This window comes from Mesorhizobium kowhaii (assembly GCF_042431665.1).
In the GTDB taxonomy this organism is placed as follows: domain Bacteria; phylum Pseudomonadota; class Alphaproteobacteria; order Rhizobiales; family Rhizobiaceae; genus Mesorhizobium; species Mesorhizobium kowhaii.
On the sequence record NZ_JBHLYT010000025.1, the window covers coordinates 54741 to 107096 of the forward strand.

67 protein-coding genes, 1 tRNA gene and 2 pseudogenes (2 of these 70 running past the window's edge) are annotated in these 52356 nt (G+C 62.1%); 30 read left to right on the top strand and 40 right to left on the bottom strand.

Annotated elements, in window-relative coordinates:
* A protein-coding gene (locus ACFFNA_RS16180; RefSeq protein ID WP_378919764.1) for an acid phosphatase crosses the window boundary here: on the top strand, positions 1-871 show its 3' portion. Its footprint begins 668 nt before the window's first position; the window shows 871 of its 1539 coding nt (coding positions 669-1539); its start codon lies off the left edge, out of view; the stop codon is at positions 869-871.
* A gap of 21 nt (positions 872-892) precedes the next feature.
* Here the strand turns inward: ACFFNA_RS16180 and ACFFNA_RS16185 are convergent, their stop codons facing one another.
* A complete protein-coding gene (locus ACFFNA_RS16185) occupies positions 893-1372 on the bottom strand; it encodes an Lrp/AsnC family transcriptional regulator (RefSeq protein ID WP_378919766.1) in 480 nt (159 codons plus the stop codon).
* 107 nt (positions 1373-1479) lie between these two features.
* On the opposite strand from ACFFNA_RS16185, the gene ACFFNA_RS16190 reads away from it, so the two are divergent.
* A complete protein-coding gene (locus ACFFNA_RS16190) occupies positions 1480-2013 on the top strand; it encodes an RBBP9/YdeN family alpha/beta hydrolase (RefSeq protein WP_378919768.1) in 534 nt (177 codons plus the stop codon).
* 2 nt (positions 2014-2015) lie between these two features.
* Here ACFFNA_RS16190 and ACFFNA_RS16195 read toward each other — a convergent pair whose 3' ends face one another.
* Positions 2016-2612 (bottom strand): DUF922 domain-containing Zn-dependent protease, encoded by a 597-nt coding sequence (locus ACFFNA_RS16195; RefSeq protein ID WP_378919770.1) that lies wholly within the window; start codon positions 2610-2612, stop codon positions 2016-2018.
* Positions 2613-2721: 109 nt separating this feature from the next.
* On the opposite strand from ACFFNA_RS16195, the gene ACFFNA_RS16200 reads away from it, so the two are divergent.
* Positions 2722-3210 carry a hypothetical protein gene (locus tag ACFFNA_RS16200; protein ID WP_378919772.1) on the top strand — a complete coding sequence of 163 codons (489 nt, stop codon included), beginning with the start codon at positions 2722-2724 and terminating at the stop codon, positions 3208-3210.
* 45 nt (positions 3211-3255) lie between these two features.
* On the opposite strand, the gene ACFFNA_RS16205 is transcribed toward ACFFNA_RS16200, so the two are convergent.
* The 3 genes from ACFFNA_RS16205 to ACFFNA_RS16215 form a co-directional block, all read right to left on the bottom strand.
* Positions 3256-3456 (bottom strand): YjiS-like domain-containing protein, encoded by a 201-nt coding sequence (locus ACFFNA_RS16205; protein ID WP_378919774.1) that lies wholly within the window; start codon positions 3454-3456, stop codon positions 3256-3258.
* 63 nt (positions 3457-3519) lie between these two features.
* A complete protein-coding gene (locus tag ACFFNA_RS16210) occupies positions 3520-4050 on the bottom strand; it encodes a hypothetical protein (protein WP_378919776.1) in 531 nt (176 codons plus the stop codon).
* A gap of 90 nt (positions 4051-4140) precedes the next feature.
* Entirely contained in the window at positions 4141-4416 is a 276-nt protein-coding gene (locus tag ACFFNA_RS16215; RefSeq protein ID WP_378919778.1) for a DUF4242 domain-containing protein, read from the bottom strand.
* 225 nt (positions 4417-4641) lie between these two features.
* Between ACFFNA_RS16215 and ACFFNA_RS16220 the strand changes: the two genes are divergently transcribed.
* Together ACFFNA_RS16220 and ACFFNA_RS16225 are read left to right on the top strand one after the other, a co-directional pair.
* Positions 4642-5973 carry an AfsR/SARP family transcriptional regulator gene (locus ACFFNA_RS16220; protein ID WP_378919780.1) on the top strand — a complete coding sequence of 444 codons (1332 nt, stop codon included), beginning with the start codon at positions 4642-4644 and terminating at the stop codon, positions 5971-5973.
* Positions 5974-6008: 35 nt separating this feature from the next.
* The gene (locus ACFFNA_RS16225) at positions 6009-6284 is read left to right on the top strand and encodes a hypothetical protein (protein WP_378919782.1); all 276 of its coding nucleotides are present in this window, start codon (positions 6009-6011) and stop codon (positions 6282-6284) included.
* 2 nt (positions 6285-6286) lie between these two features.
* Here ACFFNA_RS16225 and pdxR read toward each other — a convergent pair whose 3' ends face one another.
* The gene (gene pdxR / locus ACFFNA_RS16230) at positions 6287-7729 is read right to left on the bottom strand and encodes a MocR-like pyridoxine biosynthesis transcription factor PdxR (RefSeq protein ID WP_378919784.1); all 1443 of its coding nucleotides are present in this window, start codon (positions 7727-7729) and stop codon (positions 6287-6289) included.
* Between the two features lie 5 nt (positions 7730-7734).
* Here pdxR and ACFFNA_RS16235 point away from each other — a divergent pair, with 5 nt between their 5' ends.
* From ACFFNA_RS16235 to ACFFNA_RS16245, 3 genes and pseudogenes are all read left to right on the top strand, one after another.
* Complete coding sequence (locus ACFFNA_RS16235) at positions 7735-8487, top strand: pyridoxamine 5'-phosphate oxidase family protein (protein ID WP_378919786.1); 753 nt, start codon at positions 7735-7737, stop codon at positions 8485-8487.
* Between the two features lie 75 nt (positions 8488-8562).
* Positions 8563-9014 (top strand): annotated as a pseudogene (locus ACFFNA_RS16240) (GNAT family N-acetyltransferase).
* Positions 9015-9156: 142 nt separating this feature from the next.
* A complete protein-coding gene (locus ACFFNA_RS16245; RefSeq protein WP_378919919.1) occupies positions 9157-10356 on the top strand; it encodes an aminotransferase-like domain-containing protein in 1200 nt (399 codons plus the stop codon).
* A 22-nt stretch (positions 10357-10378) separates the two neighbouring features.
* Here the strand turns inward: ACFFNA_RS16245 and ACFFNA_RS16250 are convergent, their stop codons facing one another.
* Complete coding sequence (locus tag ACFFNA_RS16250) at positions 10379-10714, bottom strand: hypothetical protein (protein WP_378919788.1); 336 nt, start codon at positions 10712-10714, stop codon at positions 10379-10381.
* A 291-nt stretch (positions 10715-11005) separates the two neighbouring features.
* Between ACFFNA_RS16250 and ACFFNA_RS16255 the strand changes: the two genes are divergently transcribed.
* Positions 11006-11425 (top strand): VOC family protein, encoded by a 420-nt coding sequence (locus tag ACFFNA_RS16255; protein WP_378919790.1) that lies wholly within the window; start codon positions 11006-11008, stop codon positions 11423-11425.
* A gap of 62 nt (positions 11426-11487) precedes the next feature.
* Positions 11488-12102 (top strand): C39 family peptidase, encoded by a 615-nt coding sequence (locus ACFFNA_RS16260; protein ID WP_378919792.1) that lies wholly within the window; start codon positions 11488-11490, stop codon positions 12100-12102.
* A 54-nt stretch (positions 12103-12156) separates the two neighbouring features.
* Here the strand turns inward: ACFFNA_RS16260 and ACFFNA_RS16265 are convergent, their stop codons facing one another.
* The 4 genes from ACFFNA_RS16265 to ACFFNA_RS16280 are packed head-to-tail and all read right to left on the bottom strand — an operon-like array spanning position 12157 to position 15247.
* Entirely contained in the window at positions 12157-13047 is an 891-nt protein-coding gene (locus ACFFNA_RS16265) for an IS1 family transposase (protein WP_378919921.1), read from the bottom strand.
* Between the two features lie 52 nt (positions 13048-13099).
* Positions 13100-14311 carry a helix-turn-helix domain-containing protein gene (locus ACFFNA_RS16270; protein ID WP_378919794.1) on the bottom strand — a complete coding sequence of 404 codons (1212 nt, stop codon included), beginning with the start codon at positions 14309-14311 and terminating at the stop codon, positions 13100-13102.
* Positions 14308-15009: a hypothetical protein gene (locus ACFFNA_RS16275; protein WP_378919796.1), complete on the bottom strand. Its 702-nt coding sequence runs from the start codon at positions 15007-15009 to the stop codon at positions 14308-14310. The genes ACFFNA_RS16270 and ACFFNA_RS16275 overlap by 4 nt, the downstream gene beginning before the upstream one ends.
* A gap of 58 nt (positions 15010-15067) precedes the next feature.
* On the bottom strand, positions 15068-15247 hold the full coding sequence (locus ACFFNA_RS16280) for an RNA-binding protein (RefSeq protein WP_378919797.1): 180 nt from the start codon (positions 15245-15247) through the stop codon (positions 15068-15070).
* A gap of 120 nt (positions 15248-15367) precedes the next feature.
* Between ACFFNA_RS16280 and ACFFNA_RS16285 the strand changes: the two genes are divergently transcribed.
* The gene (locus ACFFNA_RS16285; protein ID WP_378919798.1) at positions 15368-15622 is read left to right on the top strand and encodes a hypothetical protein; all 255 of its coding nucleotides are present in this window, start codon (positions 15368-15370) and stop codon (positions 15620-15622) included.
* A 33-nt stretch (positions 15623-15655) separates the two neighbouring features.
* A complete protein-coding gene (locus tag ACFFNA_RS16290; protein WP_378919923.1) occupies positions 15656-16705 on the top strand; it encodes a D-alanine--D-alanine ligase family protein in 1050 nt (349 codons plus the stop codon).
* Between the two features lie 109 nt (positions 16706-16814).
* On the opposite strand, the gene ACFFNA_RS16295 is transcribed toward ACFFNA_RS16290, so the two are convergent.
* The 4 genes from ACFFNA_RS16295 to ACFFNA_RS16310 all read right to left on the bottom strand — a co-directional run bounded on the left by ACFFNA_RS16295 (position 16815) and on the right by ACFFNA_RS16310 (position 18116).
* Positions 16815-17048, bottom strand: a complete 234-nt coding sequence (locus tag ACFFNA_RS16295; RefSeq protein ID WP_111543459.1) for a DUF378 domain-containing protein — start codon at positions 17046-17048, stop codon at positions 16815-16817.
* 132 nt (positions 17049-17180) lie between these two features.
* Positions 17181-17426, bottom strand: a complete 246-nt coding sequence (locus tag ACFFNA_RS16300; RefSeq protein WP_111543460.1) for a DUF982 domain-containing protein — start codon at positions 17424-17426, stop codon at positions 17181-17183.
* 102 nt (positions 17427-17528) lie between these two features.
* Positions 17529-17750 (bottom strand): Rossmann-fold NAD(P)-binding domain-containing protein, encoded by a 222-nt coding sequence (locus ACFFNA_RS16305; RefSeq protein ID WP_378919801.1) that lies wholly within the window; start codon positions 17748-17750, stop codon positions 17529-17531.
* 12 nt (positions 17751-17762) lie between these two features.
* Positions 17763-18116, bottom strand: a complete 354-nt coding sequence (locus ACFFNA_RS16310; RefSeq protein ID WP_111543805.1) for a hypothetical protein — start codon at positions 18114-18116, stop codon at positions 17763-17765.
* Positions 18117-18641: 525 nt separating this feature from the next.
* Between ACFFNA_RS16310 and ACFFNA_RS16315 the strand changes: the two genes are divergently transcribed.
* Complete coding sequence (locus ACFFNA_RS16315; protein ID WP_378919803.1) at positions 18642-20630, top strand: AI-2E family transporter; 1989 nt, start codon at positions 18642-18644, stop codon at positions 20628-20630.
* Between the two features lie 236 nt (positions 20631-20866).
* Here the strand turns inward: ACFFNA_RS16315 and ACFFNA_RS16320 are convergent, their stop codons facing one another.
* Positions 20867-21460: a class I SAM-dependent methyltransferase gene (locus ACFFNA_RS16320; RefSeq protein ID WP_378919805.1), complete on the bottom strand. Its 594-nt coding sequence runs from the start codon at positions 21458-21460 to the stop codon at positions 20867-20869.
* A 191-nt stretch (positions 21461-21651) separates the two neighbouring features.
* The gene (locus ACFFNA_RS16325) at positions 21652-23343 is read right to left on the bottom strand and encodes a DUF1963 domain-containing protein (RefSeq protein WP_378919807.1); all 1692 of its coding nucleotides are present in this window, start codon (positions 23341-23343) and stop codon (positions 21652-21654) included.
* A gap of 364 nt (positions 23344-23707) precedes the next feature.
* On the opposite strand from ACFFNA_RS16325, the gene ACFFNA_RS16330 reads away from it, so the two are divergent.
* Complete coding sequence (locus tag ACFFNA_RS16330; RefSeq protein WP_378919809.1) at positions 23708-24040, top strand: hypothetical protein; 333 nt, start codon at positions 23708-23710, stop codon at positions 24038-24040.
* A gap of 138 nt (positions 24041-24178) precedes the next feature.
* Here ACFFNA_RS16330 and ACFFNA_RS16335 read toward each other — a convergent pair whose 3' ends face one another.
* Entirely contained in the window at positions 24179-25339 is a 1161-nt protein-coding gene (locus ACFFNA_RS16335) for a sulfite oxidase (protein ID WP_378919811.1), read from the bottom strand.
* A 186-nt stretch (positions 25340-25525) separates the two neighbouring features.
* Here ACFFNA_RS16335 and ACFFNA_RS16340 point away from each other — a divergent pair, with 186 nt between their 5' ends.
* The 3 genes from ACFFNA_RS16340 (at position 25526) to ACFFNA_RS16350 (ending at position 28759) form a co-directional block, all read left to right on the top strand.
* Positions 25526-26617 (top strand): LacI family DNA-binding transcriptional regulator, encoded by a 1092-nt coding sequence (locus tag ACFFNA_RS16340; RefSeq protein ID WP_378919813.1) that lies wholly within the window; start codon positions 25526-25528, stop codon positions 26615-26617.
* Positions 26618-26912: 295 nt separating this feature from the next.
* Positions 26913-27470, top strand: a complete 558-nt coding sequence (locus tag ACFFNA_RS16345) for an OsmC family protein (protein WP_378919815.1) — start codon at positions 26913-26915, stop codon at positions 27468-27470.
* A gap of 62 nt (positions 27471-27532) precedes the next feature.
* A complete protein-coding gene (locus ACFFNA_RS16350) occupies positions 27533-28759 on the top strand; it encodes an NAD(P)-binding domain-containing protein (protein ID WP_378919925.1) in 1227 nt (408 codons plus the stop codon).
* A 72-nt stretch (positions 28760-28831) separates the two neighbouring features.
* Here the strand turns inward: ACFFNA_RS16350 and ACFFNA_RS16355 are convergent, their stop codons facing one another.
* The 3 genes from ACFFNA_RS16355 to ACFFNA_RS16365 are packed head-to-tail and all read right to left on the bottom strand — an operon-like array spanning position 28832 to position 31010.
* The gene (locus tag ACFFNA_RS16355) at positions 28832-29281 is read right to left on the bottom strand and encodes a CoA-binding protein (RefSeq protein WP_378919927.1); all 450 of its coding nucleotides are present in this window, start codon (positions 29279-29281) and stop codon (positions 28832-28834) included.
* A 5-nt stretch (positions 29282-29286) separates the two neighbouring features.
* Positions 29287-29658, bottom strand: a complete 372-nt coding sequence (locus ACFFNA_RS16360) for a 2Fe-2S iron-sulfur cluster-binding protein (RefSeq protein ID WP_111543472.1) — start codon at positions 29656-29658, stop codon at positions 29287-29289.
* Positions 29655-31010, bottom strand: a complete 1356-nt coding sequence (locus ACFFNA_RS16365) for a selenium-binding family protein (protein ID WP_111543473.1) — start codon at positions 31008-31010, stop codon at positions 29655-29657. Before ACFFNA_RS16365 ends, ACFFNA_RS16360 begins: the two co-directional genes overlap by 4 nt.
* Positions 31011-31247: 237 nt before the next feature.
* Here ACFFNA_RS16365 and ACFFNA_RS16370 point away from each other — a divergent pair, with 237 nt between their 5' ends.
* Both ACFFNA_RS16370 and ACFFNA_RS16375 read left to right on the top strand, forming a co-directional pair.
* Positions 31248-32777 (top strand): bifunctional AfsR/SARP family transcriptional regulator/alpha/beta hydrolase, encoded by a 1530-nt coding sequence (locus ACFFNA_RS16370; protein ID WP_378919818.1) that lies wholly within the window; start codon positions 31248-31250, stop codon positions 32775-32777.
* A 123-nt stretch (positions 32778-32900) separates the two neighbouring features.
* A complete protein-coding gene (locus ACFFNA_RS16375; RefSeq protein ID WP_378919819.1) occupies positions 32901-33782 on the top strand; it encodes an alpha/beta fold hydrolase in 882 nt (293 codons plus the stop codon).
* A 77-nt stretch (positions 33783-33859) separates the two neighbouring features.
* Here ACFFNA_RS16375 and ACFFNA_RS16380 read toward each other — a convergent pair whose 3' ends face one another.
* The 4 genes from ACFFNA_RS16380 to ACFFNA_RS16395 form a co-directional block, all read right to left on the bottom strand.
* Entirely contained in the window at positions 33860-34165 is a 306-nt protein-coding gene (locus ACFFNA_RS16380) for a hypothetical protein (RefSeq protein WP_111543475.1), read from the bottom strand.
* 424 nt (positions 34166-34589) lie between these two features.
* Positions 34590-35594 (bottom strand): aldo/keto reductase, encoded by a 1005-nt coding sequence (locus ACFFNA_RS16385; protein ID WP_378919821.1) that lies wholly within the window; start codon positions 35592-35594, stop codon positions 34590-34592.
* 118 nt (positions 35595-35712) lie between these two features.
* On the bottom strand, positions 35713-35955 hold the full coding sequence (locus tag ACFFNA_RS16390; RefSeq protein WP_378919823.1) for a hypothetical protein: 243 nt from the start codon (positions 35953-35955) through the stop codon (positions 35713-35715).
* A 426-nt stretch (positions 35956-36381) separates the two neighbouring features.
* Positions 36382-36621 carry a hypothetical protein gene (locus tag ACFFNA_RS16395; protein ID WP_111543477.1) on the bottom strand — a complete coding sequence of 80 codons (240 nt, stop codon included), beginning with the start codon at positions 36619-36621 and terminating at the stop codon, positions 36382-36384.
* A gap of 290 nt (positions 36622-36911) precedes the next feature.
* On the opposite strand from ACFFNA_RS16395, the gene ACFFNA_RS16400 reads away from it, so the two are divergent.
* The gene (locus tag ACFFNA_RS16400) at positions 36912-37220 is read left to right on the top strand and encodes a DUF1236 domain-containing protein (RefSeq protein WP_378919825.1); all 309 of its coding nucleotides are present in this window, start codon (positions 36912-36914) and stop codon (positions 37218-37220) included.
* Positions 37221-37470: 250 nt separating this feature from the next.
* Entirely contained in the window at positions 37471-37728 is a 258-nt protein-coding gene (locus ACFFNA_RS16405; RefSeq protein WP_378919827.1) for a PilZ domain-containing protein, read from the top strand.
* 76 nt (positions 37729-37804) lie between these two features.
* Here ACFFNA_RS16405 and ACFFNA_RS16410 read toward each other — a convergent pair whose 3' ends face one another.
* The 4 genes from ACFFNA_RS16410 to ACFFNA_RS16425 form a co-directional block, all read right to left on the bottom strand.
* Positions 37805-38143 carry a hypothetical protein gene (locus tag ACFFNA_RS16410; RefSeq protein WP_245445754.1) on the bottom strand — a complete coding sequence of 113 codons (339 nt, stop codon included), beginning with the start codon at positions 38141-38143 and terminating at the stop codon, positions 37805-37807.
* Between the two features lie 576 nt (positions 38144-38719).
* The gene (locus ACFFNA_RS16415) at positions 38720-38926 is read right to left on the bottom strand and encodes a hypothetical protein (RefSeq protein ID WP_378919829.1); all 207 of its coding nucleotides are present in this window, start codon (positions 38924-38926) and stop codon (positions 38720-38722) included.
* A 230-nt stretch (positions 38927-39156) separates the two neighbouring features.
* Positions 39157-39450 carry a hypothetical protein gene (locus ACFFNA_RS16420; protein ID WP_378919831.1) on the bottom strand — a complete coding sequence of 98 codons (294 nt, stop codon included), beginning with the start codon at positions 39448-39450 and terminating at the stop codon, positions 39157-39159.
* A 167-nt stretch (positions 39451-39617) separates the two neighbouring features.
* On the bottom strand, positions 39618-40154 hold the full coding sequence (locus ACFFNA_RS16425; protein ID WP_378919833.1) for a J domain-containing protein: 537 nt from the start codon (positions 40152-40154) through the stop codon (positions 39618-39620).
* 910 nt (positions 40155-41064) lie between these two features.
* On the opposite strand from ACFFNA_RS16425, the gene ACFFNA_RS16430 reads away from it, so the two are divergent.
* On the top strand, positions 41065-41274 hold the full coding sequence (locus ACFFNA_RS16430) for a hypothetical protein (RefSeq protein WP_378919835.1): 210 nt from the start codon (positions 41065-41067) through the stop codon (positions 41272-41274).
* 122 nt (positions 41275-41396) lie between these two features.
* Here the strand turns inward: ACFFNA_RS16430 and ACFFNA_RS16435 are convergent.
* The 3 genes from ACFFNA_RS16435 to ACFFNA_RS16445 form a co-directional block, all read right to left on the bottom strand.
* Positions 41397-41470: transfer RNA gene (locus tag ACFFNA_RS16435), tRNA-Gln, on the bottom strand.
* 106 nt (positions 41471-41576) lie between these two features.
* Positions 41577-41867 (bottom strand): hypothetical protein, encoded by a 291-nt coding sequence (locus ACFFNA_RS16440; protein WP_378919837.1) that lies wholly within the window; start codon positions 41865-41867, stop codon positions 41577-41579.
* A gap of 135 nt (positions 41868-42002) precedes the next feature.
* Entirely contained in the window at positions 42003-42296 is a 294-nt protein-coding gene (locus ACFFNA_RS16445; RefSeq protein WP_111543498.1) for a hypothetical protein, read from the bottom strand.
* Between the two features lie 109 nt (positions 42297-42405).
* Here ACFFNA_RS16445 and ACFFNA_RS16450 point away from each other — a divergent pair, with 109 nt between their 5' ends.
* From ACFFNA_RS16450 to ACFFNA_RS16460, 3 genes are all read left to right on the top strand, one after another.
* Positions 42406-42609, top strand: coding sequence for a hypothetical protein (locus ACFFNA_RS16450; RefSeq protein ID WP_378919839.1), 204 nt, complete (start codon positions 42406-42408; stop codon positions 42607-42609).
* 154 nt (positions 42610-42763) lie between these two features.
* Positions 42764-43840 carry a sensor histidine kinase gene (locus tag ACFFNA_RS16455; protein ID WP_378919841.1) on the top strand — a complete coding sequence of 359 codons (1077 nt, stop codon included), beginning with the start codon at positions 42764-42766 and terminating at the stop codon, positions 43838-43840.
* 169 nt (positions 43841-44009) lie between these two features.
* Complete coding sequence (locus ACFFNA_RS16460; protein ID WP_378919843.1) at positions 44010-44306, top strand: hypothetical protein; 297 nt, start codon at positions 44010-44012, stop codon at positions 44304-44306.
* 21 nt (positions 44307-44327) lie between these two features.
* Here ACFFNA_RS16460 and ACFFNA_RS16465 read toward each other — a convergent pair whose 3' ends face one another.
* The 5 genes from ACFFNA_RS16465 to ACFFNA_RS16485 all read right to left on the bottom strand — a co-directional run bounded on the left by ACFFNA_RS16465 (position 44328) and on the right by ACFFNA_RS16485 (position 46204).
* Positions 44328-44573, bottom strand: coding sequence for a DUF982 domain-containing protein (locus ACFFNA_RS16465; protein ID WP_378919845.1), 246 nt, complete (start codon positions 44571-44573; stop codon positions 44328-44330).
* Positions 44570-44824, bottom strand: a complete 255-nt coding sequence (locus ACFFNA_RS16470) for a DUF982 domain-containing protein (protein WP_378919847.1) — start codon at positions 44822-44824, stop codon at positions 44570-44572. Before ACFFNA_RS16470 ends, ACFFNA_RS16465 begins: the two co-directional genes overlap by 4 nt.
* A gap of 75 nt (positions 44825-44899) precedes the next feature.
* Entirely contained in the window at positions 44900-45346 is a 447-nt protein-coding gene (locus ACFFNA_RS16475; protein ID WP_378919849.1) for a GFA family protein, read from the bottom strand.
* A 143-nt stretch (positions 45347-45489) separates the two neighbouring features.
* The gene (locus tag ACFFNA_RS16480; protein ID WP_111543502.1) at positions 45490-45669 is read right to left on the bottom strand and encodes a DUF3606 domain-containing protein; all 180 of its coding nucleotides are present in this window, start codon (positions 45667-45669) and stop codon (positions 45490-45492) included.
* Between the two features lie 166 nt (positions 45670-45835).
* Entirely contained in the window at positions 45836-46204 is a 369-nt protein-coding gene (locus ACFFNA_RS16485) for a VOC family protein (protein ID WP_378919851.1), read from the bottom strand.
* 285 nt (positions 46205-46489) lie between these two features.
* On the opposite strand from ACFFNA_RS16485, the gene ACFFNA_RS16490 reads away from it, so the two are divergent.
* Positions 46490-46933 (top strand): DoxX family protein, encoded by a 444-nt coding sequence (locus ACFFNA_RS16490; RefSeq protein ID WP_378919853.1) that lies wholly within the window; start codon positions 46490-46492, stop codon positions 46931-46933.
* 12 nt (positions 46934-46945) lie between these two features.
* On the opposite strand, the gene ACFFNA_RS16495 is transcribed toward ACFFNA_RS16490, so the two are convergent.
* From ACFFNA_RS16495 to ACFFNA_RS16505, 3 genes are all read right to left on the bottom strand, one after another.
* Positions 46946-47251 (bottom strand): hypothetical protein, encoded by a 306-nt coding sequence (locus tag ACFFNA_RS16495; protein ID WP_378919855.1) that lies wholly within the window; start codon positions 47249-47251, stop codon positions 46946-46948.
* Between the two features lie 109 nt (positions 47252-47360).
* Positions 47361-47630: a hypothetical protein gene (locus tag ACFFNA_RS16500; protein WP_378919857.1), complete on the bottom strand. Its 270-nt coding sequence runs from the start codon at positions 47628-47630 to the stop codon at positions 47361-47363.
* Between the two features lie 405 nt (positions 47631-48035).
* Positions 48036-48365 (bottom strand): hypothetical protein, encoded by a 330-nt coding sequence (locus ACFFNA_RS16505; protein ID WP_378919859.1) that lies wholly within the window; start codon positions 48363-48365, stop codon positions 48036-48038.
* Between the two features lie 218 nt (positions 48366-48583).
* On the opposite strand from ACFFNA_RS16505, the gene ACFFNA_RS16510 reads away from it, so the two are divergent.
* From ACFFNA_RS16510 to ACFFNA_RS16525, 4 genes and pseudogenes are all read left to right on the top strand, one after another.
* Positions 48584-48976 carry a hypothetical protein gene (locus ACFFNA_RS16510; RefSeq protein WP_378919861.1) on the top strand — a complete coding sequence of 131 codons (393 nt, stop codon included), beginning with the start codon at positions 48584-48586 and terminating at the stop codon, positions 48974-48976.
* A pseudogene (locus tag ACFFNA_RS16515) lies at positions 48906-49577 on the top strand (terminase large subunit domain-containing protein); the annotation flags it as partial. The gene ACFFNA_RS16510 and the pseudogene ACFFNA_RS16515, both read left to right, overlap by 71 nt.
* Before the next feature lie 323 nt (positions 49578-49900).
* Complete coding sequence (locus ACFFNA_RS16520) at positions 49901-50656, top strand: phage terminase large subunit family protein (RefSeq protein WP_378919863.1); 756 nt, start codon at positions 49901-49903, stop codon at positions 50654-50656.
* A 252-nt stretch (positions 50657-50908) separates the two neighbouring features.
* Positions 50909-52356: the 5' portion of a hypothetical protein gene (locus ACFFNA_RS16525; protein WP_378919865.1), read on the top strand. The gene runs 799 nt beyond the window's last position; only the first 1448 of its 2247 coding nucleotides appear in the window; its start codon is at positions 50909-50911; its stop codon lies off the right edge, out of view.

The window sequence follows — 52356 nt, forward strand, 5'->3', positions numbered from 1 at the left end:
CGGCACGACGCTGAAGGTTGCCGACAACTCGCCGGCCTCGGCACTCGGCGGCGCGCCGAAATTCGTCAATGACGGTGCCATCACGCCCGACTTCTACGCCGTCAACACCATGCAGCCACCTTACGAGCCGAGCGCCAACAAGCCGGCCGAAGGCGGCGACAAGGCACTTGCCGATCCGGCGCAGCCGACCACGCTGCCGCCGCAGCACGACATCACCATCGGCGACCTGTTGTCGCTGAAGGGTGTCAGCTGGGCCTGGTATGCCGGCGCCTGGCAGGCCACGCTCGACGGCAAGAACGCGACGCCGGTGCCCAACTTCCAGTTCCATCACCAGCCGTTCAACTACTTCGCCGCTTACGCGCCCGGCACGGCCGCGCGAACCGAACACCTCAAGGACGGCGGCCTGGATGGCGCTGAATTCATCAAGGCGATCGACGACGGCAAGCTGCCGGCGGTGAGTTTCTACAAGCCGCAAGGCAATCTCAACGAGCATGGCGGCTATGCCGATGTGGCGAGCGGCGACCAGCATCTCGCCGATCTCGTCTCGCATCTGGAGAAGAGCCCGCAGTGGAGCCATATGCTGGTGGTCGTCACCTATGACGAGAATGGCGGCTTCTGGGACCATGTCGCGCCGCCGAAGGCCGACCGCTGGGGGCCGGGCAACCGCATCCCGGCCTTCATCATCTCGCCCTATGCGAAGATGGGCACGGTCGACCACACGCAATACGACACGACGTCGATCCTGCGCTTCATCACCGCCCGCTACGATTTGCCGGTGCTGTCCGGCATCGTCGCCCGCGACAAGGCGCTGCGCAACAACGACCAGCCGCCGATGGGCGACCTGAGTGCTGCGCTCGATCTCGGCCGCTAGGGCAGGGGAACGTATATTGCTCTAACTGCCTGATCTCCGGATCAGGTCGCGGCCGATCGGCTTCGGCGTCTCGCTGCGCAGCACCAGCGCCGTCGTGACCGCGCCGTGGCGGGCCACGGCGTCGACGATGGTTTCAAGCTGCGCCGGCGAGGGGACGACCACTTTCAGGATGAAGCAATCCTCGCCGGTCAGTCGGTGCACCTCCGTGATCTGCGGCATCTCGGCGAATTGCTTCAGGCAGGGGCGGATGTGCTCATGCGTGGTGCGCACCCGGATGATCGCCATCATGCCGAGGCCAAGGGCGGCCGGATCGATGACAGCGGTGTAGCCGGCAATGACGCCGCGCTCCTCCAGCCGTTTCACCCGCTCGGAGGTCGCCGGTTGCGACAGGCCGACCCGGCGGCCAAGCTCGGACATGCCGATGCGGCCGTTCTCCTGCATGGCTTCGACAATGGCGATGTCGGTCGGGTCGAGCGGCGCGCGCTCATCGCTGTTTTTCATGCCACTTTGAATCCATCGGAAATGCCGCGACTTTTCCGATGATTTCCCATTCTCGGGGTGGTGACAAGACGCCACCATGCTCTCCTGACTGATAGGAGCAAGGCAACATGACGCATTTCATCATCCTGCCCGGCAGCGGCGGTTCGGGTCCGGCGCACTGGCAAACGCGCTGGGAAAGCGCCAACCCGGCGATGCGGCGGTTCCAGCCATCGAGCTGGGACCTGCCCGATTTGACCGACTGGCTGGCGGCGCTGGAGGCTGCCGTGATCGAGGCGCCCGAACCGCCGGTGCTGGTCGCGCACAGCCTGTCCTGCCTGCTGGTGGCACATTGGCAGAAGATCTCGCGGCGCCCGGTCAAGGCGGCCTTGCTGGTCGGCGTTCCCGATCCGACAGCGGCCGTCTTCCCGACCTACGGCATGGCCTTTGCCAAAATTCCCGAGGGCCGGCTGCGCTTTGCCTCGCTGGTGGTGACCAGCACCAACGATCCCTATGGCGCGCCGGACTATGCAGAGGCGAGGGCGAAGCATTGGGGCAGCGGCCTTGGCATCATCGGCCCGTTCGGTCACATCAATGCCGAGAGTGGCATGGGCGACTGGCCGCAAGGTTTTGCGCTTCTCGACGGTCTCGTTTCTGAAAGCTAGCGTCAGCCGCCATTCACCAAGGCAAGGATGAGTTTTTGCAGATTGCCGCCCTGGCCGAGTTCGACGCGGTCGAAATCGCGGCTCGCTTGCCGCTGCGCCTGTGACAGTTCGGACAGGCGCTTCGTCATCTCGCTGCGGATCTTGCTGCATTTGGGGTCGCCGGCGACGCTGAGGCCGACGGTCGCTGTCTCGATCTTGCGCACCATGTCGATGATATCAGCGCCATGCACTTTTTCGTGGGCGCTGACGCCGGCGATGAAAACCTCCCAGTTTTTCTCGACGGCTGGCGGCAGCGGCGCTGAGGGGCTTGGCAAGGTGTAGGTGATGATGAGCTTCGGCCGTGCCGAGACCAGCACGCAGGCTCCGGCTCGCGCCTGATAGTCCCTGGTCCAGGTCAGCTTGAAATTGGTGTGGGCGATGGCGCGGGCAACGCCGAGCTTCGGACCGTTCTCGCCGATCGAGCGGTAGAGTTCCGGCCCGGACTGGCCCGAGATGGCGTAGGTCTCGACCTTCTCGACCGGCTTCCAGTCGGCATGGGCGGCGAGCGGCGAGGCAAGCAGGGCGGCCAGCAAAAGGCACAGACGAACACAGGCTCTCAACACCGCTCTCCGCACAATCAGGACAGGACGCCGCAACGGGCGATGCCACCGGATGGCTTTTCCTATAGAATGCCGACGGGTGCGGCCGCAAATGTCTGAGGGGGAAGTCATGAGATATCTCATCGTCGCGGGTGTGGTGGCGGTCTTGCAGGCCGCGCAGCCGGCGTTTGCCGCGTCGTGCAGCGGCTGGAGCGCCAAGATGGAGGAAGACGAGGGTGGCAGCGTGCTGACCGCCTCGGTCTGCGGCGGGCCGAAAGGTGATGCGCATCTGATGCTGACCTGTTTCGACACGCCGGTGCTGAGCTACGACCTCGGCGCCACCGGCCAGCAGCTGGAGCCCGGCATCAGCGGCGCCTTCGATTTCAAGGCCGACGGCAAGACGGTGACCAAGACGCTGCAGCTCGAAGCCATGTACAACTACTTCGTGGTGAACCTGGCCCGGGCCGATCCGCTGCTGGATCTGCTGCGCGGGAAAGGCGATGTCAGCGTCGGTGCGGCCAAATACGGCCAGACCAGCTTTCCGCTGAAGGGCTCGAGCGGGGCAATAGGCAAGGTGCTGGCGCAGTGCGGCAAGGCCGCGCCAGCGGATGGGGATTGAGGCGCGGGCCTTTGCAACACCGCCAACGCCAGTGTGATGCGGCGTCTACCGCGTGGTCTCGCCATGCGTCGCGACATAATCGATATCGGACCGGCTGATGCCGATGTCCTTGAGCATGAAGTCGGGCATCGCCTCCAGATGGCGTCGGTCGCGACGGTGGCGCCAGCGGCGCGCCAGGCGTGCCAGCAGGGTCGAGGGCAAGCGCCATTGTCGGGCGTTCCTCGGGACGCTTTCAATTTCGGTCATGGTTTCCTCGGAATTCAGCGCGAAGGGCTTGCCGGCGTCGCGCCGGCAAACCCTGACGAGGCGTCAGTCGCCCATCCTCATCGCATCGCAGGATACGGTGGGGTTCATGTCGGCGAAGGTGCCGGTCGGGTTCTTCTTCCACGCCCAGACATGCAGCTCGTAAAAGGCCCCGAGGCCATAGCGATTGGGCGCGCTGTTGAAGTTGAACAGCTGCCCCTCGAGTGAGGCCGGACCCTTCGAGGTGATGTATTCGACCGCCACCAGCTTCAGCATGCCGTCTGCCATCGGCTCGTACATCACCGCTTCCGGCTTGGCGAGATCGACCGCATCGTCCTTCAGGTAGGCTGCGTTGACATAGTGGATGCCCATGGCCCCACCGGTGATGCCGCTGGCGCAAGGGATCGGTGCGTAGCCTTCGGCGGTGGCCGTCGCCACATTCTCGAACCGGCCGTTGGTGGCGCGCACCTTTTGCGCCAGGACGTTCATGTCACTGGCTACAGAGGTGTTGGCCCCATGGGCATGAACCGCCGTCAACGCGACGGCGGACAGCATGGACAGGGCGGCAAGGCGCCGGGTCCAAGGAAAGATTGTCATGTTAACTCCATAAGCTTGCTATCGCGCACCGGCCGTATCGGCCCGAGCGCCTCGGTCGTGGACGGACGCGTGGTCCGCCACCATGGCTGGTTAGGCGCCTGCGGTCTGCGGGCCGATGAAGGCGGCGATCTCCGTCACCTTGTTGGCGGGAAAGCCGCCCTCGCGGGCATGCCGCTTGATGATCTCGGCGCTTTCGGCCTCGTGCACGCAGTAGATCTTGTCGCCGGCGACATAGGAGGTGAGCCATTTGTAGGGTACGCCGAGGCCGGCCACGACCTCGTTGGACTTGGCCGAGATCTCCTTGAGCTCGTCGGCACTCAGCCTGTCGGCGCCTGCGATCTCGCGTTCGATGATGAAAGTTGGCATTGTCGGTCTCCGTTGTAGGTTGACGGCCCGATAAAACCGATCGACGTTCGACCCGGTGTGCTGCCCGCCAAGGAAACGCCGCGAGAACGGTCACACGCTTCGTCCCACGGTGGTGGCGCATGCCATTTGCGAGGATGGGGCAGGCACATGGTGGAAAAATTGGGCGCTACCATCAGGCTTCTTGGCGACCCCGCCATTCTCGATGCGAATGGGCGGAGCCAACCTGTGCGTGGTCATCAGGCCTGGGCGCTGCTGGCCCGCGTGCTTCTGGCGCGCGCGCCGCTCGACCGGCGCACACTTGCGGCGGAGCTGTTTCCCGAGACCGTCGATCCGCTGGGTTCGCTGCGTTGGTGCCTGGCCTCGCTGCGCAAGGCGCTCAACACCGCCGACTGTCTGAACGGTGACCCGATCGAGGGCCGCTTTGCCGACGATTTGGACATCGACGTGCTGCGCCTCGACCGCGACGATTTCGACATCGAGGCCGCCGGCCCGCTGCTCGGCGCGTTGGAGCCGCGCTGCAGTCCGGAATTCGCCACCTGGCTGCTGGTCGAGCGCGAGCGCATCGCCGGCATCGTCGAATCCCGGATTCGGCAGGAAACCATCCGCGCCATGTCGGTCGAGGATCATGGCCGCGCCACGCGGCTGGCCGAACTTGGCGTGCGGCGCAGCCCCTATGACGAAAGCGCGCATATATTGCTGGTAAAGAGCCTGGCGTTGGCCGGCCGCTACCAAGCGGCGCTCGAACAGGTCGAGGCGACCGAGGCTGTGTTCGTGGCCGAGCTTGGCGAAAAGCCGTCGGCCGCGTTGCGCAGTGCGGCGCGCCGCACCATCTCGTCTCCGCCCAGCGGCATCTCACGCCAGGCCTTCGTCATCTCGCTGATGCAGTCGGGGCTTGCCGCGCTTTCGGCGGGTGCCGTGGACGCCGGCATCGACTGCCTGCGCCGCGCCGTGCGCGACGCCGAAAAGCACAAGGATGCGCATCTGACCTCGCGCGCCATGTTCGAGCTTGGCGCAGCGCTTGTGCATTCGGTCAAAGGTTATGACGACGAAGGCTCGGTGCTGCTGCGCCAGAGCACGGAATTGGCGCGTCAGGGGGGCAATGCAGCCATCGCTTCGGCGGGCTTTCGCGAACTCGGCTATGTCGAGGCGCTAGCCGGGCGGCGCCCGTCGGCCGCGACCTATCTCGCGCAGGCGCTGGAATTGGCCGGTGGGGACGACGATTTGGCAGGCATCCATGGCGTCATCGGTTTCAATCTGGTCGACTGGGGTCGGGTCGGTGAAGGGCTCGATCACTACGCGCTGTCACTGGAGCAGGCGCGCTCGGCCGGCAACCGCCGCCGCGAGATCTGGTCGCTGGGACTTGGCGGCTGGGGGCTGCTCGCCGCCGATCGGTTGGAGGAAGCCGACCTCTGGCTGGCGGACTGCCTGGCGCTGGTCGAAGAACAACGTAGGATGTCGTTCCGGCCTTGGCCGGTGGCGGTGCTCAGCGAATCCCGCACCCGCCAGCAAGCGCGTCCCGATGATTTGCGTCCCGGCTGGAGGAAGCCTTTGCGCTGAGCTGTCAGATGAACGATCCCTGCTGGGAAGGGGCTGTGGCCCGCGCGCTGGCGTTGACCTATGCAGCAGAAGAGGCGTTCGAGCCGGCCATGGAGTGGTTGGGCGAGGCGCGCCGGCGCTGCATGCGCGACACCGACAGTTATGCCGGTTTGCAAGTGGAAATCCTGGCGAGCCAGGTGGAAGTCAATCTGAAGCTGGACCGGCCTGAGACGGCCGACGCCGTCGCGCGAGAATGGCTGGCGCTGGCGGCCAGAACGCACCGCGATTCGCATGTCGCCCGCGCCGCCGGCTTTGTCACGCGGCGCAGCTGAACCTACCGGAACAGTGTGCCCAGCCTGATCGTGGCCGCCAAAAGCTCCTCGTCCGAAAACCCCGAAAAGCCCAGCACCAGGCCTTTGCGTGTCGGACCGCCGATGAACATCGAGGACAAGGCACGGGCGCCGACGCCCGCCGCTTTCGCCGCCTCGACGATCGCGGTGTCCGGTCCGGCCCCCTTCAGCGTCGCCATCAGGTGCAAGCCCTGTTCGGGCACGGTCACGTCGAGGCTGTCGCCGCAATGCACCTCAAGGCCGGCGGCCAGCACGTCGCGCGCGGCCTGGACGCGGCGGCGCACGCGTCTCAGATGCGCGGCGAAATGGCCTTCGTTCAACAGGTCGGTCAGCGCGCCTTCGGCCAGCGTCGAGGGGAAGCGGTCGGAGCGCGCCCTGACCGCCATGACGGCATCGAGCAGCGCTTCCGGCACCACGACATAGCCGATGCGCAGGCCGGGGAAGAGGATTTTCGAGAAGGTGCCGAGATAGGCGACGCGGCCCGCGCCATCCATGCCTTGCAGCGAGGTCAGCGGCGGGCCGGCATAGCGGAACTCGCTGTCGTAATCGTCCTCGATGATCCAGGCATCGTTGCGCCGCGCCCAGTCGAGCAGCGCCAGGCGGCGGCGCATCGTCATCGTCACGCCGAGCGGATATTGATGCGAGGGCGTGACATAGGCCGCGCGCGCCCTTGGGCAGAGGCTTTCGCCGATCTCGGGATCGAGCCCTTCCTCGTCGACCGGAACGCCGACAACCCTGGCGCCGCTGCCGGCCAGCACGGCATGCGCCATGGGATAGCAGGGGTTTTCGATCCAGACGGCGTCACCTGGCCGGATGGCGGCGCGCGCCAAAAGATCCAGCCCCTGCTGCGTGCCCGAGGTCAGCACGATCTGGCCGGCATCGCAGCGCACGCCGCGCGCGGTCCTGAGATAGGTTGCTATCGCGCTGCGCAGGGCGAGGCCGCCACGCGGATCGCCATAGCGGAAATGCTCCGGCCCGGGGCGGGCGAGGTGGCGCGACAACAGGATGCGAAACAGGTTCAGCGTGCGCGGATTGGATACCGCCACGCCAAGGCCGCAAGGCAGCGAGGCCGCGATGTCGATCTCGGGTGGACGCGGCCTGATCATGGCAACCGGCAGATGCGGCACGTCAGGCGCGACGAAGGTGCCGGCGCCGACCTTGGCTGTGGCAAAGCCCTCCGAAATCAGCATTTCGAAACAGGCGACCGCCGCCGAGCGCGACAGGCCGAAGCGTTGGGCGAGGTCGCGGGTGGTCGGCAATTTGGCGCCGGCGGCCAGCGCGCCGGTCTCGATCAGCCGCCGCAGTGCCGCATAGAGCTCGCGGCTGCGCGGGCCATCGCCCGGCAGGACCGGGATCAGCGCCGACCAATCCGGTGGATTGGTCTGAATTTTCTCACTGTGATTGGTTCTTTTATCGACCAATGCCATGACGCATGGTTGGCAGACTAGAGACAAGGATGCAAGCCGTGAACGACGTCGCCGCCAGCTTTCCGACCACCAGCCGCAACCGGGTGAAGCGCCTGCACGAGCGCGGCAGCTACGACCGTGCCGCCGTCTTCGCGGTGCTGGATGCCGGGCTGTTGTGCCATGTCGCCTACACATTCGACGGCCAGCCCTATTGCACGCCGACCATCCATTGGCGCGAGGACGATAGGATCTACTGGCACGGCTCTTCGGCCAGCCGCATGCTGCGCCAGCTGCGCGGCGGCACGCCGGCGTGTCTCACAGTGTCGCATCTCGACGGGCTGGTGCTGGCGCGCTCGGGCTTCAACCATTCCGCCAACTACCGCTCGGCAATGTGCTTCGGCACGGCGCGGATCATCGATGAACCGCAGGAGAAGCTGAAGGCGCTGGCCGGTGTCGTCGACCGCTTCTACCCCGGCCGATCCGAGACGCTGCGGCCCATTTCAGTGCAGGAAGCCAAGGCGACGACGGTTATCGGCATGCGCATCGAGGAGGCGTCGGCCAAGGTGCGCGCCAAGGGCGTCGGCGACGACGAGGAGGATTACGGGCATCCGGTGTGGGCCGGCGTCATTCCGGTGCGGATGGTGATCGGCGCTGCCGAGCCGTGCCCAAGGCTGCTGCCTGGTATCGAACGGCCGCAAAACCTGTCCGGCTATGCCGAGGGCGAAAGGCTCGATCGAGCGCTGATGCAGGCGCAACTGGTGTATGAAGGTGAACTGTAGCCTGTAAAGTTGGCACCCCCACTGCCAACTGAAGTGCCTTGCCGCCACCGGCACTGCGCCGTAAGTCATGCAACCATGATCGAATTCCGCCGAGCGCAAGCGTCCGACCTGCCTAATATCGTCGCGATGCTGGCCGACGATCCGCTTGGCGCCGGCCGTGAGGACACCTCGGTGCCGCTGGCGCGCGGTTATGTCGATGCCTTCAACGCCATCGACGCCGATCCCAACCAGCTGCTGGCGGTCGCCGTCGACGGCGCCGAGGTGATCGGCACGTTGCAGATCACCTTTCTTGCCGTGCTCTCGCACAAAGGTGCCTGGCGCGGGCAGATCGAGGCGGTCCGGATTGCCAGCCACCGGCGCTCGGGCGGGATCGGCAGGCAGATGATCGATTGGGCGATCGCGCAATGCCGCGCACACAACTGCAGCCTGTCCAGCTCACCACCGACAGGTCGCGAGCGGACGCGCACCGCTTCTATGAGGACCTCGGCTTCACCGGCAGTCATCTCGGCTGCAAGAAGACCTTGTGATGCCAGGCGCGGTTCCAGGCCGGCCGCGACTGGCGTATAGCGGAAGGCTGTCAGGCTCTATTCAAATTGCCGGGGAGGGCTGATATAGGTCAGTCAGGTTGACCTATATAAAAATTGTCGCGGGAGGCGCGCTTTGACGTTGATGAATCTGTTGGCTTCGCGCTCGTCGCGCATGAAGGCGTCCGAAATCCGCGAACTGCTGAAGCTGCTCGACCAGCCGGACATCATCTCGTTCGCCGGCGGCATTCCCGACCCGGCGCTGTTTCCGGCCGAAGCCATCCGTGACGCCTATGCCGATGTGCTGGGCGGCGGCGAGGCAGGCGCTGCGCTGCAGTACCAGGTCTCGGAAGGCTATCTGCCGTTGCGGCGCTGGCTGGCCGGGCAGATGGGCAAGCTCGGCGTCGCCTGCGACGAGGCCAACATCTTCATCACCTCCGGCTCGCAGCAGGCGCTGGACTATCTCGGCAAACTGTTCCTGTCGCCGGGCGACACCGCACTGGTGACATGGCCGACCTATCTCGGCGCGCTGCAGGCGTTCAACGCCTATGAGCCGCGCTATGAGCGGCTGACGATTGACGGCGGCAACATGACGCCGGCGGCCTATCGCGCTGCCGCCGCCACGAATGGCGGCCGGGCCAAGTTCGCCTATCTGGTGCCGGATTTCGCCAACCCGACCGGCGAGACGTTGAACCGCCAGCAGCGCGAGGCCGTGCTCGACCTCGCCGGCGAGCTCGACATTGCCGTCATCGAGGACGCCGCCTATCGCGCGCTGCGCTATGACGGCGAGGGCGTGCTGCCGATTCTGGCGCTCGACTGCGCCCGTTCCGGCGGCATCGACAAGGCACGCACGCTGTATTGCGGCTCGTTCTCGAAAATCCTGTCGCCGGGCATGCGCGTCGGCTGGGTGTGTGCGCCGCGCCATATCGTCGAGAAGCTGGTGCTGATGAAACAGGCCTCCGACCTGCACAGCCCGTCGATCAACCAGGTGGTGATGCACCGCGTGGCCGAGGCCGTGTTCGACGGCCAGGTGGAAAAACTCATCGGCGCCTATCGCGAGCGCCGCGACGGCCTGCTCACGGCACTCGAAGCCAACATGCCGGCAGGCGTGACCTGGAGCCGCCCGGAAGGCGGCATGTTCGTCTGGGTGACGCTGCCCGAGGGGTCCGACGCCACAGCACTTCTGGCGCGGGCGGTGAAGGAGGCACGCGTCGCCTTCGTGCCCGGCAGTGCGTTCTTTGCCGACGCAACCGGACGCAACACGTTGCGGCTGTCGTTCACGCTCGCCGACCGGCGCGCCGTGAGCGAGGGCATACCCCGGCTGGCGGCGATCCTGAAGGGCTGAGCCCACGCCTGATGTCGGCACCCTACGCCGCCACGTTCACCAGCTGATTGAGATTCGAAAGCCTGCCGCGAGCCAGCTTGCGGATTGGGTTTTCGAACCCTTCCTCGCCGGTTTCGACGACGAAGACCAGTGTCATGAAATCCAGCATGAACTCGTCGATGGCCGCCGTGATCATCTGCGATCTGCCCTTGAAGCGACGCAGCAAAGCGTTCGCTTCTTTGATGCTGCCGACGCCGGCACTGTCGACCAGTGCTTCGAGCCTCTGAAAACTGTCCAACTTAATTCCTCCGAGCCGCGTCACAAGAACCTGGCTCCGAACAAAAGGTTCCAGCTGAACGGGATTGATCGCCTGACGCATGATCCGGCTTCCGAGGACAGACAACCCGCTGGCGGATTTTTTTGTTCGAGGTGGAACCTCTGCGGCACATAAAAGTTCTCACCATGTCTGATCCCCCGTCAGACGTCTGAAAGCTCGTTATGAGCTTTCCAAAGGCCCGCCGGATCCCCCTCCCGGCGGGCTTTTCTGTTTGAAAGATAGACCGAGGGCTCCAGGGCAGGACGTGTGGTAGGACTTGGCGGTCAGCAAGCACCCACATTGACGGCGTCCTGTCCGAGCCTAAATTCGAAAGCCTTGCGAGGAGGAATTTTCATGGAACTGCATCGCGGCCGGCTCATCGACCATATCCAGCTGGTGGTCAGGGATTTGACTGCCAGCCGGCGTTTCTACGAGGCGGTCCTGCAGGTGCTCGATGTTCCGATCGGCGGCACCGGCGACGACTTTTTCTGGGCCGACGAACTGTTCGTCTCCAGTGCCGACAGCCCGGCGGCACTGGGAAAGCTCACCGGCCGCCATCATCTCGCCTTCCAGGCAAGGGACCACGCCATGGTCGATGCCTTCTACAAGGCCGGGCTCGCCGGCGGCGGCAAGGACAATGGCGCGCCGGGCGAGCGGCCCTATCATCCCGGCTACTACGCCGCCTTCCTGCTCGATCCGGACGGCAACAACATCGAGGCCGTCCATCACGGGCCGGCCGCGCGCAGCGCCCCTTCGATAAAAATCACCTTTTGAGTGACTTTCTATCCGTCTCGTATCCTCGTATACGAGAATCCGCAAACTGATCAAGGAGTCGCATGAGTCCGCTGCCTGAAACCGTGCCGTTTTTCAGCCAGTGGGAAACATCAGACATGACCATGGACGTGCTCGCCGAGGGTGCTGAAGTCGCGCTGCGGCGCGATCCGCTGTGGCAAAATTCGGGGGCGGAGACACCGGACGAATATGCAATCTGGGCCGCCAATATCTGCGGCATGGCATGCCTGAAGATGATCCTGGCGACGCGCGGCGAGATCGTGCCGACGATCGAGCTCGCCAGGCGATGCACTAGATATGGCGGCTATGTCGTCACCGCGGGCTCGATCAAGGGGCTGATCTATGCACCGTTCGCTAGCTTCGTGCGGGAGGTTTTTGGCCTGCAGGCCGAGGTGATGACCAATGTCGCGACGTCAGACATTCCGGCGATCCTGGCGCGGCCGCGCTTCTTCATCGCTTCGGTCAGCAGCTCGATCCGCTGGCCCGAGCGCGAGCCGCCCTCGAAGGGCGGCCATCTGGTGCTGGTCACCGCGGTGTCGGACAAGTGTTTCCGCTTCCACAATCCGTCCGGCCATACCAGTGCCACACAGGAGAACGCAATGTTGGCGCCGGCCGATTTCGACCGCTTCGCCAATCGCGGCATTGCGGTCGCCATTTGATTTTCGACAGTTGAGGAGTTTCGATGACGGACAAGACAAGGGTTGGGTAGTGCATCAGTTTGAAATTGCGGCTTCGCGCTTTTTGTAATTGCCGCGACGGCCAGCCTTCGGGGCGGCAGCGTCAACCATGTCGGCAATATCGGCTACCGACCAAAGCTTTTCCGTCACGCCAGCCGCCATTGCAGGGGAAACCCGGAGCGTTTTGTGAATGCGCGCGAAATTGTAATGCATGTAGTGGAGCGCGACCGACAGTGCGTGATTTTCGACCTTTTTCGAGAAGGCGTTCGTCAACCGCGTGAACCGGCGCATTGACATGCGCATAGTCAAATTCTGCCGCTCGACGTAGGAGGTGGAGACGTGCGCTATGTCGGGGTTTCCCTCGATCCTATGCTTCTCAATGCCAATGCATTCCGCAGGGCTGTAGCGGCCCTTGGCGCTCTCGGAAGTGGCACCATAGACCTTGTGCAAGACGGCATAGTCAACGTCGGCACCGAAAGAGCCTTCGATAGCTTCAAGGTAAGCGCGATGGCCGTCTGTGGTGATCTGGACGCGATTGCGAAGCCGTGAGGCGAGATCATCGACAAAGGAAATCGCTGTCATGCCCGAACGGTCGCCGATCCGCCATGATGGAACAAGCTTCGTATCGGCATCAATGGCAACCCACGTCCAAACGTCGCCAGCCTCATCTGGCGCAGCTTTCGCAGCCGCGACGTTCTTCTGCTTCGCGTAAACGAACGACCAGATTTCGTCCAACTGCACCCTTTTGCAAGGCAGATCGCGAAGCGCCTCATCCTGATATGCGAGGCAGGCGCGGCCAGCGTCAACGAACAGCTTGGCAACCGTGTTGAAGGCCGTGTCGGTGATCCGTGCCGCAGCCCGCAAGCTGTTTCCCTCGACCAGCAAGTGGAGGATTTGAATACGCTTTTCGCGGGGCAGCTTGTTCATGCCCCTAATATAAGAACCATCTTGCTTGGCGTCAAGCATGAACGTTCAGGTATTAATTTTGCCTGCGCGGGAACTGGAGCACGTTTCCCGACTCCAAATCGACCACACCGTGATTTGCTTGGCGGATAGATACAGGCATTTGCGGACTTGAACTTTGGCTTAAGGAGCCAGGCTCAAGGCTAGCGATGTCTTCGATTTCTCGTGGCGGATGAGGAAGCGCCGAGGCAATTGCAGCTTTCGAGAATATTCCTGAGTTGAACATAGCCTCAAAACCTCGCCGTAACATTCTCGGTCTTTCCATCTTCATTTCTGTGTCGAAGGGTTCCCTCCGAATACCTCGCCATCGCCGCTTAGTCATACTGCGGAACAAAATCCCAATTTCCTCAGCATCGATCAAACCAAGGTCACCGGCCCGCACAACCATTGCCGAGATCGCCATGCCCCATCGCCGCTTCAATGCACAAAAATAGTCGAGAGAAACCGAGCCAACTTCCTCCAAAAAAGCATCACGAGGAAATAGAAGCGCGCCGGCAAATCGGAATGCCTGTTTCTCCATTATCTTGTGGGTGGTAGGATGTCGCGCTTGAGCTACGCTAACATTCTTGTGCAAAATATAGTGGCCAAGCTCATGCGCGGCATCTAGCCTTGCACGAGAACAGCTTGCGTTCTCGATATTTATGCCGACAAAAACTTTGTCCAGCAAATTAGATTTAAAGCAAAATCCATCCTGTTTCTCTGATGAAAAGTTAATGGTGGTGACCGGTATCCCAGAATTCTCAAGCGCCAGAATCATATCTGGAATAGGTTCCGATCGTAGTCCCCACGCCTGTCTGACCTCCATAGCAACACGCTCGATCATTTGGCCCGTAATAAAATGTACGTCGGCAGGCACGTCGAAATCAGGCAACGGTGAAAACCCGAAATCAACTTCTGAACCGAGATATGCGTAAATCTCACAAAGCCAACGCATTCGCTGCTCAGTCATTTCTCGTGCGCTTTTGCTTTCTGATGCTTGAGATCGCCAATGCACGAGCTCGATCTGTTCGGGCCACGCTGCACTCAGGAAAAATTCAATTGGGAAGTTGAGCTGGCGAGCGATAGCTTCAAGCCGGTCGGCTGGCGGCCTGTCTACACCATCTTCATATCTGGTAATTGCCGTACCTGTTACGCCAATCAGATCACCTAAGGCATTTTTGAAAAGGCCCCGCGAAAGCCGCGCTTCCCGCAAACGCTCGCCGTGAAAAGTCTTTACCCCGATACTCATGCCTTAAACCCTGCATTGCGCTTGTTGCGCTTCAGCTTGGCGACAACCCTGTCGCGCTGAACATTTCCATTAATCTCCATGGTCGGATCGGGCGTGATGTCAGCGTTGCCGAGGCCGAACATTGCAACCCGATGGAGATCAAGCCGCATAACCCACATGGAATAAGACGCGTCGGGAACCGCGAGCAAAAGGCCGCCGAGTGCAAGATGCTCACGTTTGAATCTAGAGCCAGCGGCTCCATGGAGAAGGACTGCCAGAATGTCGCCGGACCAATCCAAGATGCGGCTCGGCTGATCGCCGAGATTGAGTTCAAGTTGCCGGATCAAGCTGTGGGTGTCCGCCAGATCGCGCTTGTAATCCGAAACCCTAGGCTTTTCGGACAATTCGAGCATTGGTTCTTGGATCAGCACCACCCGACCAATCTTTACGATCAGTTTCTGTTGGCCGTTGCACTCCAATGCCCGGAAATTATAAGGCACGCCGTGCTTTTGGCATGAGCGCACAAGTGCGTTGACAGCGCAGCTGCCTCGTCTGTCGGCAAACTGCTCGAGCTTCATTTCCACCGGCAAGGCACGATTCGCGCGCAAATCTTCGTACAGGAGGTGATATTCCCAAGCCAGGTCGACGGCTACGGACTGCAAAAATTCAGGATCAATGTCGTGAGCGAGAATCTGGCGAGAGAGGTCTAGATTTGTCACGGGCGAATCCTTCAGCCGCGAAGCAACTGAAGTCAGTTTGGACAAATGCCTAAAAAAGTCAAGTCTGGGACCAGCGTTTCGCAGCCGCTTTCTTGGCAATCTCGGCGCGCCGCTCTGGCGTCATGTTCTTTGCACGAGCTGCGCCGCCAAGTCTGCCGAGCGCGGCCGCGGCTTCGTTCTTCGACGGTTCGACCGGCGCAACGTCTTCGGCTTCACCGACGCTGATATCGACGATCATCTTGCCGAGTTGGTTGGGATCGCGCGGACGCTTGGGTTTAGCTTGGGATGGCATAGTGACTCTGCCTCTGCTTGGCGCTAAGCATATAACTTCGACAAACGGGCTTCAAGGGCAATAGCAATGTCAAATCTCGTGGCGATCCTGATATTCTCGGCCGTCCTTATTGCGATCCAATCCGCTGTGATGATTTTTCGTGGGAAAAGTTGGGGACCAACCTCCTCGCGGCTCGTGGGGTTTACGGTCGTGGTTCTCGCTGTGCTTATTCTGGCTTTTTCTGAAATTCCAGCCGAACAGCGCGCGCCCGCCTACGCGTTGCTAGGTGTGGTCGCCGGCTTCCTCGCAGGAAGGCCTTCAGACTCTGGAGAGAACGGATAGCGATTTCAAACTGAGGCACTACCAAGGGTTGCCATCCTTTATGGCGGGCGTTCGGCCGAACATGACGTGTCGCGCCTCTCGGCCGCCAATGTGCTGAAGGCGATCGACCGGACGCGTTATGAAATCGTGCCGGTCGCCATTTCCAGGGATGGCAGGTGGCTGCTGCAAGGTTCGTCGGTCGGCGACGCGGCTGGGGCTCCGGTATCCGAGGACGGTGTGGAGGTCGCGCTGCTGCCCGGCGGCAAGGGCAGGCTGGTCGCCGTGTCGCGGGATGGAACGCAGCCTGACCCCGTCGATGTCGTCTTTCCGGTGCTGCACGGGCCGTTCGGCGAGGACGGCTCGGTGCAGGGCTATGCCGAGGTCGCCGATGTCGCCTATGTCGGCTGCGGCATCCTCGCCTCGGCCGCCGCCATGGACAAGGATGTCGCCAAGCGGCTGATGCGCGAGGCCGGCCTTGCCGTCGCCCGCTCGGTGACCTTGCATCGAAACGATGTCAGTTCATTCCAGGAGATCGCCGGGGCGCTCGGCTTGCCGTTCTTCGCCAAGCCGGCGCGCCAGGGATCGTCCTTCGGGGTGAGCAAGGTGGATGACAGGGACGGCTTCCAGCAGGCCATCGAAACGGCTTTCCGCTATGACGGCAAGGTGCTGATCGAGGAGTTCGTCGAAGGCCGCGAGATCGAGTGCTCGGTGCTGCAGCGGGCCGACGGCACGCTGACGGTGTCGCTGCCCGGCGAGATCATTCCGGCCGGCAAGCACGGCTTCTACACCTATGAGGCCAAATATCTCGATGCCGACGGCGCGGTGGTCAAGGTGCCCGCCGATGTTCCGGCCGCAGTCGCCGACAGGGCAAGGGAGATGGCGCGGCAGGCTTTTCAGGCGCTCGGCTGCGAGGCCATGGCGCGCGTCGATTTCTTCCTGCGCGCCGACGGCAGTCTGCTGGTCAACGAGGTCAACACGCTGCCCGGCTTCACCGACATCTCGATGTATGCCAAGGCGCTGGCGGCATCAGGCATAGGCTACAGCCAGACCATCGACGTGCTGATCGAGCACGCGCTGGCCAGGCATGGGGCGCGAACAGTCTGAGTCTTTGCCAGGGAAATGCTGATGGCGGCCGCCTGATCGGGCTTTACGCGATGTGGGGCCTTTACGCGATGTGGGGCGGCGGATTTTCCGCCGCCCCACATCTTACCGGTCACGGATGATGATGGATATGCCTTTCGGCATCGACTTCCCCAACCGTAAAGCTCTGGAAGCCCGGCATGAGCTGCCATACGGCTGCAAGGCCGATGATCAGATAGGCCAAGCGGGCCAGCATGGCGCCCCCGAGGACCGTGCCGATTACGTCATAGCCCGTTACACCCATGGACAGAAAGTTGAGACCGCCAAGGATGATCAGGGCGAGGGTGACGAGGTTCATGTTGCGCATAAACGCCTCCTAATGTTGCCTGAGAAAAAGACGTCTGCAAAAAAACGCCTGCCGTTTCAAACGGTTCCGGAGATCACGAAATTGTGAACAACCGCTACGATCCGTGAATGCGGCCAGCTTACTCGACCCGGCCTACTCGACCAGGATATGCGCCTCGCGCGCGGCCTCGACAAAAGCCTCCCTGGCGATGTCGGGGGACACTTCGCCGCTCGTCGCCCGGCGGCAGGCGCGCAGCGCGGACTGATGTTTCACGCTGCCTGCGTCGCGCCAATGTGTCGTGAGCAATTCGATGGCTTGCTGGGTATTGGACAGGTTGCGGGTGGAACCGGTGACACCGACCGAAACCACCACGGGTTTGGAGAACCATGCGGTTTGCATTGGAACCTCGACTGCGTTGCAGTCGTAAACGCTTCTGGGCGGCGTTGGGTTGCATCGTTGCCAATCACTGTAGCGTGAGGCCACCGGCAGACGCATCCAGGCTCACCGCTGCCCAGCCATCACGGTCACGATGTCACCAGGGGACGGTGCGGCCGAGATAATCCCCTGCTTGGCGAGAAGGACGTTCACCAGGCCGGGAACGCTCTCTTCGATGCTCAGCCGCCCGTCCGGACCGCCCAGATCGGTTCGGACCCAGCCCGGCGCCATCACCACCATGGCGCGCGATGTCCCGGCCTGGCGGGCGGCGAAGCTTCGCATGAACATGTTCAGGGCGCCTTATGGATACTTTGTCGTGGCCGGGGGGCTCGGATCGCCCTCGAGCTCCTTCGGCAGTGGCAAACTCGAGCACTGCAAATGTATTTCGCGGGCGAAGATCTTTCGCTCCTTTTGCTCGTGCTCTTTGATGGCTGCTGCGAGCCCTAATCCGTAGGGACCAAGGAAGATACCGGTCCCCCAACCGGGATGCTCTTTTTCGCGAGCATCATAGTTCGAAGCGTCAACACGGGCCTGTTGGCACTCCGGCGATACCCATTTCGGGTCTTGCGTCGAAAGCGACGCTCCATAGTCGACCGGAGAGCTCACACATCCAGTTACTGCCGTGGCCAACGCGACTAACACTGCAAGTCTCATTCCGGATATTCTCCACAGCATTTTCGAGAGTACATAGAACCCTCCTCGCGACAAGGGGACCGCTGCGATGAGACTGGGGAAATACAGTTCCCGGTACCATCGATTTACCGAGGGGACATGAATGTCTGTTCTGGCGCACGTGCTTGTTCTGGCTGCTGAGCCGAACGGCAACGTCCCACCCATCTCGGCCATTTCCGGCAGCCAGCCGATTGAGTTATGATCCTTGCCCCATCCCGATGGATTCGGGATGGGGCCTTATCTCTTGTTTTGAGCATGATCTCCAGCGAAAAGCCGTTCCGACTCTTCGGACCATGCCACGCGCGCTCTACCGGTCGACCATCGCCATGGCGCGGCCGGGATGGCGCGGGCCGGAGATTTTCGCGGCGCCGGTGCTTCGTCGAGTGCGGCCATCTCGCGCCATCCTGATCAATGCCCCGCAGCCAGTGACGAGCAACTCGTCACTGGCGAAAGTTGCACGCCGGCTCAATATGCCCGATCATGACCGTTGGCAGGGGGAGAAACCAAGTGACGGCCAATCGTCGAAACGGCACGGCGTCTCCGGCTCAAGGGTTGGAGGACATTCTTTCGGCCGCAGCGCCCCGCCCGCGAACGTCATTGCCCAATGTGGCGACCACCGTCACGACGGTGGCGGCGCTGTATTTTGGGCGCGAGGTTTTCCTGCCGATCGCCATCGCGCTGCTGCTGACCTTCGCGCTTGCGCCGCTCGTCTCGGCGCTCAAACGGGTCGGCATCCCCAGGATTGCGGCTGTCATCGCCAGCGTGCTCAGCGCTTTCGCGGCACTTGCCCTGTTCAGCTTCATTGTCGTCACGCAGGTCAGCGAACTGGCGCAGAACATCCCGGTCTACCAGACCAACATCCTGACCAAGATCCGGTCGCTCAAGGAAACCGGTGTCGGGGGAGGGATCATTGCCAAATTGAGCCGCGTGGTCGAGCGTGTCGGCCAGGAGATCGACAGGCAGGACGCGTCGCTGCCGGCCGCCACGCCGGAAAAGCCACCACGCGAGCCGGTGCCCGTCGAGATCATCGCGCGCGAAAGGCCGCTCGAGGTCCTGCAGAACATCGTCGGCCCGCTGATCAGCCCGCTCGGATCGGCCGGGCTGATCATTGTCGTGGTTATCTTCATGCTGCTCGAACGGGAGGATTTGCGCGACCGCTTCATCCGGCTTGTCGGTTATGGCGACCTTCACCGCACCACCGAGGCGCTCCAGGAGGCCGGCAAACGGGTGGGCCGCTATCTGCTCATGCAATTGGTCGTCAACATCGTCTACGCCATACCGATTGCAGCCGGACTGTGGATCCTCGGCATTCCGAACGCACTGCTCTGGGGGCTGCTGGCGCTGGCGCTGCGTTTCGTTCCCTATATCGGCCCGGCCATAGGCATGCTGCTGCCGCTGTTCCTGGCGCTGGCCGTGGCACCCGGCTGGTCGCTGGTCCTGTGGACGGCCGCCCTGTTCGTGGTGATGGAGCTGGTCACCGGCAACGTCGTCGAACCCTGGCTCTACGGTTCGCGAACGGGGCTGTCGCCGCTGGCGATCATCGTTGCGGCCATCTTCTGGACGTGGCTCTGGGGGCCGCTCGGACTGATCCTGTCAACGCCGCTCACCGTCTGTCTGGTGGTGCTGGGCAGGCACGTGCCGCAGTTTGAATTCCTCGACGTACTGTTCGGCAACGAGCCCGTGCTCGAACCCCATGCGCGCCTCTACCAGCGGCTGCTGGCTGGTGATCCGGAGGAAGCCACCGACCACGCCGAGGAGATGCTGGAAGAGAAATATCTTTTCGAATTCTACGACAAGGTGGCCATTCCGGCACTTCTGCTGGGCGAGCGCGACCGTGTGCGCGGCGTCATGGGCGACCTGCAACGACGGCAGGTGGCGGCCAGTGCCCTGACGCTGGTGGCCAACCTCGACGACGACGCGCAACAGGAAGCGGCCGAGGAGGATGTCCCGCCCGAGGCCGGGGAGCCGGGCGACCATGACGATGCCGCGGGCGCGGACGAGGCCGACCTGCCCGATGGCACGGATATGTCGGTGCTGTGCGCCGGCGGGCGTGGCGAACTCGACGATGCCGCCGCGGCGATGCTTGCGCAGGTACTGGAAGTGCAGGGCGCGACAGTGTCGAAGGTGGGCTTCGCCGACATCGACCCTGCGAACATTCGCCGCCTTGAGCTCGATGCCATCGACACGGTCGTGGTCGGCTTCCTGAACCGGGATTCCGTCAAGCACGCGCGTTTTCTGGTTCGCCGGCTGAAGCGTGCGAAGGCCGCACTTCGGGTGGGCATCGTGTTCTGGTCGGAGACCGGCAATGACGACAAGGAAACGGCCGAGAAGCTTGCCCATGACATGAACGCGGATTTCGTGGCCCATGGCATGGTCGACGCCGTGGTCGGCGCGCTGTCAAACGAGCCGCCGGTTGCCGTCAAGCTGATCGCCAAACGCCGTATGCGCCGGCAGCGGTCCGCCCCCAAAAAGGTTCAGGCCGCAACCGCGAGCTAGGGTCGTGTGCGTTCACTCCGGCTTGGTGGTCCAGGCACCTATCTCCGATCGGCCCATCAACGTGCCGCCGGCACCGACCTCCGAAAGGATACGGTCAGCGAGTGTAAAGGGCTCGACCTGCGAAGCTGCCACGATCCCTAGCCTCGCCATGGTCGGCAATTGTGTCTCCACGAGATCGGTCACAAGGTGCACAACGTCAACTGCCCGTGGTCCTGACGAGATGACCGCCTCCAACCTCAGGATCGGCGAGGGTAAACCAGCCTCTTCAAACAGAGAGGCAAGTCGCGCACCAAGGCGCACCTGCGCTCCCGCCCCTCGATTGTACGGCTGAGCCACCCGCATACCTGATCGTATGTTGGCGACGGGGGCGACGAACGAGCGCCATCCCAGTCAAGTTCGTGGAATACGACGACCCCACCAGGCCGCAAATGACGGACGATCTGTCGGAGCGACTGTGCTGGATCGGGTATGAACTGGAGAACGTAGCGACCAACTATCGCATCGAATGGTTCGTCAAAAATCAGTTCAGCCGGATCGCCGTGTCTGAAGGAGATTCTGCCTGCCTCGGCATTCTTGGCGCGCAGTTCCGCCCGTTCGACAGCTGCAAGGGCAAGGTCAGTTCCCACAACCTCGCCAGTCGGTCCAACGAGTTCGCTGCAGAGAAACGCGACATCGCCGGCCCCGCTGCCGATATCGAGGATGCGCATACCTTTTGCGATCCCGGCAGCTTCCAGAAAGCGACGCGTGATCGGATCGATCAATCGTGCCTGGGTACTGAGGCGGCGCAGTTCCGCCTCTGCATGCCCCAGCACGTAGTCAGCATCGTTCATCGAGACCCCCAATGTGCCTAATTCTAGCACGGATCGCGACGCTCGCTACGTCCAGCGCCAGTGTCTCGACTTGGCGCCACTTTCTCGTTCCAATCGACGAGACGAATGGCAGCATTTGACCCGATCCCGCCATTGCGGATAGCCGGCGAGAACGTCGCGAGAGGGTGGTAAAGCGGCCAGGGGTCACTGACTCAGTAGGCTTCGATTGTCAGAATTGCGTTCTGGAATCGCTTGGCCTCAAGGTCCTCAGGCGTAATCCAATATTGAAGCGGCCCCATCTCCCCGACGGTCCAATTGAGCGCCATATCTGGCCCAAGTTGAAGCAACAGCAGGTAGCGGTCCTTCATCTCGTCGGCTGCGACCTGGACGACTTCACCCTTGCCAAGCATCTGATGGCTACGGGACAGGTGACGGGGAGACAGGGCGGCTACGACGTCAGGGCCTATGAGGGCTGCCCCGTCCGGATCTGTCAGTCCCCCCTCGGCGCCTTGGATCGCCGCGATTGAAAGCCAATCATTCATCACCAGCGGAAGTTGACGGCGATGCGGCCGCCGTGCCGAAGATGACGGCATGCCGTTGACGCGCAAGTCCTCCAGGAAGGCTAGGATTTGTTGCTTCAGCTCGGCAGGAGGTGCGTCATATTCCTTCAGTCCGGCATGAACCGTCGGAAAGAATGCGTTGAACATCTTCGAACCGAACGCCGACAGTTCGCGCTGCGCCACCCGTAGCCGCTTGGCCTCCGGATCATCTTCGGCAACATCGCCAAGCGCCTTCAGTTGTGCCGCGACATCGGCCGTCTCTTCGCGGTGATAGGCCTCCACAAGCTTCCGAACGATCCGCGCAGAATGCCAATTGGCCGGAAATCCCGGGTACGGCGTCCAAAGCATGTCTTTCGGCGCATGATGGGCGGAGAGCAGCGGATCGGGGGCGATTTGCGGACCGTAGAAGGCCTCAACCCTTTCGGTCCGAATTTTGTCCGCGACCTCGAAAGCATGACCTTCGTCCGCACGCGCCGCGACTTCGGCGTCGGTCGGCTCCTCGATCCAGGCAAACTCGACCTCGACCCGATCATAGTGAGTTCGCTTGCCCCGCAAGATTTCGTCCATCGGATCCGATCCCAGAATCTTGGCGGTGAAGGGCATGTCAAGCGGCCCCCACTTCTGTGTCACTTGACGCGGTTCATACCGCGTCACGAAGTGCATCGCGTCCGCCCCAAACGTGTCGGACATCGGCGCGAAGAAATAGAGATAGCCCTTTTCGGGCAGCAGATCTCGTCCAGGTCCCGGCGGCAGATCCGAACAGTCGATTTGCGCCATGAAATTGAGGCGCTCGAGCAATCCCTTCCGATTGTGAACCGTCGGCCAGTCGAATTCATCGGGGACAATCGGCAGCCCGCCAAAATAGCTCATGCTCCGTTGGGGAAGGCGCGGCGGAAAGACGTGTTTGATCGCGATGCGCGCGGCTTGCCCATGTTCGATCGCTTGGCGGCCATCTTCGGAAATCGGCGGGATCTTGCGCTCGACATGCGCTTTGAACTTCGCCTTGCGCTGGTCGTCGCTGTCCTTGGCTTGCTGCTGTATTTCGGCGATCAGCTTTTCTGCTGCAGAGTTAGACCGGGGCGATGCAGCATGGGCCGCTTGAGACGATGCCAGCGTGCGCTGACGCGCCTTGCCGACCGGCAAGGCGGAACTGTCCCGAGCGTCGTTTGACGGTTCGGTCATATCGGCGAGTGGGGAAGAGGTTCTCTCACGCCTTGGCTGTGGCTTGCCTTTTGAAGCCGAACCGGAAAACAGCCCGGCAATGCCTTTTCCTCCGCGATAGATCAGGCTGCCAACGATCAAGAGCATCGCCCCGACCACAAGCAGCGGCATCAGCTTTTCCATGACGCTTACCCCCCAATCCTATCGTCAGCTAAGTCACCCCTCCCGACACCAAATTATTGCCGTCATAAGGGGCGTTGCGCAAGCAAGGGGCCATGCCGATCCTCAATCCGTTTGCCTGATACGGGTCGGATCGCAGCGTTCCCGATCGGCCATCCATGAGCACCTGGCGCGTAACGGCCTTTCGGACGAGCGGCTTCGAATGTCCGTTCCCACACTTTGCAGTCGTTCCGTTGCGGTCGCCGCTTGCTGGAGCTGCGTTGGTCAGGGGCCATTGGTGGTCAGGGGGCCAATGGTGTTTTTAATGGAACGCTAATATACATGGACGCTCGAAGGAGCGGCGCCTGCCAGATACCTGAGGAAGGCCATGCGAAGATTCATCTTCACGGCAATGTGTATCGCCGCCGCAACAGCCGCCAGCGCCCATGATTGGTACGAAAACAAGATCGACCCGCAGACGAAATTCAAGTGTTGCGGTGGTTCCGATTGCCGCGCCATACCGCGCTCTTCGGTGCGGTTAAGGGTCGACGGCGGTTACATTTACCTGCCGCATAATTTCATCATCCCACGGGACCGTGTGCAGGAATCCCCAGACGACCAATACCATATCTGCGAGAATACCTACGTCGTAACCAATCAGTTGTATTTGCGTTGTTTTTTCGCGCCGCGTGTGAAGATCTCTCTACTTCACCCAGGCTAAGCTAAACACTGCGCGGGGCTGCCGGGATCGACATCGGCAAGGGTGCGCAGCCGTGGCAAATTCGGCCGCGCGCTCGCTGCCCTGAACGGACGTTCGCGTTCGCTACACTCGAGGCCTCTGTGAGCGACCCGGCAGGCCTCAACCGACCTGAATGCGGCGGGTCACCTGTCCGTTGCTCTCCCAGTAGGTGTGTTTCTTGGCAATCCACGGATCGCTCATCGCCGGCTGGATGTTGCCGCTGGTATCGATCGCGCGCGAGGTGACGGTGTGCTCCCCGGCGGAAGGCTTGGGCCAATCGAGAGACCACATCTTCCAGGCGAACTCCGCCTTGTCGGTGCCGTCGATGGTCGCCGGCATCCACGGCCCATCGTCGATCTTCACCTCGACCCGGTCGACCGGCGCGCCCCAGGCGGCGCCAACGATCCGGTAGTCGTTGCCGATATGGGTAACCCGGGCCGGCGCCGATTTGAGCCTTGCCCGTCCGACGGAGGTTTCCGCCCACACGGTCTCGCCATTATGGTCTTCCTCGCGGACCGTGACGTAGTCGCGTCCCATGAACCGGCTCTCGAAGCGCTGGTCGCGCACGTCGATGCGCTTGAGCCATTTCGCGTTCGCGATCCCGTACCAGCCCGGCGCTATCAGCCGCAGCGGGAAGCCGTTGTCGGGCGGCAAGGGAGTCCCGTTCATCTCGTAGCAAAGGATGTTTTTTGGATCCATGGCGTCGGCGAGCGACATGCTGCGCGCGAAATTCTGCTTGAACGTGACCTCGTCGGCTCGTTTGATCTCGCCTTCGTCGGCGCCCCAGAAGACGACCTCGATGCCGCTGTCGAGGACCCCGGCCTCCTTCAGGATCGGGGCGAGCGGCGTCCCCGCCCAGCGCGCATTGCCGATTCCGCCGTTGAAAAACGGCAGACCGGTATTGCCCGAACATTCGATCGTGAAGGTGACTTCCTGGCGCGGCCGGGCCTTGATGTCGGCAAGCGTCAGGACCAGCGGCTTTTTGACCAGGCCGCCGATTTCCAGCTTCCACGCGCTTTCCTCGATGGCCGGCCGGTTGAAATGCGCGATTGAAAAGAACTTGTCGTTGGGCGTTACCCAGGAATCGAGGTCCTCCCAGACGAGCTGATTCTTGATGACCTGCGGAACCGGGTTCGGCGGCAGCTGATCGAGCCATTTGACGACTTCCTCGCCGGGGCGGCTTGGAAAGGCATCGGCGTGGCGGGTGGCGAAGAAGGCCGCCAGGCCCACAAGTGCTGCGCTGCCGTTGGCAATGAATTCTCGACGTGGAATCTCCTGCATGAAGGCGTCCTCCCCGTTGGGCGACCGGCCTACCGGATGAGAAGCTGAACCGGTCAGTTTGTATTTTGTACCGGTCAATACAATATTTGTACAATATTTGTACCGGTACAAAGCCGAGTTCATTCCCAGTCGGCATCAAAGTCAAGACGTTTTTTGAACCGGTCCGAATCGTGATACGAGGCAGCCATGCGAAGAGCAGTCACCCTCTTGGATGTCGCCAGAGCCGCCAACGTTTCGAAGACGACGGTGTCGAATGTTTTCAGTTGGCCCGAACGCGTCCGCCCGGCGCTGCGCGCGCGGATCGAGGCGGTTGCGCGCGAGCTTCACTATGCCGGCCCGGACCCGAAGGGGCGGATGCTGAGTTCCGGCAAGGTCAATGCCATCGGCGTGGTGCCGATTGGCAACTTCGGCATCACCTTGTTCTTCACGCACGAGTACGGCAACGCTTTCCTCGGCGGTGTCGCCCATACATGCGAGGAGCGGGGCGTCGGACTGTCGCTCGTCTCGGGCCGGGCGAACGAGTGGGGCATCAACGACGCCCTGGTGGATGGCTTCATCTTCGAGAGCGCCGAGCAGATCGATCTGATCGAGCCGGCCCGGCGTCGCCGATTGCCGGTGGTCGTGTCAGGCGTCGCCGGTCCCGACATCACCTCGATCACCATCGAGAACCGCAGGGGGGCGAGAGAGGTGACACGCCACTTGCTGGAGCTCGGCCATCGCCGCTTCGTGATCGCCTCCGTCATGTGGCAGTTTGTGCCGCCGGTCTTCCACCCTCCGACAGGGGCCCCACGTCAATTCGTCGCGGTCGGCCCGCCGATCCTCGAGCGCATGGCAGGCGTGGCCGATGCCCTGGCCGAGTTCGGCCTCTCATTCGATGACATGCCGGTCATGGAAGGATGCGGCACGCCGGAGGAAGAGGCAGCGTTCGGCAACGGTCCCGGTATGGCCCTCGACCTGGCGCCCGAAGCGACCGCCGTCATCGCGCTCAACGACGGCGTTGCCTTGAACATAATCGAGCAGGCCAAAAAGCGCGGCCTGTCGGTGCCGCGGGACCTGTCGGTCGTGGGCTTCGACGACGTCGCCGGTGCGGCGCGATCCGAGCCGCCGTTGACCACGGTGCACCATTCGGCCTTCGAGAACGGGAGGCTCGCGGCTTCCCTGCTTCTCGACGGCGGCCCGCCGCGTCACGTGGTGATGCCAGTCAAGCTGGTGGTACGCGCCTCGACCGCACCACCCCGAAAGCAGCCGCAGCTCGAAGCGGCAGAGCGTCGGCCATAGCTGCATCAGAAAGATCGCCCTGCGGAAATGCAGTCGGCTAGCTTGCCGGCGGCCTTCAAGAACTGCATCGCGATGCCTCTGGCCTGGCACTAGCGGTGCGGAACCAACGCCGACAGACGCGCAGGGCATCCCCGCAACGGCGCAACTCGGTACACGAGGGACGACCATATCTCGGCGGAAACAACTTGAAGAAACGCTTCGCTACTCATAGCATGCCAGGCCATGGTGAAATCTGATCAGGAGGTCAGTGGAATCGGTCGGGTTTTTGAGCCAGTGCAAGGTAGGGAGGATAATTATGGCTTCCGAAGTACAGGCAAACAACGGCGTTAACGTCGAGGCGCTGCTCAGCGCCCGCGAAGCGCTTACCAACGCCCCGGAGGCCGCGCAGTTCAAGTGGCGCGCGGCCTGCGAATGGAAGGATGGCACCCACAGCCACTCGACGGTCGAGAGTTTCTACGGTCTCGGCCAGGACCAGCATCGCAAGACCACCTTCACATTCGATGCCGACCATCCGGAGGTCTTCGCTTCCTTGGATCAGGGCGCCACGCCTGTCGAATACGTTCTGGTCGGACTGGCGAGTTGCCTGACCGCCGGCATTGCCGCGGTTGCCCAGAACCGGAACATCCAGTTGAAGTCGGTGAAGGCGACCATCGAAGGCGACATGGATATCGCGGGCATACTCGGCATCGACAGCGACGTCCGCAACGGCTTCAGCGGCATCACGGTGAGGTACAACATCGACGCCGACGCCAAGCCCGAGGACATCGAGGCTCTCGTCGCTCAGTCGCAGAAGCGATCGGCGGTCTATGACATTGTCACCAATCCGACGAACGTCACGGTCGTGGTGAATTGAAAGGCACTTCGAACCGTAGACTCTCCTGATAAGAGGGCGCGATTAGTTCCGTCACGACAGTAATCGTCGGTGCAGGGCACGCGGGGCTCGCGATGAGCCGCTGCCTCGCGGAGCGCTCGATCGACCATGTGCTGCTGGAGCGCGGCGAGATCGCCCATAGCTGGCGCACCGAGCGATGGGATTCGCTACGGTTGCTCACCCCGAACTGGCAGAGCCGGCTGCCGGGCTTCCGCTATGACGGCGACGACCCCGACGGCTACCGGACGATGCCTGAGGTCATCGACTTCCTCGGGAACTATGCCAAGGTGATCTCGGCTCCGGTCAGAACACACACGACCGTTACCTCGGTTCGCAGCGACGGGGCGGGATATCTCGTGCGCACGGACCGCGGCGAGTGGCGGTGCCGGACCGTGGTGCTGGCGTCGGGCGCGTGCAACATCGCGCGCCTGCCCGATTTGGCTGCCCGCGTGCCGCCGTCGGTCGCCATGCTGACGGCACAGTCCTACCGCAATCCGGGGCAGGTCGCCGACGGTGGCGTGATGGTGGTGGGCGCGTCGTCGAGCGGCACCCAGATCGCACAGGAGCTGCAGCGTTCGGGGCGTCAAGTGACCCTGTCGGTGGGCGAGCACATCCGGGCGCCCCGCGTCTATCGCGGCAAGGACCTGGAATGGTGGATGGACGCCGCCGGCGTGCTCGACGAGCGTTACGACGAGGTAGACGACATCAGGCGGGCGCGACGGGTTCCTTCGCTGCAGCTTGCCGGCACACCCGACCGCACCACCCTCGACCTCAATGCGCTGGTCGACCTCGGCGTCAGGCTCGTCGGCCGTCTCGCCGGCATCACCGAAGATGGCAAGGCCCAGTTTGCGGGGTCGTTGCGCAACATGTGCGCGCTTTCCGATCTCAAGATGGCCCGGCTGCTCGACCTCATCGACGAATGGGCGCGCGCCAACGGCCTGGACGCTACGGTCGGGCCGCCGGATCGCCCGCCACCGACCCGTGTCGAGGACAACCCGCCGCTCGGCCTCGACTTCGCCGCAGGCGCGATCAGGACGATCATCTGGGCCACGGGCTACCGGCCGGACTACTCCTGGCTGGAATTGCCGATCCTTGACCGCAAAGGTTACGTCCGGCACGACGGCGGTGTTGCGGAACATCCGGGCCTGTACCTGATGGGGATGCAGTTTCTGCGCCGCCGCAAGTCTGCGCTGATCGACGGCGCCGGCGACGACGCGCGTGATCTCAGCGACCATCTGGCGTCGTACCTCGGGCAAGATTCAATCTGCTAGCAGACTCAACGTCTGGAGACGAGAGGGAACAGGTTGGTTGCCGCGACAACGTCGAATTCCGTCACCCTGCAATCATATTCCCAAGTGCAACTTCGGCTTCCAGAAGGGGCGGAACAACTCAATCTTGGGACAGCGGTTCATCACCACTTTCAAGCCCGCTTCCTCCGCCAACTGGGCGGCAGCGTCATCGCGCACCCCAATCTGACCCCACAGAACCTTGGCATTGATTGCGATGGCCTCTTGCGCAACTTCCAACAGATCTTCGGAGCGGCGAAAAACCTCGACCATATCCACAGGCCGGTCGATGGCCGCTAGTGACGCGTACACCTTAAGCCCTCGAATTTCATCCAGACGGGGACTGGGGTTGACCGGGATCATGTCATAGCCGATTTCGTGCAGCACCCTGAGTACACCATAGGAAAACTTGGTTTTATCGGGGCTGGCCCCTACCATCGCGATGGTTTTGACCGATTTCAGAATTTCTTGCAGATAAGCCTCCGAATAGGGCTCATCATGATTCATATGGGTCATTTCTTTGCTTCCAACGGGGTCGCAATATCGGCTTTCAATTCATGAGCGGCCAGCGGGTCAAGGAACGGGTTGCGATAGAGCTTGTCGTGGCTCTCAACGCCGACCTCCAGCGTGCAGTCGCTCATAGGGCGGGCGACGCAGAGGATTATATAGCCATTGTTGATCTGGCGGTTGTTCAGCGCCCGTTGCGCTTTCTGATCGACTTTGCCGCTGATTATTTTGGCCGCACAGGTTATGCAGCCGCCATACTTGCACCCATAGGGCAGATCCACGCCCTGCTCGCGCAAGCTTTGCAAGAGGGGCTTGCGGTGATCGACGTCAAAGGCCGCACCGCCTTGATTGGCGAGAGTGATGGTGAAGCTGGTCATACCCAGATGTCACTCGTGCAATCACCGCCGGGATAACGGGTTTCGTGGCAGCGGCTTGGTCCGTTTGGTTCCTTACCAAAATCAACAACAAATAGCGGATCAATTTCCATGCCGCCATTTTCCGTATCGCAATTGACCATCAGCATGCATCCGCCATTGGTGCGGATTTCCGGATAGAACTGATTATCCCAGGTCGAGAAGAGTGAGGTCGTCACATAAAGGCGCTTGCCGTCGAGGCTGAGCTGTATCATCTGAGGCCCGCCAGTCACTCTCACGCCATTGACCTCAGGCGCACGGCCGAGAAGTCCGCCCATCCACACTTGTCCAGTAAGCTTGGCATTGTGAGGGTCCGAGATGTCATACTGACGGATGTCGCCATGCAACCAGTTGCACAGATAGAGGTATCTATCGTCCATACTGAGCAGAATGACTGAGATCACACCCGGTATTGGGATCGGCCATTCGGGATGCGGCTCATTGTCGACATCGACAATTTTTTCCCATTGCCAATCACCCGCCGCATCCTTCCACCAATGGATGATATTTGCAGAAAGGGCCGCGCCGACAAAGCCGTGACTGCTGTCGGGATTATGATGGAATCGCACTTCCAGCGGGATTAAGCCATCTTCACCGAGATAGAATGTTTGCTTTGGCTCCTTCTTTTCAAAATCCCAGAAATGGATCTCTCGGCCATATTTCAGATGGCCAACCTCTTCCAGGTCAAAACCAGGCATGAAGGTATTGGGCGCGGCCCACTCCGAGCTGACCATTACGTTGTGTCGCGGCTGGTACCAGAAATCATAACCAAACTTGATACTGCCCATGGAGTTTTCCCAACGGCCGACAATCTCGAACTCCTTGCTGAGCTGCAAATAGCCGCCAGGGGCATTGCCTTGAGCGTCGCCAAGCATGGAAACGATGATTTCCGAGCCGAGGCAATGCACCGTGTGCGGTGCCGACAAGTTGGTCCTGGTTTTGATTTCAGCGCCATCTATGACCTTGAATAGGGTCGGATTGCGGGGATCGGTACCGCAATCGACAATATGCAGATTGGACGAGCGCACACCTGGCACAATCAGATATTTCCGCTCCATGCTCGCATCGCCATGGCACGACGAACAGGCATTCCAGCCCGAGTGATGAAGCTCATCGCCAATACCCGGCATTTGCAAACGTGAAATCACTTGGCTGTAGGTCGAACTCTCCGGATCGACGTCAATGGTACACAAATAGTCCGGCTTCTGAATGCCCGTGCCGGTGTAGATGGCAATCGTATAGAGCAGCTTTTCGCGAGGTGCCCTCATCGCCTCGGCTGGAGAAGCATAGCCCGGTCCACAGCAATGATTGGTCATGGGTACTTCCCCAATTTGAACAGATCACTGGCCAGCCCCAACGGGGTCAAGCTGGAATGTTAGTGCATGCTGGGCATTGGCGCTACGGCCGGAGTGGCTGGTGAAGTGCGCACGTGACATACAACTCGGCGACAGGGCGCCCATGGGACCGCCCAACGCCAGCTTCTTATCCCGACGGAACATTGGCGGAGCGATCGGAGATCGGATAAAACTGGGCACAGGCGATCGGTGTCCCAAATGAAGGGCCTACTGGAGATCAAGGTGCTTGGCCAACTGGTTGTCCTGCGGGACGCCCGGGAGATCGCGCTGCCGCCGTCGAAGAAAACCCGCGCCCTGCTCGCCTATCTGGCTGTGACGAACCGGAGGCAGCGGCGCGACCATCTGTGCCAGATGTTCTGGGAAATCCCGGACGATCCGAGGGCTTCGCTGCGATGGAGCCTCTCGAAGCTCAGGCACATCATCGACGACGATGGTGACTTTCTCAGGACCGATCGGGACAGCGTGCTTTTCGATACCTCCGGTCTCGACGTCGATCTGCTTGGCGTCGCCCACATGACCGCCGGCGATGTGCGCTCCCTCGACACTGAGCCGCTGGAGACGGCGGCTGCCTTGTTCCGGGGGCGGTTCCTCGAGGATCTGGAACTGTCGCGCTGCCCGGTGTTCGAGGCGTGGCGCACATTCCATGGCGACGCCCTGGATCGCACCCGGTTAATGATCCTGCAGGCGCTTGTCGAGCGGCTGCGCTCGGACCCTGAGCGGGCGCTTTCGCACGCGGAGACACTGCAGTCCCTCGATCCGGCCAACAAGCAGATCGCCTTGGAGGTTCGATCGCTGGCAGCTGCGGCCAGGGAGCGCGCGGTGCAACCGCCACCGGCGCGCGAGGAGCACCAGGCGTTGGCCGAAGGCCCCGTGCCGTGTATCCAGCTTTCCCAGGAGATACACTATTGCAGCAGCCCGGACGGTGTCCGGATCGCCTATGCGGTTTCGGGCAGCGGCCCGCCGCTGCTTCGCGCGGCGCACTGGATGTCGCATCTGCAATATGAATGGGAAAGCCCGGTGTGGCGACACTGGATCTATTCGCTTTCGACCGGGAATACCCTGATCCGGTACGATGAGCGCGGCAATGGCCTCTCCGACTGGAACGTCGGCGACGTCTCCTTCGACGCCATGGTCACTGATCTGGAAAGCGTCGCCGACGCAAGTGGCCTCGACAGGTTCCCGCTGCTCGGCGTCTCGCAAAGCTGCGCCATATCGATCGCCTATGTCGTCCGTCACCCCAAGCGCGTGTCGCGCCTGATCCTCTATGGCGGCTATGCAAGGGGCCGGCGAAAGCGTGGGGACAGCCACCAACTCGACGCGCATGAAGCGATGACCACCCTGATCCGCGAGGGGTGGGGCAAGGACAATTCGGCGTTCCGCCAGCTGTTCACCGAGGCATTCATTCCGGGTGCCAGCCGCGAGCAGATGGCCTGGTTCAACGATCTCCAGAGGCAGACCACATCGCCACTCAACGCCAGCCTGCTTCACACCACTTTCGGCGACATAGACGTTTCGGCGATGCTGGGGGACGTCGACGTTCCGACGCTGGTGCTGCATGCCAGGAACGATGCCGTGGTTCCCTTCGAGGAAGGCAAGCTGCTCGCGGCCGGCATACCGGGAGCGCGCTTCGTCGACCTCAATAGCGCGAACCATATCCTGCTCGGCGACGAGCCGGCCTTCGCCGATTTTCTGCGGGAAGTCAGCTCCTTCATGGCTTACCCGGAGTGAGGGAACGCCGGCCCGCGCTACCGCAGCCTTGAATTCCTACGCTCATTTCAACGCCCGCAACAACACCCCCTCTAACGCCAGGCGGCGACTGTCGGCGCCAGTCAGGCAAAAGGAGGACCCGAGATGAAGATCCATACAGTGATCGGCGGAGGCGGCGTGAAGCTGCATGTGCACGAATGGGGCAAGGCCGATGCTCCAGCCATCCTCTTCATCCATGGATGGTCGCAAAATCACCTGTGCTGGAAGAAGCAGTATGAGAGCCGGCTGGCGGAAAGCTTTCGCCTCGTCGCCTTCGACCTTCGCGGCCACGGCATGTCGGAAGCGCCTGAGGCACAGGAGCAGTATACGGAGCCGAAGCCATGGGCGGATGATATCGCTGCGATCATCGACCAACTCCGGCTCGACCGACCGGTTCTCGTTGGCTGGTCCTATGCAGGCTTCATCATCTGCGACTACCTGCGCGCATACGGTCAGGACGCGATTGCCGGCATCAACTTCGTGGGTGCGGCGGTCACGCTCGACCGCGCGGTGTTCGGGGTCCTGATCGGCCCGGGTTTTCTCGACCACGTGCCCGGTGCGACGGCGGACGACCTTCCCTCCAACATCCAGGCGATGCGCGAATTCGTGCAGGGCTGCACCGCGCGGCCACTGCCGAGGGACGAATATGAGGTCGCGCTGTGCTGGAACATCGTCGTTCCGGCAAGGGTGCGGGCCGCGCTCGTCACCCGCGCGATCAATTCCGACGACGTTCTGGCCACACTGCGCAAACCTGTGCTGATGACCCACGGCGGCGGCGATACGGTGGTTCTGCCGGCAATGGGCGAGCACATCCTTCAGATATGCCTCACAAGCCGCGCTTCTTGGTATTCCGAAGTCGGACACGCCCCCTTCATCGAGGACGCCTCCCGCTTCAATCGCGAGCTCGCCGACTTCGTGCGGAGCGCGAGGACATCATATGTCGATGAGGATACGAGCCATCGAATGGCTCTTGCCGGAGTGAGTTGACAGGCTGGCGTGACAGCGCATCTTGCCGTTCAGCACGCGCTGCACCGCTGATCCCGGCGCGGCGGGGCGTCTGCCAGCTACTGCGCACCCGATGTCCATTCGGGCAGCGGCGCAAGGCTGCGGTTGAACTGCTTCCACCACATGGACTCATCAATTTCGCAGCAGGCGCGAAGCATGGCGTGCGCCTTCTCGAAAGCCTGGGAGGCGAGATCGTCGAACGTCATACGCGCGTCGTACGGCACGGACACGACCAGTTCCTGACCGGTCTGTGTGCCGCCTTCGTCGACCTGAAGATAAAGCCAAACGACGAATTGCGCGCCTTGGCCGCTCGCGTCCGCATTGCCGATCTTGATGCGGTCGATACCTGCTGCAGTGACGTTCATGCGGGGACCCCTTCATTGGTTGGATTTGCAGTGAATCCCAGAAGTCCGCAGCAATCAGAAAAGTTCCGGAACCATTGTCGCTATGGTGAAGTATTGATGAAGAGGTGGTTGGGCAGCCTCTCGCATGGGTTGGTGAACCATCCAGAAACCAGGGCTGGGTCGCAAAGAGGTCTCCTTCGCGCCAATTGACGACCTATCTGGCGCTTCTCCAGAGCCGGCAACGCGCTCGCTCTGGCAGCTGAGCCGAACGGCAACTTCCCATCCAGCTCGGCCATTTGCCTCGGCCATTTGCGGCAGCCAGCCGATCGAGTTTTCACCCTTGTCCCATCCCGATGGAATCGGGATGGGACACTATCTCTTTGTTTTGAGCACGATCTTTTCCGAAAACCGGTTCCGACTTTTCGGGACCATTTCCTCGCGCTCTCTATCGGTCGACCATCGCCATGCCGCGCTGGCCATAGCGCGGGCCGGAGATTTTTCCCGGCGCCAGCGCTTCGTCGAGCGCCGCCATTTCGGCGGCATCGAGCTGGATCGCGGCTGCGGCGATATTCTCCTCCAGATATTGTCTCCGCTTGGTGCCGGGGATCGGCACGATATCGATGGCGAAACCGGTGCCCTTGTGCAGCAGCCAGGCCAGCGCGACCTGGCCGGGCTTGACGCCTTTGGCCGCCGCGATGTCGCGCACCTTGGCCGCCGCCTCGACATTGGCGTCGTAGTTTTCGCCCTGGTAGCGGGGGTCGTTGCGGCGGTAGTCGCCCTCGGGATAGTCCTCCGCGCGCTTGACCTCGCCGGTGAGGAAACCGCGGCCGAGCGGCGAGAACGGCACCAGGCCGATGCCGAGTTCGCTGAGCAACGGGATGATCTCCGGCTCCAGATTGCGCTCCCACAGCGAATACTCGCTCTGCACCGCCGACACCGGATGCACGGCATGCGCCCGGCGGATGTTGGCCGCACCCGCCTCGGACAGGCCGAAGAACCGCACCTTGCCTTGCGCGATAAGCTCGCCGACTGTACCGGCGACATCCTCGATCGGCACCGCCGGGTCGACGCGGTGCTGGTAGAGCAGGTCGATATGGTCGGTGGCGAGCCGCTTCAGCGAGGCTTCCACGACCGCGCGGATATGCTCGGGCCGGCTGTCGGTACCGTCGAGCTGCTTGCCGTTTTCGATGCGGAAGCCGAATTTGGTGGCGATGGTCACCTGGTCGCGCTTGCCCTTCAGCGCCCGGCCGAGCAGTGCCTCGTTGGTGTGAGGGCCATAGACCTCGGCGGTGTCGAGGAAGGTGCAGCCGAGTTCGATGGCGCGGTGCAGGGTGGCGATGGATTCGGCCTCATCGGCCGGACCGTAGGACTGGCTCATGCCCATGCAGCCGAGGCCGATGGCCGAGACTTGCAGCCCCTGGCTGCCGAGCTTGCGGGTTTTCAGGGTCATGGCTGGCGTTCTCCGGTGGGGATCACCAGACTATAGCAGCCGCTCGCTCAATTCCCACAGCCGTTCGGCCGCATCGCGATCGACGGCATAGCGGGGCGACAGCGGCCGGAGATGGGGCTCACATGTTCGAGGCGACGTCGCGGGTAGACACTGGCTTGAGCTTGTGGGCCGGACGCTGGTTTGCCTTGTGTTCGGCTGGGCGCTGCCTTGTCTTGTGTTCGGCGGCGCGGGGATTGGCTTTGACGGTGGTCACGGTCTTGGGGATCACGGTCTTGGGATTCAGGGTCTGGGGCGCTTGTGCCTTGCTGCGTTTGAGCCAGCTCAAAGACAGTTCGGCAAGGAGACTGCGCAGACCTTTCACAACGTCCTCCGCCTGTTGGGCGACGGGATAATTTCCGAGGGCCGGACTTGTTCCGCCCGCAAGAAACGTTCCAGGGGTCGGGCTTCGGTCGGGCGGCGCATGCGACCTAAGTCCGATCGCAAAACGCAATGGTCTTGCCAATGGCGCGCCTCGGAACAGCCAGCTCTCACGGTCGTTGTCCGCTTTAGATTTGCTGGAGGAAGCTATGGATAGGAGTGTTGGCCAAGCGCGCTGGTTGCTCGCACCGATCTTCGCGGTGGCCATCACCTTTCTGGTGATTGGGATTACCCTCGGCTGACCCTCCAAGAGAAGCGGGCCCAAAGGTTCTACAAATCAGCGCTGCTATGTCCCTTCCCGCGCTGATAGGGTTCGCTCGCCGCTCCCATGCGGCGAGCGAACCCTCAAGTCTCAGTAAGACCTCAAGTCTCAGTAAGAATAGTAGGTCAGGGTAACATAGACTATCGGCGCAGCGATCAAGCAAATCGCCATTCCGATAACCAACGCAATGGCCAGGCGCTCTGTGCGCCTGACAATGTCAGCGATTTTGTCGTCGTCAGGCGAGGGGATGAGGTCAAGGACGGAAAGAACCTCCGGAACACGAGCATTGTTGTCATTTGCGGGTCGGCTTTCGTCATCATGCGTGCTCGGTCTCTGGATATAGGTCACTGTTCGCCTCGCTTTGGGGGAAACGCCACGCCGCCGCTGCGGGGACGCTAGATCTGGTGCCCCGCGATGGGGGAATGGTGGACACTCGGTTGGTCGCCGACGAAAGGGCTCGTGCTCGGCGCGCGGTTCTAACGCGTCGGCCAGGCATAGGTTGCCCGCTAGGACTTCAGTCGTACCAACCCCGGACCTTAGCCTGACCGGCGGAACGCAATGCTGCGGGGCTCGTTGCTGACCTGTGATTGGCAGTCAAAACCTGGCTGCCAAAGTGACGCAACAAAGAAAGATTTGTCATGAAGAAATATCTTGTCAGTGCAGTCGCAGGCCTCGCCCTCGCCGCTGGAATTGGTGCTTCCTTCGCGGAAGACGTCGTCGTTCTCAAGCCGGAACAGCAGACGGTGGTTCGCGAATACATCCACAAACAGAAGCTCGTATCAGTCAGCCTGCTTGGCGTCGAACTCAATGTCGGCACCGCTCTTCCAGACACGGTCGAACTTCACGCAATCGACGTGCCCGATGTAAGGTACAAGTATACGGTTGTCGGAGATCATGCGGTTCTCGTGGACCCGGATACACGCAAGGTCGTGCAGATCGTCGAGTAAATCTTTTGTAGCAGCCGAGCCCGCTTCCCGATCTATTTCGGGAGGCGGGCAGCTCATGGCTTTCATACGGATTGATCTGGGTTGCCGTGCTGGAACATCTTTTTCGTGCCCTGCTTCGCCCGCTTCCTTTTCGTCGCTGCCGACTTTCTTTCCCGGTCCCCCGGTTTCTATGTGATGCTCATAGCCATGGTACTTTGCACTGCGCTTGCGCCGCGGCATACCGCGTTGCAGGCTTTCCGGGAGGAATGAAATGAGCCCCACTGATCCGCCAGTAGAGCGACGCTCTCATGCACGGGGGATTGTTCTGAAGGATGCGACCATTATCACGGAAGATGCCAACATCAGTTGCTCCGTCAGAAATCAGCACGCTCACGGCGCGGAGTTACGGGTGGACCCAGGCGTAACAATTCCCGACCGTTTCGTCCTTCACGTGCCTGCGGATGACGCCAGCTATCGTGCCGTGGTGCGGTGGAGAAGGAACGAGCGGCTTGGCGTGCAGATTTATTGATACCTGTCCGCACATGGACCGACTTCGAGCCAAACCCCATCCCTGACTCGCAGAAAATAGATGGCTCCAATGAAGCCTATGGCTGGGTGCCGTTTGGTTTCCAGTCCTTTGCGGTGCCGTCCAGCGCCATCCTGATATCGTCTGGACTGTCGATGCCGCTGCTGAAAAGAGCGATCAGGCGCCGCGCCAAATGCTCGCGCGCCGGGTGCGCGCCTTCAATCCCGGCTTGCTCGCAATAATCGTCCAAAATCCTGGTGAGTGCCGCCAACTGTATTTCGTCAGCCGTGCCACGTAAGGTCATCGCGCGTACCTCCCTCAAGGGCGAAAGCGTGATCGACTCTTTCAAACGCTCGTTGCCGTTGAAGACCGAGCGACGATAGGACAGTACGCTTCCGACAATCGGTTGGCGAGTCATTCCGCCGGGGAACTCAATCCAAATGGTCGCGTTAGCGGCCTAAGGATTGTTTCGATGACTGACGAACAGGACAGAACACCCAGCGTGCCTGACAACTCTGTCGTTCGGCGCCTGTTAAAGAGGCGCATATCACCGAAGAGCAGGCTCGCGAGCTTATCGCTTTTTTGGGATACGATTGGCCTTCGCTTATCCGGGAGGCCCGCTTTCTAACCCGAAAACGCTAGCCGCCCGTTCACCGGGTCTGTCAAATATATAGTCGCCCATCCGTTTCATCTGCGAGCCCGCCGTCACATGGCCGACGGGCTGCAACCGTCCCCAGAATCGTTCCGACGGCGGGTCTCTTTGCCTCGCTGCATCTCGGGGAAGGGACGCTAATGCCAGTAGCGGCCAGCTCAGTAACCGGTGGTAGCTAGGGCTGGTCGGGTCGGGAATGCGCAATCCCTGATATGCGAGAGGCAAGCGCATCCAATCCGTTGTCATAGATCTGCGTCAGCACGCCTTCTGCGGCGTTGGCTCGCTGGGATGTGCAAGCAGCGGGCCGCCGGCTGACAGGCCGGGACCCGACTGCTCGCGACCCTACAGGATGTTGGTCGTCACTTCGACGACGATCGCGGCACCTTCCGGCGTGCCATTCGTCACATGCACGACACGCGATACCCGCAGATCCTGCGCATTTCCGTTGATCGACAGGGAAACGCTTTCGCCGATCCGGGGAACCGCCTGGAAAACGGCATCGGTGGCTTCCGGCCGGTTGTCGATCGAGATGCGGCAGTTGACGGTCATGGGATGTCTCCTGTGTCTGACGGGCGCCCCGGTCGTCAACGCAGGCTCAACAAAATGGTTTCAGGATGGCTGGAAGTGAAACTTAATGGCGCTTGAGTTCGTATAGAGCAGCAGTTGCTCCATTCTATGGGAGCAACAGGCTCGCTGGGGAGGGCGTTGGGGCTGCCCCGGCGAGCTGCGTCATCATCGATGTGGCCAGGCTGGCCACGGGCTTCCGGCGCTGCCCCTTTTCATTTCGTCGCGCGTGGCACGAGATAGCTCGTCACGGTGCCTTGCCCGATGCCTCGCTTGACCACGACCGTCGTGTATTCCGCTGGCAGCGAAGCGGTGACGTTCGGGTCAATTGACTTGCACCTTCCGACGATTTCGCCATTGGGAGAGCTTGCCAGCCTTTGCGCCAGTGAAGCCCGGCATTGATCAAGCGATGCGTACATTGTTGGCGCCGCATCGATGGGTTTGCATACGGAAGCCTCTCCCGGGCTGCACGAAAGCAAAAGCATCACTGCCGCGGTTGCCGGATCCACTCCCTGAGCTCCCATGCTGGACGAACCTCAACGCGGAAGTGCGACCTTGGTTTCGCTGTCGCTAAAAAACCGATCCGCATTGCCCAACCCGGCGAGCTTTTGTGGTGTTGCCCGCGGCCTCAGAGAGCGCTGGGACGCGCGAGGCACTTCGGCGGCGAGCTGCCAGCTCAGCTTGTGTGGTCCAGCAGTCTGGTGGTGATGTCACGAGGATGTTCGTTGTTGGTGCGATCGATGCCTTCCACGGTGATCGCGTACATCCCGTTTTCGATCCTTGCTATCCAGCCTTTTGCTTTCAGATACCAAAGATGAAACTCCAGATGTTCACGTGGACAGCCTGCCAGGCGTTCGAGTTCTGAATCGCCAATGCCAGGATTGTTCACGTCTTGTCGGCGTTTGACATAGAGGAGCGAGAGCAGTTTGGCCTGAATGACGACATCCCGTTCGATGCCTTTGGTGTTGCTGGCTTCCTCGGTCAACTCGCGGCGAACGTTCAAATGATCTCTGTACTGAATGTCGTACTGCGCGCGCTTGACCGGATCTTTCAGCGTATTGTGGGCATCTATGATTTCACTGAAGCGGGATTCGTCGCCGGTATCCCGGTTATCGGGATGGTAGCGCATGGCAAAATAGCGAAATATCCGTTCTATCGTTTCCGAGTTGGCGTTCGGGCTGATTTCCAGAAGTTCGTAGTAGTCAATGAACAATTCGGTGCTCCCACGACATCGCCATCAGGCAATGCATTGGTCTAATAAGACAAAGGGCCTGGCCGCGAAAGAGTTGCGATCACAGGCCCTTGTCGTCGGGTTCGTTCGAAGAGTGCGCCTGTTGCCGCACAGTCGCAAGCTGGACCATGGTCCGTGGACCTAAGGTCGTAAATCCGGTGCCGTCAAATGCCAGGCATAACCGGTCACCGGCGGCGCGAGCCTAAGATAGATGCCGCGATCGCCAACTAACCGCGCGGTCTGGCTTTCGGCCCTGGCCTGCTTTCCGATGGGTTTGCGGCCAATCTGGCGGATCGCCTGTCTCTTAGCCACAGGGATATCTTTTTTCTTGCCAGCAGCTCATCGCGATCGCCATCCGCACTCCGCTTCGCAGCAATCGCATAGTCGGCTCGGTTCGTTCGATAGTCGTCTTTTTGCACAGACATCGCTTCCTCCTTCGCGGGCGTTTTCGCCCTCCTCTGGCCCGCGGAGGAGCTACTAACTGCCGGTGCAAGGCGCGAGTCTACCAATTGGGGATTGTATTAAAATGATACAGTTCGCAGTCGCGCCTGCCTCTCGTTGTTTTCGATAGTGCCCGCTTCGCTCTGGGCCTGCTACAATCCCATATGGCCGTCCGAATAGCTGTTGTCCTGGCACTTCTTTTCGCCTTCGCCTACGGATTCGCAAAACTCGTTGACCGTTATGGCAGTGTTGGCGATGCTCCCTCTCCGTGTGCGGAATGGTCAAATCCTGATTGCTCAAACCGGAACGCGGCGCCGGCGCAGTAGCGATGTTTCGCACATCGCTTCCTCGATGATCTCAGGTCGTGCCTCAGTTAAAATTTGCGAAAACGCCTAATTCCTTGCCCGACTTGTGCAAAGGCCTATGCTCAGAGGACAGGATAGGAGGCGTCATGGCCAAGCTGACAAACGCTGCAGATATGGCCGGGACCGTTGGTGTTGATCCGACGGCATTTCGGCAGGCATTGCGAAACGCGAAGTTCCCTTGGCACAAGCGCAATGCTGATTGGATTGTTGAGCTTGATAGCGCGGAGCACTCGTCAATGCGGACCGTGCTTGTAACTCTCCTGAAGCGAAAGAAGCCCGATGCCAATCGGACCTAAAGGCCAGAGGCGCCGGCCGACGTGATCGGCAATGCCGTCCGCGCCATGCGCATGTCGCGCAACGTTTATTCGATGGATATTCGACAAAAGGCGACAGGAAATACCTAAGCGATTGATTTGGCTGGTTCCCGCTCATGGGCTCGAACCACGATTCACGCCTTCAAAGGGCGCTGTCCTACCATTAGACGAAGCGGGATAATGCAACCTGCGCCGACACCCCTAGCCGGTTCGCGCGCCGGGATCAACGCGATCCTCCTGCGATCGGCAACTGGCGATCGGCAATTGGCGGTAAGCCGTCGCCGTCAGGGGATACGGCCAACCGGCTCGTCGCACTTGTAGACCGGGCAGCGGCCGTCACGGGTCGGGACATAGGCCGACATCGGCACGTCGGGCCAGTCGCATTCGTTGCCGAATTGCCTGACATAGCGGTCATAGGTGTTGGGGCCGGTGGTCAGCACCACGGCGCGGTGGCTCTGGATCAGTTGCTGGAGCTGCTGGCAGCTCATCGTGCGGGTGTCGGGCCGGGCCTCAGTGAGGCCGGTCGCGGCAAGCAGCATCGCTGCTGTCGTCAAAGCAGTTCGGTGGATGCGCATGGCGGTTACCTCAGCGTTTCAAGTACCAAGCAAACGTGTCACGCGAAACTCGCATCCCGGCCGGCGGTTCCGCAACGGCGCGATCCTCCCGCGTTCGGCAACTGGCGATCGCCAATTGGCGGCAAGCCGTCGCCGTCAACCCGGGAGATCGCCGATCGGCTGGTCGCAGCGGTAGACCGGGCAGTGGCCGTCACGGGTCGGAACATAGGCCGACATCGGCACCTCCGGCCAGTCGCATTCGTTGCCGAATTGCCTGACATAGCGGTCATAGGTGTTGGGGCCGGTGGTCAGCACCACGGCGCGGTGGCTCTGGATCAGCTGCCGAAGCTCCTGGCAACTCATCGTGCGGGTGTCTGGCCGGGCCTCTGTGAGGGTGGTCGCGGCAAGCAGGATCGCTGCTGTCGTCAAAGCAGTTCGGCGGATGGGCATGGCGGTTCCTCGGGCGTTTCACGTAGCAAGCAAGTGTGTCACGCGAAACTCGCATCCCGGCCAGCGGTTCCGCAACAGCCAGTTGGCGGTCTTCTTGCGGTGCAACCAAATGGCGCGTCACGCATTGCTGGGGATGGACGGCAGGAAGCCCTACGAGACACCGCAATGGCCACCCGGAGACGAGGATCGCGAAGCCATGTGCTGTTCCTTCTGCGGCGGCCGCGACCACCGCTACGAGGATTGTCCGCAACGAGATCCCGAGGCCGATCTTCCGCCTGACGCCCCGGACGACGTCACCCCCAAACAGACCTGATTGCGAAGCCGGGTCCGGGTTCTTCGGCGGTTTTCGCCGGCGGCCATGGATTGTCGTGCGCCGATTGCAACCAAACGCGCCACCACGCATTGCTGGGCAGGGGTGGAATTTGTCACGCGGGCCGTGAGGGCGACGTGCCGGGGAAGGTGGGGCAATGGTGGAATTGGCAAGCATCGATGGTCTGATCGACACAACCGCCGACGCACGACTGGCGGCGATCGTCGATTCATCCTTCGACGCCATCATCAGCAAGGATCTGAACAGCGTCATCACCAGTTGGAACGGAGGGGCGCAGCGCATGTTCGGCTACACTGCCGAGGAGGCTGTCGGCCAATCGGTGCTGATGCTCATTCCCGATCACCTGAAGGATGAAGAGGCCGACATCATCGGCCGGGTTCGCAATGGCGAACTCGTGGCCAGCTACGAGACGATCCGGCGACGCAAGGATGGCGGGATCATTACCGTATCGCTGACCGTCTCGCCGATCAGAAACGCAACGGGCGAGATCATCGGCGCTTCGAAGATCGCCCGCGATATCACCGCGACCAAGGAGAGCGAGCGCCGGATCAGGCTTTTGCTGCGGGAGGTGAACCATCGCGTCAAGAACCAGTTCGCGGTGATCCTCTCGATGGTCAGGGAGACAATCAAGCGCTCGACCGATCCCGGCGAATTCGAAGAGCTCATCCGCTCCCGCATCATGGCGCTGTCGCGGTCGCACGATCTGCTGGTGAACTCGGAATGGGCGGGCGCCAGCCTCTTCGACCTCATCCAGGAGCAGCTCAAGCCGTTCAGCCACGAGGAGCAGGTATCGCTCTCCGGACCGTTGCTGACCTTGCAGCCCAACGCCGTACAAAATCTCGGCATGGCATTTCATGAGCTCGGCACCAACTCTTCCAAATATGGCGCCCTGGCGAGCGATACCGGGCGGCTCGAGATCACCTGGCAGATCGCCACCGGTGTTTCGGGCAAGCGGGAGATCCATCTCGTCTGGGACGAGACGATGCCGGTGCATGAAGGCGACCGGCCAGGGGGACGGCAAGACGAAAGCACGCGCAAGGGTTTCGGCACCGTCGTCCTGCAGCGGGTCGCGCCACAATCGCTGAACGGCTCGGCCGTCCTGGAGCGCAGCCCGGGCCATGTCAGCTGGTCGCTGACGGCGCCGCTGGAATCGATCATCGTTCCGCAGCTCGGCGCAGAAATGCCTGCCGCGGAGTCGCCTTTCGGCCCCTGAGGGTCCGGCGCGGTCATTTCATCTACGGGCAAGAACCTTCGGGCGCTGCATCGGGCTTGAACCAGCCCGGCTTCGCTGGCGGAAGCGGCCAACCTTTTTCATCGACAGGCGTTGTCCCTGTGAAGGGAAAGGTCGCCGCAGGCGGCCGTGAAAGGAAAAGGAGGCCGAGATGAGAACCCTCGCCATCGTGCCATTCAGCCTGATGCTGGCGCTGGCAGCGCCGGCCGCGGCCCAGGATCAGCAGGACAACCAGGCGCCGCTGACCGACAAATGCCGGGTCCAGACGCAGCAAGGCGCTAAACAGCAGCCTGCCAGCGACAATCTGACGGACACGCTCAATGACTGCGGCGGCGTGCTGAAACCGCCCGCCATCGGCGATCAGGGGATGGCCACGCCGGCCCCGGATGAAGGCAAGACACCGATCATCAAGCCGGGCGAATTGCCGGCCCAGCCGCCGGCGCAGTAGAAGGCGCGGCAGCCGAAACGACTAGCGAACCAGCACGTCGACATGGTTGCACAGGGCGGCGAACGCTTCCTGTGCCTGGGCGGCACCTGCCTTGTTTTCGAGCGCGGCTTCGACTTGCTCGCGCGCGGTCTGATAGAACGGGCCGCGCTCGGCCTGCGGCCAGTCGATCAGGATTTCGCTGGCATCCTTCAGCGTGGTGATGTCGCGGATCGTGTCCGAGCCATGCGGCCTGATCCGCATCGGCGTCGACAGCATCAGCTCGGTCATCTCCTGTTTTCCCAATAGTGGAGGAGGTTTGCTTCGCGCGCGGCGTCGATCATCGCCCGCATTGCTTTTTCCGGCGGCGTCCAGCCATCCAGTGCATCGCGGCAGCTGCGCAACGCCGCCCGGTAGCATTGGCCCCGGCCCGCCGGCCAGTCGCCGAGACATTCCAGGCTCTCCCAGGCACTGCACACCACGCGCTCACGCCCGGGGGTAAATTTCAGTCTGATCGGATGGGGAAACATCTTGTCGTTCAACGGTCGTCTCCAAGGCTGTGAGGCGTTGGATAACGTCAGCAACAGGGCAGGGTTCCCCACCCTTGAGATCAAATTTCAGTCGCCTGCGACGACGTCCGACAACGGCCTCGGCGCCGGCAATTCGGCGGTGTTCGTCGTTGGCCGGTCATGCTCGAACTGCTCGGTGTCAGGCAAGGCATGCAGCCAGGTCTCGCGCCGGCTGATCCACAACTCATATTCGGGTACGAGATCATCGGTCGGCGCGACATCGAGGCTGCCGATCATCACCTCAACCTCGTCGTCGCCGACGAAAGCGACGCGGCCGCCGCAGGTCGGGCAAAAGCTGCGCGTGCCATAGGTGCTGACAATGCCTGTCGACTCGAAGGCCTCGCGCGGCCAGATGGCATAGGCCGAATAGACCGAGCCGCTGGCCTTGCGGCAGTCCTTGCAGTGGCAGAGCCCGATTCTGAGCGGCGCGCCGCTGACCGAGAACTGCACGCCGCCGCATAGGCAACTGCCGGTCCTGCGTATGGTGTCGGACATGATGCGACCCTCCATCTTGTCAGTCTGTGGCATGAACCTTTGGCATCAGCCTGGGCGCTGCGGGCTGGGCGGGACAGATGCTCGTCTGAGACAGAGCCGCATCGGCTCGTCCGGGAGCCCCATCCCGATCCCATCGAATGGACCTAGCCGCGGGCCGCCATATAGGCATCGAGCTTCTTGCGCGATGGTCCATAGCGCTTGATGATGGTCTGCGCTTCGCTTGGCGGAAGGCCGTATTTCCGGGCAAAGGCAGCGACCTCGTAAGGCTCCTCGCTCGAAACCAGCTTGCGGTCCTGCTTTGTTTTCGACTTGTCGTCAGCCATCTCAGGCCTCGCTTTCTGTTGCCGGGGAAACGCGCGGCGCCCGATTCCACGATCAACAGGACATAACACAGATCGGCGTCGCGGGTTCCATAGCCACGACAATAACGCCGTGCCCGGCCCGCGCCGGCGCATCATCGCGTTCGAAAATCGATGCCGATTTTCGGGGTCATGCGCGAGGTTCAAAGAGCTCGACCACATTGCCGGACGGGTCTTCGCAAAGAATCTGCCGCCCGCCCGGGCCATCTACGATCTCGTTGCGAAACGACACGCCGCCCTCGCGCATTGCTGCAGCCAGTGCCGGAAGATCCCTGACTTCCAGGACAATGCGGTTCCACCCGCCTGGCTCCGGGGTCCGGCCATCCGGCATTGGTCTCGCGGCAGAAGCCATTGGACCCGCCAGCCAAAGTGTGAGGTCGCCGCGCGTCAGGATTGCCATCGCCGGGCCGAATTGCTGCTGCAAGGCGAAGCCCAGATGCTTCGTATAAAACGCGATCGACAGATCGACATCGCTGACGAGATACCGGAATGACGCCATCCGCAGGCTCCTCACTATCCATCAAGCACCGCCGGCGAGAGAAATAGCCGCCGGGACAGGCCGCGGCAAGGTCCGGGCGCTGTCGTTCGGTTCACGAGGTGGCGACGACGTCGCGCTGCCGATGTTCGTCCAGCGGGACTTGACCAGCCATCCGGAGGCGTCTTTGGAAAACCGGCTCTTGCAGGGCTTGTCGCCATCCAGGCAAAAACTTTCGCGACCGATGTCGGACCTGGCGCCGGTCGCGCGTCCTTGGGTCGGAGCCCATTGCAATCCTGGAGAACAAGCATGTCGTCGCAAATCACTCAGTCGCAAATCACTCAATCGCCGTGGCAGACCGCGGCCCTTCTCATCGCCCGTCTGATCTTTGCCGCCGTGTTCCTGATGGCCGTGACCTTCAAGTTCATGGGCATGGGCGACACCGCCGGCTACATCGCCGCCGCCGGCTTTCCGTTTCCGCTGTTCCTGGCCTGGTGCGCGGCGCTGCTGGAAGCCGCCCTTGTGCTGTGTTTTCTGACCGGTGCGTTCTTCACGCCGGCAGCCCTGGTCGCCGCCGCCTACGTGCTGTTCCTCGGCTTCTCCTTCCACGGACCCAGCCACTGGGCCGGCAACCAGGCCGAGTTCGGCTTCTTCATCGACCATTTTTCGTTCATGGCCGGACTGCTGTTCGCGGCGGTGCATGGCCCGGGCAGGGTGCTTTCGCTGAACCTGGGATGGCCGGGCCGGGCGTAGCAGGGGCTGGCCTCACATCTGGTCGTTGTAGGGCTCCTTGATCTGGCCGACCATGCGGGCGAGTTTTGAAAAGGAGGGCATGTCCGCCTCCGGCTGGCACTGATTGGCGAGTTCCAGCAGCCGTATTGGAAAGCTGACGGCGTCACGGCTTGACGCGGACATGCCTTCGGATCGCTCCTGGCTGGTTTCGCCGGCTTCGACCTTGCGCAAGGCCAGGTCTATTTCCTCCGCCGTCAGCACCCCCTTTTGAACCAGGAGGTGGTTGATCGATGCGACGGCCATCAGCAGGCCTTCGAGTTGCAGGTTGGCGACATTCATGGCGATTGCTCCCGTGGCTATGATCGAAAACGCGCGAGCGGCGTTTCCGCTCCGGAGGGCGGGGCGGAACCGGTTTCGGCTGGTATGGCCGGACAGGGGACAAGATGGCCTATTCCTCGCTCCAGCGCTCGCCATATTCGCGCCACAGCGCCTTCACCTCCAGGCCGCCGAGGTGCGGGATCGAGGGATCGCCTGAGATGATGGCGACGGCGCTGATATCGTATTGGGGAAAAGCGTGGGCGACGAAGCGGATCGCTTCGCCCAGCGAGCGCACGCGGATGATCGGATCGGCCTGGCCCTGGCCGGTGCTGCGCACACCGGAAACCGAGGCTGGAGCATGCCGCATCCTGAACACCGATGCCATGGCTGGTCTGTCCATCGTCCTCTCCCACAAAGGCCGTGACGGGAATCATTCCATGAGCTTCAGCTAACGGTCTCACAGATGCCGGCTAATGGCCAGCCGGCACGAAAAGCCCGATCCTCGGCGCTCGACCCGCGTGCCGATCGGGTTGTCCGGTGAGGGCAATTGTGCTATTGATTTGGCCATGGTGCTGATTTGCGCCAATGACCTCCAGACCCGCCGTGCAGGCGGGTTTTTTTGTTTCCTGCAGTCCTTCGGCGAAGCAAAGGGAACTTGCGCGGTTCCATACTGGGAAAACCGAAATAGGAATTTTTTCTCAGAAAATCGTTGACTGGGTGAGGGCAGCTATGCTACATATTTGCCCATGGTGCTGATTTGCGCCAACGATCCGCCGCCGAGGCGGTTTTTTTGTTTCTGGCTCAATCAGACGTGTTGGCGGGACGGAACGCCATCTTTCGGCCCTGACGTCCCATCCGCAACCCGCGAGAAATCCCCATGGTCCGCTACGCCACCATCATCACCGACGATGACGGCCGCGAGGTCGTCAGCGCCATTGGCGAATTCGAGGGTGCCGCGCCGCAGCCGCGTCTGGGTCGTGTTGAGCAAGTTGCGCCCGGCGTGTTGATCGGCATGGTGCGCGGCGGTCCGGTTGACGCGGTCGACGGCTTCGGGTTCGCTCCGGGTTTCCAAGGCGTCGGCGACAAAGCCATCGGGACGGCACGGCTGATGACCCGGCTGCGCCTTGCCGGCCAATCTGGTGCGGCGGGTTCCGAAGCGGCGCGCTCCGAAGCGGCAAAACCGGCCGACGCGACAGATGCGAAGACCCCGGCAAAACCGACGCGGGCGGTCCAGCAAGCCGCGCAAGCGCGCCGCCCAATTGAAATCCAAGGCGGCGAAATCCAGGGCGGCGAAATCCGCTCACTCCAAATCCAGGACGCCGAAATCCGCCGCCATACCAGCGGAGGCCGGGCATGGCTGACAAGCCGCCGGCCAGGCCGGCTCGCCGGGCGCCGAAGAGCCGAACCAAGACGCCGCCCGCCGCCAAGCGCCAGCCAAAGCGCGCGAGAAAGACACTGGGCGATGATTTCCTGGCTGCCGTGCGTGCCGATTTCCGTACCCATGGCGCCGGCGTCATCGCCGAGGTGCGTGCCGACAAGCCCGACCAGTATCTGAAGATCGTGCTTTCGGTGCTGCCCAAGGATTTGCATGTTTCGATCAACCAACTGGACGGGCTGAGCGATGACGAGATCCGCAGCCGCATCCGCAGCCTCGAAGCCGTCCTCAAGCCGTTCCTTGAAGACCTCGGCAGCGAAGACGGAATATCTGGCGCTGCTGGCGGAACTGGACCGCAGGCGCCGCACTAACCAGCTCGCCGCCTACCAGCCCTATACCAGGCAAGCGGAATTCCATGCCGCGGGCGCGCAAAACCGCGAACGGCTGTTCATGGCCGGCAACCAGCTCGGCAAGACGAGGGCCGGCGGTGCGGAATGGGCGATGCACCTGACCGGCCGCTATCCCTCGTGGTGGCAAGGCAAGGTCTTTGACAGCGCGGTTCGGCTGTGGGCGGCGGGCGTTACCGGCGAAGGCACGCGCGACAACCCGCAGCGCGTGCTGGTCGGCCCGCCGCAGCAGCAGGCGGCCTGGGGCACCGGCATGATCCCGGCCGACGCAATTTTGCAGACCACCATGGGGCGCGGCGCACCGGGTGCGCTCGACAGCGTCGTGGTGCGCTGGGGCGGTGGCGGCGATGTGCAGGCCGATGAATCGGTGCTGTCGTTCAAGAGTTTCGAGAAGGGCCGCGAGAAATGGCAGGGCGAGACGCTGCACGGCGTCTGGTTCGACGAGGAACCGCCGCTCGACATCTATTCCGAAGGCCTGACCCGGACCAATGCGACAGGCGGCATCACCATCGTCACCTTCACGCCGCTGCTCGGCATGTCGGATGTGGTGCTGTTGTTCTTGTCGGCGGAAGAGGTGGAGGGAGTTAGAAGCGGTCCGCTTTAGCGGACGAAAAGCCAATTGCTTGGCTTTTCGAGCTTCGAACGCCCTGAGCCTGCGAAGGGCCGGGGAGGGTCGCCTCAGGGCTTGGGTTCCTCGCCCCGTGAAGCGGGGGAGAGGTGGCCGCGCAGCGGCCGGAGCGGGGGCTTCGTAGGGTGCCGGCTTAACAAAATGGGGTTCGCTTCTTCTTGCACCGTCTGCGCCATTCCCCCTCTCCGTCGCGGCTTCGCCGCGCCACCTCTCCCCCACTTTCGTGGGGGCGAGGAACCAAGCTTTCCAGAGGTAACGCCATGACCCGTCACGTTACCTTCATGACCATCGACGATGCCGAGCACTACACCCCCCAGGAGCGCGCGGCGATCGTTGCCGCTTATCCGGCGCATGAGCGCGAGGCACGTGCGCGCGGCATTCCGGTGCTGGGGTCGGGCCGCATCTTTCCGGTGGCCGAGGCGCTGATCGCTTGCGAGCCGTTTCGGCTGCCGCGCTACTGGCCGCGCATCGGTGCGCTCGATTTTGGCTGGGACCATCCGTCGGCCGCGGTCGAGCTCGCCTGGGATACGGAGGCCGACGTCGTCTATGTCGCAAAAGCCTGCCGCGCTTCGCAGCAGACGCCGGCGATGCAGACGCTGACCCTGAAACCGTGGGGCGAATGGCTGCCTTGGGCCTGGCCGCGCGACGGCCGCCGCGAAACGCTGGAAGGGGCGGGCGTGGCGCTCGCCCGGCAATATTCAGCACACGGGCTGAACATGCTGACCCGCCACGCGCAATTCCCGGACGGCTCCGTCTCGGTCGAAGCCGGGCTGATGGAGATGCTGGACCGCATGCAATCCGGCCGCTTCAAGGTGTTTTCGACGCTTGCCCCCTGGTTCGAGGAGTTCCGGCTCTATCACCGCAGGGATGGCCAGGTGGTCAAACTGCGCGACGATTTGATGGCGGCGACACGCTATGGCGTGTTGATGCTGCGCGAAGCGGTGGTCGATCCGGCCGAGTTCAAGAGCGCTCGGCGACAGGTGGGCCAGAGCGATCCGTTGGGGGCTTTTCGGTAAGGGCGGAACACCTATCGCGTTGTAATCATCGGGCCTGACTCTGGGCCTGCCCCGATTATCCGTGCCGCGACTTTCGACGTCACTGCGGCGGAATTCTACGACGCGTCATTCACGGCGCTTCTGGCGCCCTCAACGCCGCTCCGTCTCTCCAAAGATCTTCGATCTGACCAAGCCTGCGAATGCGAGCCGCCAGTACGCGTGCGATCCGGCCATGCCCCCCGTTGGCGCTCCCTCGTGGCAGGAGACAATTCAATGGCGACCATACCTCTCAATTTGGCGCAGCGCCGGCTCGATACCGGCAACGCGGTGCGGTATCCGCAGGGATCGCCAATCGGCGGCGCTATGCAGGGTTTTGGCGACGAGCTTTCCGCTGTCGCCGAGCGCTACCAGCAGATGAAAGAGCAGCAGGACGCGTTCGACGCCGAACTGGCACACCGCCGGTTCAACAGCCGGATCGCGCAGGCGGAAGACGAGGTGACGGCGAATGCCCCCGCCGACGGTGCAGGCTTGCATGACGCGATGTACGGCCAAGTCGATCCGCACAACGGCCGGATGGTCAAGATCGGCCTGTTCGAGGCGCTGTTCGACGACGCCTTGCCGACCGTGCCCGGGAGCCAGCGCGCCAATTTCGCCAGGCAGAAGGAGACGATGCGCGCGGAGGGCTCGCTGCGCATGGCGCAGCGGCAGCTTCAGCGGCGTCGAGACTACGAACAGGCCCAGGTCGACACGGCGCTAAAAACCAACGCCATTGCCATAGGGCAGGGCGACCCCGACGACAACATCAGCTTCGAGGCGGCCAGGCAGGACGGGCTCAATCTCATCGACAAGAGGGGCCTAGATCCGCAGGCCCGGGAGCAGGCGGTGAAGGCCTGGCTCAGCACCGCGGCAAAGGCACGTTTCGAGGCCCTGATCGCCAAGGATCCCAAACGAGCGCTTGCGATGTTTGGTGTGAGTTCGCCGACAACACCCTCCCGTAGCTCAGGCGCCGATGCTGCGGATGCCTCCGATGCCGTGGCTGCGAAAGGCGACCGCGTCGGCAAACTCACGCCGGATGAACGGATCGCGCAGGCGTTTGGGGACGGGTCGTCATCGCCTCTCAGCAGGGGGGGCATCCTGACAACCGATCTTCGCGCCGATCTGTCGCCCGACGATGTGCAGGGGCTGATCAATCAAGCGCACGCTAACATCGTGGCGCAACTGATCGAAGCGCGCACCAACATCTACCTCGCCTCGCAAAACGCGCCGGACGCAATCGCCAACACAGGTACCTATTCTGGCCAAATGCCTAACCCTGCAGACTTCGCCGCTGTCTATGGCGCCGAAGAGGGCGGCAAGCAGTACCAGGACTTCAGCCTAAGGATGGATGTCGGCCGTCAGGCCTTCGGCATGCGAACGACGCCCAATCAGGCTATCCACGCAGCGCTACGCGATGCCGAGCCTGGGCCAGGTAGTTCCAACGAGGAGCAGAGACGGTATCAGGTCACGGCTGCCGCTGCGCTCAAGACACTGAGCATGAGGCGGGAGGATTCTGCTGGCTACGCTCGCCCCAATGTCGATGCTGCCTGGAGGGCGGCAACCGGTCCAGACAGCAAGTCGGAGACCAGCGATCCGGAGGTATACAAGTGGGCCATCGCCGTCTCCGTTGCGGCCCAAAGGCAACTGGGCGTCGCGACCCTTCAGCCCCTACCAAGGGCCATTGC

Excerpts from the sequence above, each read along its gene's own strand:
- ACFFNA_RS16185 (WP_378919766.1), bottom strand. The coding sequence starts at position 1,372 with ATGAAAAACAGCGATGAGCGCGCGCCGCTCGACCCGACCGACATCGCC.
- ACFFNA_RS16190 (WP_378919768.1), top strand. The coding sequence starts at position 1,480 with ATGACGCATTTCATCATCCTGCCCGGCAGCGGCGGTTCGGGTCCGGCG.
- ACFFNA_RS16200 (WP_378919772.1), top strand. The coding sequence starts at position 2,722 with ATGAGATATCTCATCGTCGCGGGTGTGGTGGCGGTCTTGCAGGCCGCG.
- ACFFNA_RS16205 (WP_378919774.1), bottom strand. The coding sequence starts at position 3,456 with ATGACCGAAATTGAAAGCGTCCCGAGGAACGCCCGACAATGGCGCTTG.
- ACFFNA_RS16210 (WP_378919776.1), bottom strand. The coding sequence starts at position 4,050 with ATGACAATCTTTCCTTGGACCCGGCGCCTTGCCGCCCTGTCCATGCTG.
- ACFFNA_RS16215 (WP_378919778.1), bottom strand. The coding sequence starts at position 4,416 with ATGCCAACTTTCATCATCGAACGCGAGATCGCAGGCGCCGACAGGCTG.
- pdxR (WP_378919784.1), bottom strand. The coding sequence starts at position 7,729 with ATGGCATTGGTCGATAAAAGAACCAATCACAGTGAGAAAATTCAGACC.
- ACFFNA_RS16235 (WP_378919786.1), top strand. The coding sequence starts at position 7,735 with ATGGTTGGCAGACTAGAGACAAGGATGCAAGCCGTGAACGACGTCGCC.
- ACFFNA_RS16245 (WP_378919919.1), top strand. The coding sequence starts at position 9,157 with ATGAATCTGTTGGCTTCGCGCTCGTCGCGCATGAAGGCGTCCGAAATC.
- ACFFNA_RS16250 (WP_378919788.1), bottom strand. The coding sequence starts at position 10,714 with ATGCGTCAGGCGATCAATCCCGTTCAGCTGGAACCTTTTGTTCGGAGC.
- ACFFNA_RS16255 (WP_378919790.1), top strand. The coding sequence starts at position 11,006 with ATGGAACTGCATCGCGGCCGGCTCATCGACCATATCCAGCTGGTGGTC.
- ACFFNA_RS16260 (WP_378919792.1), top strand. The coding sequence starts at position 11,488 with ATGAGTCCGCTGCCTGAAACCGTGCCGTTTTTCAGCCAGTGGGAAACA.
- ACFFNA_RS16265 (WP_378919921.1), bottom strand. The coding sequence starts at position 13,047 with ATGAACAAGCTGCCCCGCGAAAAGCGTATTCAAATCCTCCACTTGCTG.
- ACFFNA_RS16270 (WP_378919794.1), bottom strand. The coding sequence starts at position 14,311 with ATGAGTATCGGGGTAAAGACTTTTCACGGCGAGCGTTTGCGGGAAGCG.
- ACFFNA_RS16280 (WP_378919797.1), bottom strand. The coding sequence starts at position 15,247 with ATGATCGTCGATATCAGCGTCGGTGAAGCCGAAGACGTTGCGCCGGTC.
- ACFFNA_RS16285 (WP_378919798.1), top strand. The coding sequence starts at position 15,368 with ATGTCAAATCTCGTGGCGATCCTGATATTCTCGGCCGTCCTTATTGCG.
- ACFFNA_RS16295 (WP_111543459.1), bottom strand. The coding sequence starts at position 17,048 with ATGCGCAACATGAACCTCGTCACCCTCGCCCTGATCATCCTTGGCGGT.
- ACFFNA_RS16300 (WP_111543460.1), bottom strand. The coding sequence starts at position 17,426 with ATGCAAACCGCATGGTTCTCCAAACCCGTGGTGGTTTCGGTCGGTGTC.
- ACFFNA_RS16305 (WP_378919801.1), bottom strand. The coding sequence starts at position 17,750 with ATGTTCATGCGAAGCTTCGCCGCCCGCCAGGCCGGGACATCGCGCGCC.
- ACFFNA_RS16310 (WP_111543805.1), bottom strand. The coding sequence starts at position 18,116 with ATGAGACTTGCAGTGTTAGTCGCGTTGGCCACGGCAGTAACTGGATGT.
- ACFFNA_RS16320 (WP_378919805.1), bottom strand. The coding sequence starts at position 21,460 with ATGAACGATGCTGACTACGTGCTGGGGCATGCAGAGGCGGAACTGCGC.
- ACFFNA_RS16325 (WP_378919807.1), bottom strand. The coding sequence starts at position 23,343 with ATGGAAAAGCTGATGCCGCTGCTTGTGGTCGGGGCGATGCTCTTGATC.
- ACFFNA_RS16330 (WP_378919809.1), top strand. The coding sequence starts at position 23,708 with ATGCGAAGATTCATCTTCACGGCAATGTGTATCGCCGCCGCAACAGCC.
- ACFFNA_RS16335 (WP_378919811.1), bottom strand. The coding sequence starts at position 25,339 with ATGCAGGAGATTCCACGTCGAGAATTCATTGCCAACGGCAGCGCAGCA.
- ACFFNA_RS16340 (WP_378919813.1), top strand. The coding sequence starts at position 25,526 with ATGCGAAGAGCAGTCACCCTCTTGGATGTCGCCAGAGCCGCCAACGTT.
- ACFFNA_RS16345 (WP_378919815.1), top strand. The coding sequence starts at position 26,913 with ATGGCTTCCGAAGTACAGGCAAACAACGGCGTTAACGTCGAGGCGCTG.
- ACFFNA_RS16355 (WP_378919927.1), bottom strand. The coding sequence starts at position 29,281 with ATGAATCATGATGAGCCCTATTCGGAGGCTTATCTGCAAGAAATTCTG.
- ACFFNA_RS16360 (WP_111543472.1), bottom strand. The coding sequence starts at position 29,658 with ATGACCAGCTTCACCATCACTCTCGCCAATCAAGGCGGTGCGGCCTTT.
- ACFFNA_RS16365 (WP_111543473.1), bottom strand. The coding sequence starts at position 31,010 with ATGACCAATCATTGCTGTGGACCGGGCTATGCTTCTCCAGCCGAGGCG.
- ACFFNA_RS16370 (WP_378919818.1), top strand. The coding sequence starts at position 31,248 with ATGAAGGGCCTACTGGAGATCAAGGTGCTTGGCCAACTGGTTGTCCTG.
- ACFFNA_RS16375 (WP_378919819.1), top strand. The coding sequence starts at position 32,901 with ATGAAGATCCATACAGTGATCGGCGGAGGCGGCGTGAAGCTGCATGTG.
- ACFFNA_RS16380 (WP_111543475.1), bottom strand. The coding sequence starts at position 34,165 with ATGAACGTCACTGCAGCAGGTATCGACCGCATCAAGATCGGCAATGCG.
- ACFFNA_RS16385 (WP_378919821.1), bottom strand. The coding sequence starts at position 35,594 with ATGACCCTGAAAACCCGCAAGCTCGGCAGCCAGGGGCTGCAAGTCTCG.
- ACFFNA_RS16400 (WP_378919825.1), top strand. The coding sequence starts at position 36,912 with ATGAAGAAATATCTTGTCAGTGCAGTCGCAGGCCTCGCCCTCGCCGCT.
- ACFFNA_RS16405 (WP_378919827.1), top strand. The coding sequence starts at position 37,471 with ATGAGCCCCACTGATCCGCCAGTAGAGCGACGCTCTCATGCACGGGGG.
- ACFFNA_RS16410 (WP_245445754.1), bottom strand. The coding sequence starts at position 38,143 with ATGACTCGCCAACCGATTGTCGGAAGCGTACTGTCCTATCGTCGCTCG.
- ACFFNA_RS16415 (WP_378919829.1), bottom strand. The coding sequence starts at position 38,926 with ATGACCGTCAACTGCCGCATCTCGATCGACAACCGGCCGGAAGCCACC.
- ACFFNA_RS16430 (WP_378919835.1), top strand. The coding sequence starts at position 41,065 with ATGGCCAAGCTGACAAACGCTGCAGATATGGCCGGGACCGTTGGTGTT.
- ACFFNA_RS16440 (WP_378919837.1), bottom strand. The coding sequence starts at position 41,867 with ATGCGCATCCACCGAACTGCTTTGACGACAGCAGCGATGCTGCTTGCC.
- ACFFNA_RS16445 (WP_111543498.1), bottom strand. The coding sequence starts at position 42,296 with ATGCCCATCCGCCGAACTGCTTTGACGACAGCAGCGATCCTGCTTGCC.
- ACFFNA_RS16450 (WP_378919839.1), top strand. The coding sequence starts at position 42,406 with ATGGCGCGTCACGCATTGCTGGGGATGGACGGCAGGAAGCCCTACGAG.
- ACFFNA_RS16455 (WP_378919841.1), top strand. The coding sequence starts at position 42,764 with ATGGTGGAATTGGCAAGCATCGATGGTCTGATCGACACAACCGCCGAC.
- ACFFNA_RS16460 (WP_378919843.1), top strand. The coding sequence starts at position 44,010 with ATGAGAACCCTCGCCATCGTGCCATTCAGCCTGATGCTGGCGCTGGCA.
- ACFFNA_RS16465 (WP_378919845.1), bottom strand. The coding sequence starts at position 44,573 with ATGACCGAGCTGATGCTGTCGACGCCGATGCGGATCAGGCCGCATGGC.
- ACFFNA_RS16475 (WP_378919849.1), bottom strand. The coding sequence starts at position 45,346 with ATGTCCGACACCATACGCAGGACCGGCAGTTGCCTATGCGGCGGCGTG.
- ACFFNA_RS16480 (WP_111543502.1), bottom strand. The coding sequence starts at position 45,669 with ATGGCTGACGACAAGTCGAAAACAAAGCAGGACCGCAAGCTGGTTTCG.
- ACFFNA_RS16485 (WP_378919851.1), bottom strand. The coding sequence starts at position 46,204 with ATGGCGTCATTCCGGTATCTCGTCAGCGATGTCGATCTGTCGATCGCG.
- ACFFNA_RS16490 (WP_378919853.1), top strand. The coding sequence starts at position 46,490 with ATGTCGTCGCAAATCACTCAGTCGCAAATCACTCAATCGCCGTGGCAG.
- ACFFNA_RS16495 (WP_378919855.1), bottom strand. The coding sequence starts at position 47,251 with ATGAATGTCGCCAACCTGCAACTCGAAGGCCTGCTGATGGCCGTCGCA.
- ACFFNA_RS16500 (WP_378919857.1), bottom strand. The coding sequence starts at position 47,630 with ATGGACAGACCAGCCATGGCATCGGTGTTCAGGATGCGGCATGCTCCA.
- ACFFNA_RS16510 (WP_378919861.1), top strand. The coding sequence starts at position 48,584 with ATGGCTGACAAGCCGCCGGCCAGGCCGGCTCGCCGGGCGCCGAAGAGC.
- ACFFNA_RS16520 (WP_378919863.1), top strand. The coding sequence starts at position 49,901 with ATGACCCGTCACGTTACCTTCATGACCATCGACGATGCCGAGCACTAC.